Origin of the sequence: Leucobacter chromiiresistens, from assembly GCF_001477055.1 — a bacterium.
GTDB classification, from domain to species: Bacteria; Actinomycetota; Actinomycetes; order Actinomycetales; family Microbacteriaceae; genus Leucobacter; species Leucobacter chromiiresistens_A.
The window spans coordinates 1-57,671 of sequence record NZ_LDRK01000004.1 but is presented as its reverse complement, the minus strand read 5'-3'; the positions used below and the strand labels follow the sequence as shown (position 1 = coordinate 57,671).

At 72.5% G+C, this 57,671-nt stretch carries 46 protein-coding genes and 1 tRNA gene (1 of these 47 running past the window's edge); 17 read left to right on the top strand and 30 right to left on the bottom strand.

Annotated elements, in window-relative coordinates:
• The 3 genes from NS354_RS00510 to NS354_RS00500 form a co-directional block, all read right to left on the bottom strand.
• Positions 1–707 carry the 5' portion of a CDP-glycerol glycerophosphotransferase family protein gene (locus tag NS354_RS00510; RefSeq protein ID WP_058592672.1) on the bottom strand. Its footprint begins 1,687 nt before the window's first position, so 707 of the gene's 2,394 nt are visible here — the first part of the coding sequence; its start codon is at positions 705–707; the stop codon falls past the left edge of the window.
• A 117-nt stretch (positions 708–824) separates the two neighbouring features.
• Entirely contained in the window at positions 825–2,615 is a 1,791-nt protein-coding gene (locus NS354_RS00505; RefSeq protein ID WP_058592671.1) for a S1C family serine protease, read from the bottom strand.
• 206 nt (positions 2,616–2,821) lie between these two features.
• Positions 2,822–6,145 carry a hypothetical protein gene (locus NS354_RS00500; protein ID WP_241490276.1) on the bottom strand — a complete coding sequence of 1,108 codons (3,324 nt, stop codon included), beginning with the start codon at positions 6,143–6,145 and terminating at the stop codon, positions 2,822–2,824.
• Positions 6,146–6,377: 232 nt separating this feature from the next.
• Between NS354_RS00500 and NS354_RS00495 the strand changes: the two genes are divergently transcribed.
• A tRNA-Met gene (locus NS354_RS00495) sits at positions 6,378–6,451 on the top strand.
• Positions 6,452–6,667: 216 nt separating this feature from the next.
• Here NS354_RS00495 and NS354_RS00490 read toward each other — a convergent pair.
• Positions 6,668–9,694: a UPF0182 family membrane protein gene (locus NS354_RS00490; RefSeq protein ID WP_058592669.1), complete on the bottom strand. Its 3,027-nt coding sequence runs from the start codon at positions 9,692–9,694 to the stop codon at positions 6,668–6,670.
• A gap of 104 nt (positions 9,695–9,798) precedes the next feature.
• Positions 9,799–10,938, bottom strand: coding sequence for a YlbL family protein (locus NS354_RS00485; protein ID WP_058592668.1), 1,140 nt, complete (start codon positions 10,936–10,938; stop codon positions 9,799–9,801).
• Positions 10,939–11,068: 130 nt separating this feature from the next.
• Between NS354_RS00485 and NS354_RS00480 the strand changes: the two genes are divergently transcribed.
• Both NS354_RS00480 and NS354_RS00475 read left to right on the top strand, forming a co-directional pair.
• Positions 11,069–12,514: a zinc-dependent metalloprotease gene (locus tag NS354_RS00480; protein ID WP_058592667.1), complete on the top strand. Its 1,446-nt coding sequence runs from the start codon at positions 11,069–11,071 to the stop codon at positions 12,512–12,514.
• Positions 12,515–12,636: 122 nt separating this feature from the next.
• The gene (locus NS354_RS00475) at positions 12,637–13,560 is read left to right on the top strand and encodes a hypothetical protein (protein WP_058592666.1); all 924 of its coding nucleotides are present in this window, start codon (positions 12,637–12,639) and stop codon (positions 13,558–13,560) included.
• Here NS354_RS00475 and NS354_RS00470 read toward each other — a convergent pair whose 3' ends face one another.
• Together NS354_RS00470 and nudC are read right to left on the bottom strand one after the other, a co-directional pair.
• Positions 13,561–15,318: an ATP-dependent helicase gene (locus NS354_RS00470; RefSeq protein ID WP_241490275.1), complete on the bottom strand. Its 1,758-nt coding sequence runs from the start codon at positions 15,316–15,318 to the stop codon at positions 13,561–13,563.
• The gene (nudC, locus tag NS354_RS00465; RefSeq protein WP_058592664.1) at positions 15,252–16,226 is read right to left on the bottom strand and encodes an NAD(+) diphosphatase; all 975 of its coding nucleotides are present in this window, start codon (positions 16,224–16,226) and stop codon (positions 15,252–15,254) included. The genes NS354_RS00470 and nudC overlap by 67 nt, the downstream gene beginning before the upstream one ends.
• Before the next feature lie 127 nt (positions 16,227–16,353).
• On the opposite strand from nudC, the gene NS354_RS00460 reads away from it, so the two are divergent.
• Entirely contained in the window at positions 16,354–17,652 is a 1,299-nt protein-coding gene (locus NS354_RS00460) for a phosphotransferase (RefSeq protein WP_058592663.1), read from the top strand.
• On the opposite strand, the gene NS354_RS00455 is transcribed toward NS354_RS00460, so the two are convergent.
• Both NS354_RS00455 and NS354_RS00450 read right to left on the bottom strand, forming a co-directional pair.
• Positions 17,603–21,145, bottom strand: a complete 3,543-nt coding sequence (locus tag NS354_RS00455) for an ATP-dependent DNA helicase (protein ID WP_058592662.1) — start codon at positions 21,143–21,145, stop codon at positions 17,603–17,605. The two genes, NS354_RS00460 and NS354_RS00455, sit on opposite strands and share 50 nt — an antisense overlap.
• Positions 21,142–24,435, bottom strand: coding sequence for a PD-(D/E)XK nuclease family protein (locus NS354_RS00450; protein ID WP_058592661.1), 3,294 nt, complete (start codon positions 24,433–24,435; stop codon positions 21,142–21,144). The genes NS354_RS00455 and NS354_RS00450 overlap by 4 nt, the downstream gene beginning before the upstream one ends.
• A 170-nt stretch (positions 24,436–24,605) precedes the next feature.
• Here NS354_RS00450 and NS354_RS00445 point away from each other — a divergent pair, with 170 nt between their 5' ends.
• Positions 24,606–24,830: a DUF3107 domain-containing protein gene (locus NS354_RS00445; protein ID WP_058592660.1), complete on the top strand. Its 225-nt coding sequence runs from the start codon at positions 24,606–24,608 to the stop codon at positions 24,828–24,830.
• 58 nt (positions 24,831–24,888) lie between these two features.
• On the opposite strand, the gene NS354_RS00440 is transcribed toward NS354_RS00445, so the two are convergent.
• The 3 genes from NS354_RS00440 to NS354_RS00430 form a co-directional block, all read right to left on the bottom strand.
• Complete coding sequence (locus NS354_RS00440) at positions 24,889–26,277, bottom strand: bifunctional phosphopantothenoylcysteine decarboxylase/phosphopantothenate synthase (RefSeq protein ID WP_058592659.1); 1,389 nt, start codon at positions 26,275–26,277, stop codon at positions 24,889–24,891.
• A 99-nt stretch (positions 26,278–26,376) separates the two neighbouring features.
• Complete coding sequence (locus NS354_RS00435; RefSeq protein ID WP_058592658.1) at positions 26,377–27,534, bottom strand: methyltransferase domain-containing protein; 1,158 nt, start codon at positions 27,532–27,534, stop codon at positions 26,377–26,379.
• A gap of 8 nt (positions 27,535–27,542) precedes the next feature.
• A complete protein-coding gene (locus NS354_RS00430) occupies positions 27,543–28,262 on the bottom strand; it encodes a ferritin-like fold-containing protein (RefSeq protein ID WP_058592657.1) in 720 nt (239 codons plus the stop codon).
• 141 nt (positions 28,263–28,403) lie between these two features.
• Between NS354_RS00430 and NS354_RS00425 the strand changes: the two genes are divergently transcribed.
• A complete protein-coding gene (locus tag NS354_RS00425; protein WP_058592656.1) occupies positions 28,404–30,044 on the top strand; it encodes a DEAD/DEAH box helicase in 1,641 nt (546 codons plus the stop codon).
• A 27-nt stretch (positions 30,045–30,071) separates the two neighbouring features.
• Here the strand turns inward: NS354_RS00425 and NS354_RS00420 are convergent, their stop codons facing one another.
• Positions 30,072–30,926, bottom strand: a complete 855-nt coding sequence (locus tag NS354_RS00420) for a PHP domain-containing protein (protein ID WP_058592655.1) — start codon at positions 30,924–30,926, stop codon at positions 30,072–30,074.
• A gap of 93 nt (positions 30,927–31,019) precedes the next feature.
• Between NS354_RS00420 and NS354_RS00415 the strand changes: the two genes are divergently transcribed.
• Together NS354_RS00415 and NS354_RS00410 are read left to right on the top strand one after the other, a co-directional pair.
• On the top strand, positions 31,020–32,408 hold the full coding sequence (locus tag NS354_RS00415; RefSeq protein ID WP_058592654.1) for an aminopeptidase P family protein: 1,389 nt from the start codon (positions 31,020–31,022) through the stop codon (positions 32,406–32,408).
• A gap of 72 nt (positions 32,409–32,480) precedes the next feature.
• A complete protein-coding gene (locus tag NS354_RS00410) occupies positions 32,481–33,050 on the top strand; it encodes a hypothetical protein (RefSeq protein ID WP_058592653.1) in 570 nt (189 codons plus the stop codon).
• Here NS354_RS00410 and NS354_RS00405 read toward each other — a convergent pair.
• Together NS354_RS00405 and NS354_RS00400 are read right to left on the bottom strand one after the other, a co-directional pair.
• On the bottom strand, positions 33,038–33,439 hold the full coding sequence (locus tag NS354_RS00405; RefSeq protein ID WP_058592652.1) for a YchJ family protein: 402 nt from the start codon (positions 33,437–33,439) through the stop codon (positions 33,038–33,040). The genes NS354_RS00410 and NS354_RS00405 overlap by 13 nt on opposite strands.
• A complete protein-coding gene (locus NS354_RS00400) occupies positions 33,436–35,112 on the bottom strand; it encodes a DUF885 domain-containing protein (RefSeq protein WP_430735988.1) in 1,677 nt (558 codons plus the stop codon). Before NS354_RS00400 ends, NS354_RS00405 begins: the two co-directional genes overlap by 4 nt.
• Positions 35,113–35,242: 130 nt before the next feature.
• On the opposite strand from NS354_RS00400, the gene NS354_RS00395 reads away from it, so the two are divergent.
• Positions 35,243–35,470 (top strand): hypothetical protein, encoded by a 228-nt coding sequence (locus tag NS354_RS00395; protein ID WP_058592650.1) that lies wholly within the window; start codon positions 35,243–35,245, stop codon positions 35,468–35,470.
• Positions 35,471–35,479: 9 nt separating this feature from the next.
• On the opposite strand, the gene NS354_RS00390 is transcribed toward NS354_RS00395, so the two are convergent.
• The gene (locus tag NS354_RS00390; protein ID WP_082677814.1) at positions 35,480–37,087 is read right to left on the bottom strand and encodes an aminotransferase class I/II-fold pyridoxal phosphate-dependent enzyme; all 1,608 of its coding nucleotides are present in this window, start codon (positions 37,085–37,087) and stop codon (positions 35,480–35,482) included.
• A 115-nt stretch (positions 37,088–37,202) separates the two neighbouring features.
• On the opposite strand from NS354_RS00390, the gene NS354_RS00385 reads away from it, so the two are divergent.
• Entirely contained in the window at positions 37,203–38,123 is a 921-nt protein-coding gene (locus NS354_RS00385; RefSeq protein WP_241490274.1) for a LysR family transcriptional regulator, read from the top strand.
• Between the two features lie 48 nt (positions 38,124–38,171).
• Here the strand turns inward: NS354_RS00385 and NS354_RS00380 are convergent, their stop codons facing one another.
• The 7 genes from NS354_RS00380 to NS354_RS00350 all read right to left on the bottom strand — a co-directional run bounded on the left by NS354_RS00380 (position 38,172) and on the right by NS354_RS00350 (position 45,958).
• The gene (locus tag NS354_RS00380) at positions 38,172–39,650 is read right to left on the bottom strand and encodes an MDR family MFS transporter (protein WP_058592648.1); all 1,479 of its coding nucleotides are present in this window, start codon (positions 39,648–39,650) and stop codon (positions 38,172–38,174) included.
• Between the two features lie 123 nt (positions 39,651–39,773).
• Positions 39,774–40,541 carry an amino acid ABC transporter ATP-binding protein gene (locus tag NS354_RS00375; protein WP_058592647.1) on the bottom strand — a complete coding sequence of 256 codons (768 nt, stop codon included), beginning with the start codon at positions 40,539–40,541 and terminating at the stop codon, positions 39,774–39,776.
• A complete protein-coding gene (locus NS354_RS00370) occupies positions 40,538–41,425 on the bottom strand; it encodes an amino acid ABC transporter permease (RefSeq protein WP_058592646.1) in 888 nt (295 codons plus the stop codon). Before NS354_RS00370 ends, NS354_RS00375 begins: the two co-directional genes overlap by 4 nt.
• A gap of 7 nt (positions 41,426–41,432) precedes the next feature.
• Positions 41,433–42,269 carry an ABC transporter substrate-binding protein gene (locus NS354_RS00365; protein WP_058592645.1) on the bottom strand — a complete coding sequence of 279 codons (837 nt, stop codon included), beginning with the start codon at positions 42,267–42,269 and terminating at the stop codon, positions 41,433–41,435.
• Between the two features lie 128 nt (positions 42,270–42,397).
• Positions 42,398–43,708: an amidohydrolase family protein gene (locus tag NS354_RS00360; RefSeq protein ID WP_058592644.1), complete on the bottom strand. Its 1,311-nt coding sequence runs from the start codon at positions 43,706–43,708 to the stop codon at positions 42,398–42,400.
• Between the two features lie 10 nt (positions 43,709–43,718).
• The gene (locus NS354_RS00355) at positions 43,719–45,401 is read right to left on the bottom strand and encodes an adenosylhomocysteinase (RefSeq protein WP_241490273.1); all 1,683 of its coding nucleotides are present in this window, start codon (positions 45,399–45,401) and stop codon (positions 43,719–43,721) included.
• The gene (locus tag NS354_RS00350; RefSeq protein WP_153002059.1) at positions 45,398–45,958 is read right to left on the bottom strand and encodes a hypothetical protein; all 561 of its coding nucleotides are present in this window, start codon (positions 45,956–45,958) and stop codon (positions 45,398–45,400) included. Before NS354_RS00350 ends, NS354_RS00355 begins: the two co-directional genes overlap by 4 nt.
• A gap of 58 nt (positions 45,959–46,016) precedes the next feature.
• Between NS354_RS00350 and NS354_RS00345 the strand changes: the two genes are divergently transcribed.
• Positions 46,017–46,340 carry a GNAT family N-acetyltransferase gene (locus NS354_RS00345; protein WP_058592642.1) on the top strand — a complete coding sequence of 108 codons (324 nt, stop codon included), beginning with the start codon at positions 46,017–46,019 and terminating at the stop codon, positions 46,338–46,340.
• A gap of 180 nt (positions 46,341–46,520) precedes the next feature.
• Here the strand turns inward: NS354_RS00345 and NS354_RS00340 are convergent, their stop codons facing one another.
• A complete protein-coding gene (locus NS354_RS00340; protein ID WP_058592641.1) occupies positions 46,521–47,186 on the bottom strand; it encodes a hypothetical protein in 666 nt (221 codons plus the stop codon).
• A 242-nt stretch (positions 47,187–47,428) separates the two neighbouring features.
• Here NS354_RS00340 and NS354_RS00335 point away from each other — a divergent pair, with 242 nt between their 5' ends.
• Both NS354_RS00335 and NS354_RS00330 read left to right on the top strand, forming a co-directional pair.
• A complete protein-coding gene (locus NS354_RS00335) occupies positions 47,429–47,743 on the top strand; it encodes a DMT family transporter (RefSeq protein ID WP_206542586.1) in 315 nt (104 codons plus the stop codon).
• 4 nt (positions 47,744–47,747) lie between these two features.
• Positions 47,748–48,137, top strand: a complete 390-nt coding sequence (locus tag NS354_RS00330; RefSeq protein WP_082677818.1) for a DMT family transporter — start codon at positions 47,748–47,750, stop codon at positions 48,135–48,137.
• Here the strand turns inward: NS354_RS00330 and NS354_RS00325 are convergent.
• The 3 genes from NS354_RS00325 to NS354_RS00315 are packed head-to-tail and all read right to left on the bottom strand — an operon-like array spanning position 48,112 to position 51,189.
• Positions 48,112–48,819 (bottom strand): metal-dependent transcriptional regulator, encoded by a 708-nt coding sequence (locus tag NS354_RS00325; protein ID WP_058592639.1) that lies wholly within the window; start codon positions 48,817–48,819, stop codon positions 48,112–48,114. The genes NS354_RS00330 and NS354_RS00325 overlap by 26 nt on opposite strands.
• Positions 48,820–48,856: 37 nt before the next feature.
• Positions 48,857–50,362 carry a PLP-dependent aminotransferase family protein gene (locus NS354_RS00320; RefSeq protein WP_058592638.1) on the bottom strand — a complete coding sequence of 502 codons (1,506 nt, stop codon included), beginning with the start codon at positions 50,360–50,362 and terminating at the stop codon, positions 48,857–48,859.
• Positions 50,359–51,189 carry a DNA-methyltransferase gene (locus NS354_RS00315; RefSeq protein WP_058592637.1) on the bottom strand — a complete coding sequence of 277 codons (831 nt, stop codon included), beginning with the start codon at positions 51,187–51,189 and terminating at the stop codon, positions 50,359–50,361. The genes NS354_RS00320 and NS354_RS00315 overlap by 4 nt, the downstream gene beginning before the upstream one ends.
• A gap of 110 nt (positions 51,190–51,299) precedes the next feature.
• Between NS354_RS00315 and NS354_RS00310 the strand changes: the two genes are divergently transcribed.
• On the top strand, positions 51,300–51,656 hold the full coding sequence (locus NS354_RS00310) for a VOC family protein (RefSeq protein WP_058592680.1): 357 nt from the start codon (positions 51,300–51,302) through the stop codon (positions 51,654–51,656).
• Here the strand turns inward: NS354_RS00310 and NS354_RS00305 are convergent.
• The gene (locus NS354_RS00305; protein ID WP_058592679.1) at positions 51,653–52,363 is read right to left on the bottom strand and encodes a helix-turn-helix transcriptional regulator; all 711 of its coding nucleotides are present in this window, start codon (positions 52,361–52,363) and stop codon (positions 51,653–51,655) included. The genes NS354_RS00310 and NS354_RS00305 overlap by 4 nt on opposite strands.
• 73 nt (positions 52,364–52,436) lie before the next feature.
• Here NS354_RS00305 and NS354_RS00300 point away from each other — a divergent pair, with 73 nt between their 5' ends.
• On the top strand, positions 52,437–53,183 hold the full coding sequence (locus NS354_RS00300) for an alpha/beta fold hydrolase (protein ID WP_058592636.1): 747 nt from the start codon (positions 52,437–52,439) through the stop codon (positions 53,181–53,183).
• On the opposite strand, the gene NS354_RS00295 is transcribed toward NS354_RS00300, so the two are convergent.
• Both NS354_RS00295 and NS354_RS00290 read right to left on the bottom strand, forming a co-directional pair.
• The gene (locus NS354_RS00295) at positions 53,163–54,299 is read right to left on the bottom strand and encodes a 3-hydroxyisobutyryl-CoA hydrolase (protein WP_058592635.1); all 1,137 of its coding nucleotides are present in this window, start codon (positions 54,297–54,299) and stop codon (positions 53,163–53,165) included. The genes NS354_RS00300 and NS354_RS00295 overlap by 21 nt on opposite strands.
• Positions 54,300–54,330: 31 nt before the next feature.
• The gene (locus NS354_RS00290; protein WP_082677813.1) at positions 54,331–55,653 is read right to left on the bottom strand and encodes an MFS transporter; all 1,323 of its coding nucleotides are present in this window, start codon (positions 55,651–55,653) and stop codon (positions 54,331–54,333) included.
• A 317-nt stretch (positions 55,654–55,970) separates the two neighbouring features.
• Here NS354_RS00290 and NS354_RS00285 point away from each other — a divergent pair, with 317 nt between their 5' ends.
• Together NS354_RS00285 and NS354_RS00280 are read left to right on the top strand one after the other, a co-directional pair.
• Complete coding sequence (locus NS354_RS00285) at positions 55,971–56,834, top strand: LPXTG cell wall anchor domain-containing protein (RefSeq protein WP_058592634.1); 864 nt, start codon at positions 55,971–55,973, stop codon at positions 56,832–56,834.
• A gap of 83 nt (positions 56,835–56,917) precedes the next feature.
• Positions 56,918–57,671, top strand: a 754-nt coding sequence (locus NS354_RS00280; protein ID WP_193750667.1) for an LCP family protein, incomplete at its 3' end; no start/stop codon positions are given.

The window sequence follows — 57,671 nt, the reverse complement described above, 5'->3', positions numbered from 1 at the left end:
GAGCGCCCGGCCGGCACGCTCGCTCCGTCCCGCTCCAGGTGGGCGCGCACCTCGTCGCGCGCAGCGTCCAGCCCTTCCGCGGCGCCCGCGGATCGGACCAGCGCGTCGTCGCGCGGGTCGCCGAGCACCCGCACTCTCCCGGGGTGCACGCGGAACGCGGAGCGCAGCCGGTCGGCGGCCGTCGGGGAGCCCGCGACGTACAGGTCGATCTGCTGCGCCCCGGCTCGGTACATGCGGGTGAGCAGCGATCTGACCAGGGGCGGGCCGGCGACTGCGGTGGTGACCGGCGAATCGAAGTGGAGCCGCTTGAGCGGCGCGCCGTGCCAGAGCTGCACGATGAAGCCGCCGGTGACCCCGAACCGGTTCACGTCGCCGAGCCCGTGGGTGACGACGATGTGCCCGGCGCGCAGCGTCGCCCAGAATCCGGCTCGCCCCCGTCTCACGACAGGGACGAACCCCTCGCTTCTCGCGCGCTCGGCCTCGGCCTCGTCGGCCACCATCCAGGTGATGCGGGCGTCCGGCTGCTCGGCGAGGAGGGCGCGTGCGACGGCGAGCGCACCCTCGCCCACGCCTGCGGCGCTTCCGAACACCCACCGGTCGCCCACGCGCGGCACGAACCAGGAGAGCACGAGCGACAGCACGTACTTCGGGAGGGCGAGGAGCTTCGAGAGGTTGCCGCTCGCGAAGTCGAATCCGGCGGTACTCATCAGTACCACTGTAGGGCATCGGGTGCTGCGGATGGGCGGGTGCGCGTCTGCGCCGCGGGGCTCCCACCAGGAGCTCCCGCGGCGCGAGCGCGGCCGTAGCGACTCAGCGGCTCGCGGTCACCACTCGAGCGTGCCGAGGGTCGCCTCGGTCTGCCCCGCTTCTCCGTTGCGCATGTAATCGATCCGCACCGTGCTGCCGCCCTCGTGGTAGCGGATCAAGGCGGACACGGAGGTGCCGTCGACCGCGGAGACGCCGTCCACGGCGGTAATCACGTCGCCCGCCTTCAGGCCGGCTTTCGCGGCCGCCCCGTCGGGCACGACTTCCACGAGCAGGCCGCCCGCGTAGTTCGCATCCGCGTCGGTGTCCTGCGACGAGTCCGCCACCGAGGCGCCGAGGAGGCCGTGCGACGGCTGCTCGCCCGCGATGATCGCATCGGCGACGCGGGAGGCGAGGTTCGCGGGAATCGCGAAGCCGAGCCCGACGCTCCCCGCGGTCTCCCCCGTCGTGGAGGTCGACGCGATCGCGACGTTGATGCCGATGAGTTCGCCGTTGCCGTTGAGGAGAGCGCCGCCCGAGTTGCCGGGGTTGATGGACGCGTCGGTCTGGATCACGGGAAGCGTGACGCTCCCGGACGACGTCTGCTGCTGCGACTGCTGGCCCTGGTCGTCGGGCAGGCCGAAGCGGAAGTCCCACGGGAGCCCGCCGCCGGAGTCGCCCTCGCCGCTCTCGTCGTCGGGGGTCGGCTGGTTCTCGAGGAGCGGGCTGCCGACCGAGATGCCGCGGTTGAGCGCGCTCACGACGCCGCTCGTCACGGTGTTGGCCAGGTTCAGCGGCGCGCCGATCGCGACGGTGAGGTCGCCGACGTCGATCTTGTCGGAGTCGGCGATTTCGATTGCGGGCAGGTCGGTGGCGTCGACCTTCACGACCGCCAGGTCGGCGTACGGGTCCACGCCGACGAGGCTGCCGTCGAAGATGCGCCCGTCGCTGAGCTTCACCCTGATGGAGGCGTCGTCCATCGCGGCGCCGTCGAGCGTGACGACGTGCGCGTTCGTGACGATGTACCCGTCGTCGGAGTAGATCACTCCCGAGCCAGAGCCGCTGGAGCTGCCGCCGGCGACTTCGAGGGTGACCACGCTGGGGGTCGCGACTGCGGCCACCCCGGAGATGGCTGTGGCGTTCTCCGCGTTGTTCAGCGTGATCGCGCTGCTCCCGCCGGCCGCGGTCGAGCTGGTCTGCGGCGCATTCGCCGACACGACTGCGGCGACGCCTCCGCCAGCGACGCCGCCGAGGAGTGCGCCGACCGCGAGCCCGGCGAGGAGCATGCCGGTGCGCTGCCTGCCGTCGCCCGACTTCCCCGTGCGGTGGCCGTCGTGCGGTCCGTGAGATGCACCTCCTCCGAACCCGCCGGAAGCGTGCGATCCGGGATGCGTGTCGGGGGCCGGGGCGGTCGCCGTCGCCGTCGGGTGGTGCGCTTCCGGAAGCTGCACGGTGGGATGCTCGGGGCGCGCCCCCGCCTGATCGGGGTGTGCGGGGTGCAGCCGCGGGTCGGCGGATCCGGCGGCGGCGAACGGATGCTCGGAGGCGTGCGGATGTTCGGAGGCGTACGGATGTTCGGAGGCGTACGCCGCGGGCTGAGACTGCTGGGCGGGGTGCGACTGCGGCACGGGCTGCGTCGCCTGCTGCGGCTGCGTCGCCTGGACCGGCTGCGTCGGCTGCTGCGGCAGCGCCGCCTGAACCGGATGCGTCGGCTGCTCGGCGAGGGGCTGCGACGCGGCGTGCGCGACCTCTGCCGGCGCCGTCGGAAGCTTCGTCGTCTGGTCGGGAGTCGGCGTCGACTCGTCCGCGCTCGCCGCTGCAGCGGGGGTGATGGGTCGACCGTCCGGGCCGTACTCGGGTGTGGTGCTCATGGGGGGCTCCCTTCGTGTAGCTCCAGCTTGGCGATCCTTCCTATGAATTTCACTTGGAGCACCTGCACAGCTTCTGCAGACGCCGTGCCGAGAGCCGTCGTCCGGCCGAGTCGCGCGGCCGCGCGCCCTGCTCTCCTACGCGGCGGCGTGCCGGGTCCCCGAGACCAGAAGCATCGGGGGCCCGGCGCGGCGCCAGCACCGCGCGATCACTCCCGTGACGCGAGGTCCCGGCATTCGCGGACTACGTGAGAAGTGGCGCGGCGCCGACGGATTCCCCAGGTCGCAGCGGCGGCGCCGGCGAGCAGCAGGGCGCCCCCTCCGACGAGCCACGCACGAGTGCCATCGCCTCCGGTGCGTGCGAGGGCGGAAGTCCCCGCGCGCAGGATCTCGAAGTTCTCGCCCGGTGCACCGCAGTCACCGCGAGCGACCACGTGCTCAGCGCTGCCCTCGATCATGACGAGCGTCTCCACGAAACCTCCCAGCCCGACGTGTCGGGGCAGCGTCTGCACCGATCTCGATCGGTACTCCCCCGTTCCGTCGACGACGATTCCGGCCGCGTCGCCGAGCTCGGGGATCTCCGACTCGGGCGTGCAGGCGAGCTCCCCGTCCGCGTTGCGCGCGTATGCGGCGAAGCGCAGTCGGAATTCGATGTCGTCTCGCTCGGTGAGCGTGCCGGAGACGAAGGCGGTGTCGAACATCGGCTGCCCCACCTCGACGGATCCTGCGGACTCCGTGCGCACTGCAGGAGTCTGCACGGTCGTCGTCTCGCCGGGCAGCCCGCATTCCCCGCGATGGAGTACGCGCTCGACCTCGCCGTCCCACTGCGAGAGCGTCTCCACCCACCAGACGGTGCCGCCGTACTCGGGAAGCGCCGTGACCACCGGCGATCGCACCGTACCGGGCCCGCTCACGGGCACGGCATCCAGCGTGAAGAGCAGGTTCTGCTCCGTGCACTGGGCCGCCGCGGTGCCCGTCGCCGAGGGGTTGCCGCGATAGCCGCGGAAGACGATCCGATGCTCGGCGCCCTCCCGCTCGGCGAGGTCGCCCGTGATCGTGGCCGCGTCGCCGATGCGGTCGCCGACGGCGACGAAGCCCGCCGCCTGCGTGGTGACCGCCGGCGTCGTGATCGTCGTGGTCTCGGCGGCGACGCCGCACGCTCCGGTGTGCAGCGCGACGCGCGAGTCGCCCTGGATGAGCCAGAGCGTCTCCACCCACCAGAGCGCGCCCGCCCACTCCGGCTCGGCGACGACCGTCGGTGAAACGACTCGGCCGGGGCCGGTGACCGCCACCGGATCGGTCTCGAACACGCGATTCTCCTGCGAGCACACCGGCTGGGGCGCATCGTCCGTTGGGGCGGGTGCGCCGTCGGCGTCGCCTGCACCAGCCGCATCAGCCGGGGTCGTCGCGCGATACCCGGAGAAGGTCATCTCCCATCGCGCCCCCGCGTTCGCCGCGAGCACGCCCGAGACCTCCGCTTCGTCCGAGATCTCGCCGCCGATCGGCGCCGTCTCGGTCGCGATCGTCTCGACCGAGGGCCTCCCCACGGTGGTGGTCTCGTGGGCGAGCCCGCACTCGCCGCGATGCAGCACCCGCGGCCCCTCCGGCGTCTCGAGGAGCAGCGTCTCGACCCACCAGATCGTCGTCCCGTGCTCGGGCCGCGCGATGAACCCGGGCGAGCGGATCTCACCCGGTCCCGCGACCGGCTGCGCGGAGGAGCGGAAGACGATGTTCTCCGCGGTGCAGGTCGGCGGGGCCGCTGCGGCGCCGACTCCAGCTTCGGGCGCCGCCTCCGGAGCCCGGTACGCCTCGAAGCGCAGCGTGTAGACGGCATCGTCGGCGAGCTTGCCCGAGACCGTCGCCACGTCGGAGAGCTCATCGCCGAGTGCCGCTTCGGGCGGAGCCTGCGTCACCACGGCGGGCTGATCGATCCTCGTCGTCTCGTTCGAGAGTCCGCACGTGCCCGTGTGCACCGTGACGCCCTCGGATTCGATGCGTTCGACCCAGTGGATCGTGCCGCCGGATTTCACCCGCGCGTCGGGCGAGACGTATTCGCCAGGTCCCGGCACGGGAATGCCGCCCGCACGGAGCACCGGCTGAGCCACGCATCGCTCCTCCTCGGTCATCGCGTCGAGTTCCGCCTCCGTCCAGGTCTGCGGGTCGCGACGCTCCTCCATCACCGCCTCGCGGGCGCGCAGCGCTCGGGGCTGCCCGGTCGCGTCGAGCTTCGGAGAGCCGTCCGCTGCACGTTCGAGCACCGGATACGGGGTGCCGTCGGCGGCGCGACCTGATGTCGGCGCGCCCTGATCGTCGATGACCGGGATCCGGTCGCCGTTCTCATCCAGAAGCGGGGCGCCGGCGGCGTCGGTCCACCAATCCTCCCAGACGAGGGCTCCCGTCTCCGGGTCTTCGGCCTGCACCTCGTACGGGTCGCCGAGCACGGGATTCCACGCCGCGTCGTACTTCGGGGAGCCTGGAATCGGTTCGAGATACGCGGTGAAGTCGGCGGTCGCGTCGGGCCACATCTCGAGGGCCGTTCCGGGAGTTTCGGCGACGATCAGGCGGTCCGACATCGTGCCGCCCACGGTTGCGTCGGGCTGCGCCTGCGAGGAGGCGGTGGGCGGCGCGGGCGGCGGCGGGACGTCGTGGTGCGCCGCCGAGAAGCGCCCCGACAGGTCTGCGACCCGCGAGCCGCCGACCGCGACGGCGACGCGCTGGCCGCGCTCCCCCGTGGGCGCGACGGTGTTGTGCACCGTGAGCGCGGGCTCCCACCCCCGGGTTCCGCTCGCCGTCCACGTGCCGGTGACGGTGATCCGGAGCGAACCGGGCGTCGCCTGCACGTACCGCGCGGACGCTTCAGCGCTCGGCACCGCGATCGTGGCCGCGCCGTTGCGCACGAACACTCCCCCCTCGACGCTCAGCGACGTGGTGCCCTTCGGGTAGGCCACCCGATAGCGGCCAGAGGATCCGGTCGCGTCGGGCGTCACCTGGAGCGCTCCCGTGACGGCCCGAGGCGCGACGGGCGGCAGCGCGTGCGCCTTCGCGTCGGCGTAGAGCCGGTCCGACTCCGCGATGAGCGCGCGGCCGCGGGCGGAGCTCATGAGGACGCCGATCTTGCTGTCGAGCGCTGTGTTGCCGGAGCGGAAGTTCTCCCGCATCCGCCAGATCGTCACCTGCACCGCAGCTGCCGTCCAGGCGTCGCCGTTCTGCCCGTGACGATCGATGAGGTAGTTCATCTGCCGCATTCCGTGCGCGTCCTCCCAAGCGGCGAATCTGCCGCTGATTCCGGGCAGATACGACATTCGACCGATCGACGCGAGGTACCCCGACGGTTCGTGCTGCCCCACTTCGATGCAGTAGGCGCGTTCGCCGGTGGGGAGCACGAAGTTCGAGATGGTGAGCCCGCCCGAGAACGTCACCGCCTCCCCGCGCGATAGGGCGTGAGCCGCCGTCGGCGCCAGCACCACCGATCCGCTCAGGGCGAGCGCGCCGACGACGAGCCCGGTCAGCGCGGTAGCGATGCGCTGCCGCAATGCTCCCAGCCGAAGGGCGCCCGGCTGGGAGCGCCCTCCTCGTGGTCGATTCCCCATGGACATGCCGTGCTCCTCTCACCACCGCGCTCGCATCGCGCCGGCCCGGCGCGGTTCGGTCGGTGTGCAGCGATCGTGCCGCGCCGGGGCCTCCTCGCGGAGCCGCTCTCCACAGGCTCGGGCCGCGTCCTCTCTTGCATGCGGAGCAGCGGCGTGCTAGAGTGAATTCTCGTGCCGCGGGGTGGAGCAGTTCGGTAGCTCGCCGGGCTCATAACCCGGAGGTCGTGGGTTCAAATCCCGCCCCCGCAACGAAGAAAGGCCCGTGATTCGGATCGCATTCCGAATCACGGGCCTTTTGCTGTTTCCTCCGTGATCGGGATGTCGCATTTTCGCATCGGTGTCGAACGCTTGTGAGCGACGATCTGCGCAGTTCGACTCCCCACCCGCCGGAACGGCACCCCCGGCACAGCACAGCGGGCCGGGACGACTGAGTCATCCCGGCCCGCTGCCCTGCTGCGCGAAGCGCTACTGCGTTTCGAGCGCGGCCTCGATCGCCTGCTTGAGGCGCTCGTCGGCCTCGCCGTAGGCCGCCCAGTCGCCCTCCTGCATCGCGGTGTCGCGCGCCTTCAGGGCGTCCTGCATCTCGGTCAGCGTCTCCCGCAGCGTTCCGGTCGCGCCGCCACCGGAGCCCGCATCGCCCGAATCGCCCGTCTCGGCATCCCCGGTCTCGGGATCCTCCGTTGTCGGCGTCGTACCGGTATCGCCGGCATCCGCACCCGAGTTGCCGCCGAAGAGCGCGTCCAGGGCTTCGTCGAGCGTGTCCTCGAACGCGATCTGATCGCCGAATGCGACGAGCACCTTCTGCAGAATGGGGAAGCTCGTGCCGGACTTCGCCTGCACGTAGACCGGCTGCACGTAGAGCAGACCGCCGCCGACCGGCAGCGTCAGCAGGTTGCCGCTGATCACCTGGCTCTCGCCCTGACGGAGGATGTTGAGCAGGTTCGAGACGTTGGAGTCCGTCGTGAAGCTGTTCTGCACCTGGCCGGGCCCGGGAATCGGGTCGCCCTTCGGCAGGGTCAGCAGTTTGAGCTTGCCGTAGTCCTCGGAGATGGTGCCGTCCTCGGATCCGGCGTTCGAGTTCGCCGCGAGGTACCCGGTCAAGATGTCTCGCGATCCCTCCCCGGACTGGTCCGGGATGTACGTCGAGTAGATCGAGTAGTTCGGGTCGGCGTCGGCTCCGGCCGCGAGGGTGAGGTAGTACGGCGGCTGGGCGAGCTTCGCCGCTCCCGCGGTCGCCGTCGACACCGGGTCGTCCGGCGTGCGCCACTTGTCCTCGGCGGAGTAGAAGGCGTCGGCGTCGGTGACGTGGTACTCGCCGAGCATCGCGCGCTGCACCTTGAAGAGGTCGCTGGGGTAGCGCACGTGACTCAGCAGGTCGCCGCTCATCTCCGAGACATCCTTCAGGGTGTCCGGGAAGATCTTGCTCCACGACTTGAGCAGCGGATCCTCGGTGTCCCAGGCGTACAGCGAGACCGTGCCGTCGTACGCATCGACGGTCGCCTTCACCGAGTTGCGGATGTAGTTGATCGGCTTGCCCAGCGGATCGCGCTCGGACGCATCGGCGTCGACCGTGAGGGCGTTCATGTCCGAGGCCTCGGAGTACGGGTAGTCGTCGGAGGTCGTGTATCCGTCGACGATCCACACGACGCGCCCGTCAACGACCGACGCGTAGGGCGCCTTGTCGATCGTGAGGTAAGGGGCGACCTTCTGCACGCGATCGACGGGGTTGCGATCGTAGAGGATCTGCGATCCGTCGACGACGGCGCCCGAGAGGAGCACCTCCATGTCCTGGAACTTCAGCGCGTAGATGAGCTTCGTGAAGATGTTGTCGAGCACGGGGCCGCCGTCGCCCGAGAAGGTCGTCATGTTCTGACGCCCGCCGTCCTCGCCGGCCTCCTCGCCCTCGACCGCCTGCTCGGTCGTCTCCTCGTCGCCTGCGGGCGCCTCGGCGTCCGGTTCGGCGGGCTGCGCATCCTCCGCGTTCTCTGCGGAGGCCTCCGCGGTGCTCTCGGCGTCGGCGGGGAAGTCGAGCTCGATCGCCTTCGAGCGATCGCCGCCGACGATGGAGTACTCGGGCGAGTCCATGCCGAAGTAGATCCTGGGCTCGAACGTGCCGAGCTTGCCGCTCGTCGGGATGCCGTTCTCCAGGAAGACGGGCTCGCCGCCGGGCGAGCGCTGGTTGCCGAAGGCGGCGACGAGGCCGTAGCCGTGCGTGTACACGAGCGTGCGGTTGTACCAGCCGGTCTGCTCCTCGATGTTGATGTCGCGCACCGCTGAGACGGTGTCCTCGACCTGGCCGTCGATCTCGTAGCGGTCGACGTTCAGCGAGCCCGGGAACTGGTAGTACTGGCGGATCTGCTCGAGCTGCGCGAACGTCGGCGAGACGATCTCGGGGTCGATGATGCGGATGTTCGCGGTGGTCGTCGCATCGTTGCGCAGCGCACCGGGCTCCGCGTCGGTGACGGCGTCGTACCGCTCCTTCTCCACGTCCTCGATGCCGTACGCCGCTCGCGTCGCGGCGATGTTGCGCTCGATGTACTCGGACTCCAGGCTCTTCTCGTCGGGGCCGACCTGGAACTGCTGGATGGCCCACGGGTACCCGACGCCGAGCACGAGGCTCGACGCGATGAGGAGGGCCGTGCCGATCACGGGCAGCCGCCACTTCCCCGTGAACGCGGTCACGATGAAGAGCACGGCGACGATGACCGCGATGCCGGCGAGGATCTGCTTGCCCGGGATCACCGCATTGACATCGGAGAACATGGCACCGGTGCGAATGCCGGCGGTGCCCGTCAGGGTGCGGTACTGATCGAGCCACAGGCTCGCCGCCTGGAGCACGAGGTACAGCGTGGCGAGCACGGCCGCCTGGATGCGGGTCGCCTTCGAGACGCGCACGTCGCGGCCGGAGAAGGCGATACCGCCGTAGAGGTAGCTGGTCGCGACGCCGGCGATGAGCGCCAGGAGCGTCGCCGCCGAGGCGAAGGCCACGATGCCCTGGAGCATGGGCAGGTCGAAGAGGAAGAAGGAGATGTCGAGGCCGAACTGCGCGTCGGTCTCCCCGGTGCGCTCGCCGTTGATCCACAGCAGCACACTCTGCCACTGCGCAGCGGTGCTGAAACCGCCGAAGAGGCCGACCACCGCGGGAAGACCCCACTTCACCAGACGGCGGAGCGGTTCGAAGAGCTCCTGGTAGCGATCGAGCTGGGCGGTCAACCGCGCGTACACCGGCCGCTTGCGGTACGCGATGTCGATCGCGAAGAACACCGGAACGGCGATGCCCACGAAGCCGATGAGGAACATCGCACCGGCGGCGAGCCACTGGGTGGTGAGCACCGGCAGGTAGCCGGTCTGGCGGTACCACAGCACCTCGGTCAGCACCGCAGCGACCGCGAGGAAGCCGAGGATCAGGATCACCACCAGCACGATGGTGATCGCAAGCGGCGAGAGCCGGCGCTGACGGGTGGCCTGAGCCGGGGCATTCGGGTCGGTCACGTCTTCGTTCACTTTCCTGTCCAGAGGGCACCCGAGGGTGCTGGGCGGGGTGGGTCACTTCACCCTACCGGGCCGCGCTGGTAAAACCCGGGGGCCGTATCCGGCTACTCCGATGCGGTGCGGGCGGCGACCTCCGCGCCGCAGCGCTCGAGGCCCGCCGGCGTCCCCCCTGCGGCTGCCGTCTCGACCGCGTCGATCGCCTCCGCGAGGGTCGCGACGGGCGCAACCCGCATCTCGCCGGGCACCCGCTCGGGAACGTCGGCGCAGTTGCCGATGGGCATGAGGAAGAGGTCGCTCTCCGCGCGCGACGCGGCCCACATCTTCTGCTCGAGGCCGCCGATCGGCCCGACCTCGCCGCCGTCGCTCATCGTGCCCGTTCCGCTGACCGTCATCCCGCCGAGCAGCTCCCCCGGGGTGAGCCGGTCGTACATGGCGAGGGAGAAGACCAGGCCCGCGCTCGGGCCGCCGATGTCCTCGAGCGAGATGTCGACCTCGCTGGGAAGCTCGAAGTCGGTGGCGACGGTCGCTCCGATGAGCGGCTCCTCGCCTCCCTCCGGGATCGACGGGGAGAGCTCGACGTCGAGACGCTCGCCATCGCGTTCGATCCCGAGGCGCAGGCGACCGCCGTCCCCGGCCGCCACGGTGCGCTCCCGGAGCATGGCGAAACTCTCGATCTCGTCGCCGTCGAGCTCGATCAGCCGATCCCCCGCCTGCAGCACCCCGTCGGCGGCGCTGCCCTGCGCGACCTCGGCGACGGTGAGCACCACTCCGACGTCGGCCCCGGTGGCGCGGAAGGCCGCGGCGGCAGCGGTCGTCTGGGAACCGGCCATGAGCGCGGTGTTCTGCGCCTCCCGGTCATCGGAGGTCTCTCCCTCGCGGAAGAAGTCGGTGAGCGGGGCGATCCGCTGCGAGGGGTCGAGGAGCCCCGGCACGAGCGAGAGCCAGCTGCGCCGATCGTCGGGGCTGCCGAGCACCTGCACCGTGAGCAGGTTCAGCGTGCCACTCGTGGGGTACGTCTCGGCATCGGGAAAGGACACGACGGGTTCGACGGCGTCGTCGACCGTGACATCGCCGAGCGTGTCGACCACGGGCCCGGGCCGCTCCAGGACGTAGGGCGACGGGATCGCGCCCGCGAGCAGCACGGGCACCGCGACGGCCCCCGCGATCCACAGCCGACGGCTCCTGCGATCCGGCGTCGCACGCGGCTCCCCGAGCGACCCCCTCTCGCCGATGTGCTCGCTCAAATCTCTCCTCGTGCGCTCGCGCCTGTTCGCAGTCGGCGCAATGGGAATCGCCGGGCGCCGGTCAATCTAGCAGGCGCATCTGAGCAGCGTGCCGTAGCGTGGTTCGGGAGGCGATCACGAAGGAGCGGCAATGAGCGCGAACGACCACGACGGCCCCGAGCGCCCCGATTCCGGCGGCGATTTCGAAGAGCTGCAGCGCATCCTGCGCGACATGCTGTCGGGCAACGGGGCGATGCCGGCGAACGGGTTCGATCCCGAGCAGTTCGCGAAGGCGGCCGGCATCAACATCGATCCCCAGGCGCTGCAGGCCCTGTTTGGCACGCTGCAGGGCGCGATGCAGAATCCGTCGGCGGAGATCGACTGGTCGGTCGCGCGGAAGACGGCCATCGAGGTCGCGAGCGGCGAGGCGGGATCCGGCGATTCGGCTGCGGCCCTCAGGGCGTTCCCGGTCGCCGCGCTGTGGCTCGACGAGGCGACCGAGCTCGGTCCGACGCCCGACGCGCCCAAGACGCTGTCGCGCATCGAGTGGGTGCAGCAGTCGATCGACACCTGGGTGGGCCTCGCCGAGCCCGTCGCGGAGTCGATCACGCGCGCCCTGATGCACGCGCTCGAGAGCCAGATGCCCGAGGAGCTGGGTTCCGCGCTGCAGGGGGCGACGCCGATGCTGCGCAGCGTCGGAGGGGCGCTCTTCGCGGTGCAGCTGGGAACGATCGTGGGGCGGTTGTCGGGCGAGGTCGTGTCGGCCGGCGACATCGGGATCCCGCTGCTCTCGGGCCCCGGTCGTGAGGGCGGCGCGTTGCTGCCCGCAGGCGTGGCGGCCTTCGCCGAGGGGCTGGATCAGGACGCCGAGACCGTCACCCTGTATCTCGCCATCAGGGAGCTGGCGCACGCCCGGCTCTTCCGGCACTCGAAATGGCTCAGGTTGCATCTGCTCACCGCGATCGGCGATTACGCCCGCGGCATCAGCATCGATACGGGCCGCATCGAGGAGTTGGCCCGGGACATCGATCCGCAGCACCCGGAGCAGATCCAGGAGGCCATCTCGAACGGCGCGCTGATCCCGCCGAAGACGGAGGCGCAGGAGGCCGCCCATGCACGTCTCGAGACCATGCTCGCCCTGATCGAGGGATGGGTCGACGTGGTGACGGCGGACGCCGCGAAGCGCATCCCGGGCGCCGATGCCGTCGCCGAGATGGTGCGCCGCCGTCGCGCGACCGGCGGCCCCGCGGAGCACGCATTCGCCGCGCTCGCCGGCCTCGAATTGCGGCCGCGTCGCCTGCGGGAGGCCGCTGCGGTGTGGCGGCTCGTCGGCGAGCGCGGTAATACCGCGACGCGCGACGGTCTCTGGGCGCATCCCGATCTGCTCCCCTCCGCTGAGGAGCTGGACCACCCCGCACGACTGCTCGAGCGCCTCGGCCTGGCCGGGGCGTCGCCCGATGCCGAGGCCGACGAGTTCGACGCGGCGCTCGCGCAGCTGCTCGACGGCGAGCTGCCGCCGCACGATGCGGATCGAGGCGGCGAGGGGCGCGGCGACGCCGACCCGGGCGACGCGGATCGCGGCGACGAGCGCGGCTGAGCGCGCCCCCGTCCCGCCGCGCATCTCCGCTCACAGCCGGCGTCGGTGTCAGTTCGCGGCCGAAGTGACGCGCCCCTTGTGAATAACGAGCGGCCGCCGCGCAACGCGCGCACACTGCTGCTATGACACGAGCACCGTCGAACCCTCCGCCCGCAGCAGCGCGCCGCTCAGCCGAGCCCGATCCCGCAGCCGAGCCTGCACCCGACCCCGCACTGACGCGTCTGGACCCCGCCCTCCCGATCTGCTGGGAGGATCCCGACACCCTCAGAGTCGGGTTCGAGCGTCCGATCGCCCGGCTGTCAGCCCCCTCCGCGGGCATGCAGCGCTTCGTCGGCGCGCTCCGCCGCGGAATCGACGCGAACCGTCTGCCCGAGGAGGCGCGCCGGGTCGGCGCGACGACCGCAGAAGCGCGCGATGCGATCGCGCAGCTTCGGCCCGCGCTCCGCGCCGGCGGCCCCGCGCCCCGCGCGAGCGCCCTCGGCGCAGTCGCGACCGTCATCTGCGGCAGCGGACGGGCGACCCCAGCGCTCGCCCAGGCGCTCGCCGCGACCGGGCTCTGCCGCCTCCCGAACCGGGACGCCTTCGAGGATCCCGGCGATCCCGAACTGGTGGTGTACGTCGAGCGCTACTGGGAGCCCCTGGAGCGCGCCCAGAGATGGCTCATGGCGGGCGTGCCGCACCTGCTCGTCCGATTCACGGACGGGGCCGTGCACGTCGGACCGATCGTGCCCCGGGACGGCGGCCCGTGCCACACCTGCGTCTCCCTCGCGCGCGTCGACCGGGACGCCGCGACCGCCGCTCTCGCCGCGCAACTCGCCGGTGCCCCGGTGGCGAGCGAGACGCCCGAGCTCGCGGTGCTCGCGGCGGCCCACGCGGCCGGGCTCATCCGCGCCTGGCTCGCGGGAGACGCGGCCGCGCACCGCACCCGGATCGAGCTCGATGCGCCGAGCACGCCCGGGTGGTCTCCGCCGCGAGTCGCCCGCGTCTCGCGCGTCGATACGCACCCGGAGTGCGCCTGCGGCAGCGTCGACGCGGAGGCCGGATGATCAGCGCCCTGCGGCGATCATCCCCGCCTCGGCGACGAACCGCGACGGCTCCCGCGGGGAGCGCCCGCCGCCCGAGACGCCCGAGAGCCGCAGCGTGTCCTTCGCACGCGTGAACGCCACGTAGCAGAGGCGGCGCTCCTCGTCGATCGCCGCCTCGTCGACGGCGTGCATGATCGGCAGCAGGCCCTCGCTCAGTCCGACGACGTGCACCATCGACCATTCGAGGCCCTTCGCCGCATGGATCGCGCTCAGCGTCACGGCTTCGAGGGTGGGCTCGTGCTGCATCCGCTGCCGCGCCAGGAGCTCCTCGCTGAACTCCCGAATGCCGGTTCCTGGCGGCATCTCGTCGACGAGACCGAGGAGCGCTCCGAGCGCCTCCCACTTCTCACGCTGCGCGGCTCCCTCGGGAGCTTTCGCCGACCAGCCCCCGGCGCGCAGCACATCGCTCACGATCTGGAACAGCGGGCGCGTGTCGGCCACCTTCGCCTCGCCGCGGATGAGCATGACCGCCTGTCGCACGTCGGCGCGATCGAAGAACCGCTGTGCGCCGTGCACCCGGGTGCTCAGTCCGCGCTGCCGGAGCGCCTCCTCGAAGCGCGCGGACTGGGCGTTCGTGCGGTAGAGGATCGCGATCTCCGACGCGCGCGTCCCCGCCCGCACCGCGGCCGCGACCGAATCGGCGACGGCCGCCGCCTCGTCGTGGTCGGAGGCGAACCACTCGAACGTCGGAGCCGCCGCCGCGGTCGCGTCCTCCCGCGCCGCCCGCAGCGTCAGCGCTCCGGGGCGATCCCGCATGAGGCGGTTCGAGACGCGCACCACCGGCTCGGTCGACCGGTAGTTGCGCTCGAGCCGAATCTCTCGCGCGCGGGGATACTCGGCCCCGAAGCGGAGCAGGTACGCGCTCGACGCCCCCGCGAACGAGTAGATGGTCTGGCTCGCATCCCCCACCACGCAGAGGTCGTCGCGATCCCCCAGCCACATCCGCAGCAGCGAGTGCTGCAGCGGCGAGACGTCCTGATACTCGTCGACGGTGAAGAAGCGGTAGCGCTCCCGCACCTGCAGGGCGGCACGGGGCTCGGCCTCGAGCATGCCGGTCATCAGCACGAGCACGTCCTCGAAGTCGATCTGACGCCGTTCCTCGAGCAGCGCGGTGTAGGCGCGGTGCAGGTCCACGAGTCGCTCCGGAGTGAGCCCCTGCGGCACGGGCCGGGTGCCGATCTGGTCGGCGTAGGCGTCGATGCTGAGCATGCGCGTCTTGCGCCACTCGATCTCCGCCGCGGCGTCGCGCAGCGCCTCGCCCCCGAGCCGGAACCCGAGCGATTCGACGGCCTGCGACAGCGCCGCTACTTTGCCGGGGAGCATCTTGGGCGCCGGTCCGCCGACGAGCTCCGGCCAGAAGTGGTTCAGCTGGGCGAGGGCCGCGCCGTGGAAGGTCTGCGCCCGCACCCCTTCGGCTCCGAGCCCGCGCAGGCGCCCCTGCAGCTCCCCCGCCGCCTTGCGTGTGAAGGTCACGGCGAGTACGCGCGCCGGGTCGTACACGCCCGTGCGCACGCCGTAGGCGATGCGGTGCGTGATGGCCCGCGTCTTGCCCGTACCGGCACCCGCGAGCACCGCGACCGGCCCGCGCAGGCTCTCCGCGATCTCCCGCTGCTCGGGGTCGAGCGCGGCGAGGATCGCCTCCGCCTCCTCGCTCACCGGGCCGCCCGCACGCCGGACGACGAGGCGTCGCCCTCCGCGACCCAGCGGTCGATCATCCATCGCGCGATCGACAGCGGCATGGGGAGCGTGAGGCTCTCGTGGGGCTCGCGGAGCTCCTCGCGGGTGAACCAGCGCAGCTCGGAGATCTCGGTCGGATCGGCGACGAGCGCATCGGGGTCGGCACCCGTCGCCAGTCGGGCTCGGAAGCCGAGCATCAACGACCTCGGGAACGGCCAGGGCTGGGACGTGACGTAGGCGATCTCCTCCAGCCGCACGCCGGATTCCTCGAACACCTCCCGCTCGACGGCCTGCTCGAGCGATTCGCCCGCCTCGACGAATCCGGCGAGCAGCGAGAAGCGGCCCGATTCCCAGAGCGCGTTCGAGCCGAGCAGCACGCGGTCGTCGTGCTCGATGAGCACGATCACGGCGGGGTCGGTGCGCGGGAAGTGCTCCCCCCCGTGCGCGTCGACGCGCGCCCACCCGCCCTGGATCGGCTCCGTGGGCCCGCCGTCGCGCGGCGAGAAGCCCGCGGCCTCCTGCCATCGCAGCAGCGCCGAGGCCACCCCGACCGCTTCGCGCTCCGCCTCGGAGAGGCCCGCGCCGACCTGGAAGGGATGCGTCCACCGCTCGCCGGCCGCAGAGGCTCGCTCCGGCTCCCCCTCGCCCTCGGCTCCGTCCGCGGCGAGCGGGCCGTCAGCCGTCGCGGGCTCGCTTCGTGCGAACGCCGGGGCTCCGTCGATGCGCCCGAGATACACGTCGGTCGCCTCCGGGTCGCCGGAGGCCGGGCGCCATGCGAGTCGCACGTCGTCGCTGTTCGCGACGACCGGGATCTCGACGCCGCGCAGCCGGAGCAGCCGCGCCGACGGGTCGCGCCACGCATCGCGGAGGCGCTCCTCGCTCATGCGGGTCGACGCGTCGCGATCGAGCGCTCCGCTCGCGAGCGGCGGCCTGGTCGGGTTCGAGGTCATGCATTCCCCTGTTCAATGGCGACCGAAGCGCACGCCCGGACGCGGCGCTGCTTGGAGTTGCCGGCGGGCTGCACCGCGGTGCGCGTGGCGAATCGACCGAGTCGACGCGCATGCATACCCTGAGTACATGGCCAGCATTCCTTTCACCTTAGCCGCGCTCTCGACCTCCGCGGTGCCCGGGCTGGTCGTGTTCGGCGTCCGCGAACACGAGAGCGACGACGCGTTCGTCTCCGCGGTGATCGCCGCGGAGGGAGACGATCTGCTCGTCCGCGTTCCGCGCACCCAGCAGGCCGAGGTGCAGCAGTCGGCGGAGCTGCTCGGACTCGCCGCACTCACCGAGGGGCCGAGGAGCCGGCTCCCCTTCGCAGCGCCGACTGCGCTCGGCATGACCCGCGCGGGAGACACCCGGGCCGTGGTCACGACGTTCCTCGACGGAGCCCGGTTCGAGGCCTCCGATCTGACCGACGATGCGATCCTGCTCCAGCCGCTCGCGGAGGCGATCGCGGCCATCCACGATCTTCCGCTCACCGTCGCGCAGCACGGAGGGCTCCCGGTGCGATCCGCGCAGGATCTGCGGGTGCTGGCGACCCGCCTCGTCGATCGCGCCGATGCGACGCGACTCCTCCCCGAGACCGTTCGTCGCCGGTGGACGCACGTGCTCGAGACGGCGGACCTCTGGGACTTCTCCCCCACCATGGTGCACGGTTCGCTCGACGCCGAGCAGATCCGCCTCGAGGAGGGTGCGATCACCGCCGTCCTGGGCTGGTCCGAGTTCGGCATCGGCGATCCGGCCGCTGATCTCGCGTGGCTCCTCGCCGCCGGCACGGAGGTGCTCGACGGCGTGATCGCGCGGTACGCCCGGGCGCGCAACAGCGAATCGCTCTCGCACCTGCGCGCGCGGGCGGCGCTGTACCACGAGCTCGAGGTCGCTCGGTGGCTGCTGCACGGCACCGAGACGCACGACCAGTCCGTCATCGATGATGCGGTCGCGATGCTCGATCGCATGGTGGGCACCGGCGGCGCGCTCGGCGCGGCGTTCACCGAGGCGGTGGCGGCCGCGCCGCTGAGCTCGGACGAGGTCGTGGCACTGCTCGAGCAGACGCCCCGGATCGACGATGCGCAGTCCGACACCGCCGCGTTCGAGGCCCTCGACGAGGATCGCATGTTCGGGGTCGACACCGACTTCATCGAGCCCCTTCCGGAGAGCGCCGACAGGCCGGTCGGCGACGACAGTGCGGACGACTCGAGCGGGCGCGAGTCGGAAGCACGCGGAGATGCCGAGGCGACCGACATCATCGACCCGTTGACCGATGACGCCGGAGCAGCCCCCGACCTCGCTCGCGATCGCGGGGGCCGACCCGACCGCGAGGAGCAGCTCACCGAGCCGATCTCGGAGGAGGACCTGCCTCCGCACCCGTCGCGGTGAGTCTCGCTGCGGCGGATCGCCACACCTCCTCGAGTTCGTCGAGGCTGCGCGGCTCGCGCCCCGCGAGCTCCACTCCCTCGGCGACGTAGAACAGCGAGACGTCGATGCGGTCGGCCGGCACGCCCGCCCACTGAGCGTAGGCGTGCCGGTAGAGGTCGAGCTGGAAGAAGCGCGACTCGCGTTCTGCGTCGGTGCGCGGGGCGCGGCCGGACTTCCAGTCGACGATCTCGAATCTGCCGTCGCCGCCGCGGTACACGGCATCGAGTTTGCAGACGAGGGTGCGCCCGGCGAACGGCAGCGTCACCTCTTGCTCCACCGCGATCGGCTGCCGATCGGCCCATCGCGAGCGCTCGAAGCGATCGATGAGCGGCGCGAGCCCGGCGGCGTCCGACGCGGCGCCGTCGTCCGGTGTCGCATCGACCGAATCCGGGGAGCCCGCCCACTGGGGATCGTCGAGTCCGGCGAGCGGCAGCTCCGTGCCGCGGGCCGTCGTCGCCCGTCGCTCCACCCACTCGTGGAACCGGTTCCCCACGCGGGTGCGGCGGTACGGGCGCTGCGGCACCGGCCGCAGGCGTGCGCGCTCGGCGGCGACCGGATCCTCGACGAACTCGTGGAACGTCGATGCGGTCAGCCGGTCGGGCAGGTCGCCGGGTGCGCCGACGGCCGCACCCGTCTCTCCCGAGCGGGCGCTGCGCTCGGCGAGCAGCAGGCGCACGGCCTCGTCGAGCGGCGCGGCCTCGCTCGCGTCGGCCCCGTCGAGCGGCGCGGCCTCGTCGCGAGCTTCGGCCTCATCGCTCGCCTCGATCGCCCGTCGCACGATCTCGGCTGCCCGGAGCACGGCCGCGGAGCGCGCGCCGAGCGGATCGAGGGGCCAGGTGAGCGTGAGCTCGTCGCGCTCCGACGGGTCGGCGTCGTGGGCACTCGTCTCGGGCAGCCCGGAGATGACGCCCGCCTCCTGCAGTTCGGTCAGGAAGACGGACGGCACGCGCGCCCGGGTCTGGCCGCCCCAGAACGACCCGGTCAGCAGCAGTCGTCCGGCTGACCGCGTGACGGCGACGTAGGCGAGCCGTCGCTCCTCCTCCTGGTGCCTCGCCTGCAGCGCTGCGCGGTACTCGACGATGCGGTCCCGGAGCTCCTGCTGGGTCTCGGCGATGCGCCAGTTCAGCGCGGGTCGCGATGCCGCGTCGCCGCGGAGCTCGTCGGGCAGCTGCCCCGTGCGCAGCCAGCCGGCGCCGGCGCGCGCCTGGCCGGGGAACTCGCCGGCTACGAGTCTCGGCACGACGACCAGATCCCACTCGAGCCCTTTCGATCCGTGCGCGGTGATCAGCTGCACCGTGCCGGGGGCGGGTTCGGCGACATGCTCGGCTGCTTCGTCGGCCTCCATGGCGCGCTCGATCCACTCGAGCAGCGACGGCAGCGTGCCCTCGACGTCCACCGAGAGGTACGACTCCACCAGGTCGGTGAAGGCGTCGAGGTTCGCGTGCGCGGCCGAGCTCCCCGCGAGCTCCCGCGCCTCGTTCGCGTCGAGCTCGATGTCGATGCGCAGGGCCTGCACCGTCGCGCCGATGAGCTCGGGGATGCTCCCGCCCACTCCCTGTCTCAGACCGGCGAGCATGCGTCCGGCTTCGCGGAGCCGGTGCCGGCCCGTCTCCGAGATCGCGGCGAGCGCCCGGTGCTCGAGATCGCGCATGCCCGCGATCTGGTCGAGCACGTCGATCAGCGTGACCCGTCGGTCGGGGTCGGGCAGTACGCGGTCGGGCGCCCGATCCTCCTCCGAGAGCGGGCGCTGCGCGATATCGCGCTCGCCGAACCAGCGAGCGGCCTCGCGCAGCCCTGCGATGTCTGCGACGCCGATGCGGAAGCGCGGGCCGGCGAGCAGACGGATGAGATCGCCGCCGGCGTCGGCGTACCAGAGGCACCGGAGCGCGCTCACGACGTCGGTCACCTCGGGGGTGGTGAGGAGGCCGCCGAGTCCTACGATGCGGGCGGGCACTCCGGCGTCGGCGAGGGCCGCCGCGAACGCGGCCATCTGGGCACGAGTGCGGAAGATCACGGCGGCGGTCGGCAGCTCGCCGCGCTCGACGCGGAACCGCTCCCGCGCCTCGCGCATCCACGCCGCCACGGCGACGCGCTCTTCGTGCACGGTCTCGGGGTAGCGCCACTCCACGGTTCCGGCGGGCGCCCCGGGGCGGGGCGACAGCTGCGGCACATCGATGGCGGCGTCGGCGGCGAGCGGGGCCGCGATGACGTTCGCTGCGGCGAGCACGCCGCTCGGGTTGCGCCAGCTCGTCGACAGCGTCAGCGTCGCGGGCGGGGTGGCGGGAACGCTCGAGGCGCGCCCCGCCCCGGCACCGGCGTTCGAGTTCCCGCCCGGGTCGCCCCGGCGCCCGGCGAAGTCCGCGTGGAATGACTGCAGTCCCTCGGCCGATGCGCCGCGCCAGCCGTAGATCGACTGGTGCGGATCCCCCACCGCCATCACGGAGCTTCCGGCGAAGATGCGCGAGAGGAACCGCGTCTGCCCCACGGAGGTGTCCTGCACCTCGTCGAGCAGCACCACGCGATGTCTGCGACGGAGCGCGTTGCGGGCGTTCGGCGACGCTTCGAGCGCCGCCGTCGCGAGCGCGAGCTGGTCGGGGAACTCGATGACGCCTCGACGCTGCTTCTCCTGCGCGTAGGCCCGGGCGAGGCGGGTGATCAGCGGCGTCTCGGCGAGACTCGCCACGGCGTCGCGCACGGGCGCGTACTGCTTGCCGCTCGGGGTCCCTCCGAGTTCCTTCTCGTTGTAGGGCAGGTGCTGCACACGCGAGAACTCCGACACGATGCGGTCGACTCGATCGAGCGAGGTCAGGTGGTCGGAGACCGCGTGGTCGAGCCCGAGCATGTGCCGGATCAGCTCGGGAACGCGCAGTGCGCTGTCGACGAGGCCGGGGTCATCGCTCGCGAGGAGCACCTCGCGAGCGATGCGCCACGCGGTCGCGGTGTCGATGACCGCGGCCCCGGGGGCGACGCCGGCGGCGATGCCGAACTCCTGGAGCACGCCGGCGGCGAATGCGTTGTACGTGCTCACATCGGGGACGTCGAGGCCGTCGGAGAGCATCTCGCGCAGCTCCTCCGAGCGCAGCAGCTCGGCCTCGTCGAGCGCTCCGCGCTCGGCGGCGTCGCCGAGCCGGTCGGCGAAATCGGAGAGGCGGCCCGAGATCCGCTCGCGCAGCTCACCGGCGGCCTTCCGGGTGAAGGTGAGCCCGAGCACCTCGTCGGGCGCCGCGAAACCGTTGGCGACGAGCCAGACGACCCGGTTCGCCATGGTCTCGGTCTTGCCGCTCCCCGCGCCCGCGACGACGAGCGTCGTGCTTCCGAGGGGGTGCTCGATCACGGCGCGCTGCTCCGCGGTGGGCGTCAGCGGCGCGGCGGGCGGTACGGCGAGGATCTCCGCGATGCGCGCCGCCGAGAAGATCGGTCGGCGGGGTCGCGGCTCGGTCTGCGCGCCGCTCATGCGACGCTCACCGGAGGGATCACGTGCAGCCGGCAGTCTCCGGGCTGGTGCGGATCGGAGCAGTGGTGCTCGATGCGGGCGGTGAAGGTCCCGTCCGCCATCACCGCCGCTGCCTTCGTCACGCGCGCGAGGAACGCCTCGCGCGCCTCGTCGGAGAGCGGCTGCTGCACGCGCTCGACGAACCCCGCGCCCTTCACCGCGTCGGGGTGCACGTACAGCAGGCGTGCACCGCCGCTGATCCGCCCCGGCTCGCCGCGTTCGTCAGCGGGCTCCGGGTCGCCCTGAGATTCGGGCTGCGGGTGGACCCGCGGGCCGCCCGGTTCCGGTGACGCGACGTCGAACGCTCCGAGCATGACCCCGATCTGGTAGGCCTGCAGCTGCGCGTGCTCCTCGGCCGCCGCCTTGCTCGGCGGTGTGCGCCCCGTCTTGAGGTCGAGCACGGTCACCTCCTGTTCCCCGGCTCGGTTCGTGCGCTGCTCGAGTCGATCGGCGACGCCGCGCAGCTCGGCTCGGTCGACGGTCGCGCGGAACACCGCCTCGCGGCCGAGCAGCGTGCGATCGGAGCCGTCGAATTCTCGCAGGTAGTCGGCGAGCCCCGCGGCCATCGCTCGGGCGAGCCTGCGGGTCCGCTCGGCCTCCCAGTCGGCGGCGAACGGCAGCTTGCCCCATTCCTCCTGCACGATCGACAGGAGGTGCTCGGGATCGGGGTGCGTCGCCGTCTCGAATGCGTGGTGGAGCAGCGTGCCGAGGCTGGCCTGCACGCTCCCGGCGCCGCCGCCGAGGCTGGATACGACCCAGTCGAGGGGGCAGTTCTCCGCCCGCTCGAGCTGCGAGGGGCTCACGCTCACGCGCGCCTCGGGGTCGCCCGCGAGGTCGATGAGCGGAGCAGCGCTGCTCGGCGGCCGCACGCCGTACCAGTCGTCGGGGTGCGCTCCGGGCACGTGCGCTCGGGCCAGGGCGACGAGCGCCGCGACGGCGCCCCCATCGCCGGGGTCGCGCACCGCTCGCCGCCGCATGGCGGCGACCTGGCCGCGCAGCGTGAGCCTCGCACTCGGGAGCGAGGCGACGGCGTGATCGCGGCCGAGCCCGAAGAAGGCGCTGGGGTGCTGCTGCTCGTCGGCGACGGCGACGACCAGCAGCTCCTCACGGGCTCGGGAGCAGCTCTGCGCGAAGAGCCGCAGCTCGTCATGCAGCGTGTCGCGTCGGGAGGGCGCCTCCGCCGAGCCGCCGCGCAGCCACCGCTCGAGCGCCGTGGTGCCGACGAGCGAGCCGCGCGAGCGCAGGTTCGGCCAAGCGCCGTCTTGCACGCCGACGATCGCCACCACATCGAACTCGCGGCCGAGCGCGCCCTGCGGCGTCGTCACCGTGACCGTCGATCGCGCCGCGCGACGCGCCAGGGAGTCCTCGGGCACCGCGCTCTCGAGCAGGTCGGCAAGCAGCGCCTCGATCGTCTGCGCGCTGTCCTGCTCCTCATGACGCTGCAGGGCGAAGAACAGCCCCATCACGGCGTCGAGCGAGCGACTCGCCTCGTCGGCGCGCGCTCCTCGCCCCGAGAGCGCCTCCTCCTGCCAGTGCGCGGCGAGACGCGTGCCGTCCCAGAGCGCCCAGAGGGTCTCCCGCGGCGTGCCTCCCGCCGCACGCACGCGCTCCGCCGCCTGCAGCACCATTCCGATGCGGCGCAGCACCCGGCCGCCGGCGCTGTCGATCAGCGGGCTCGAGCCGGGGAGGGCCACCGCCTCGACCACGAGGTCGTCGATGCTCACCGGCTCGCGCTCCGCAGCCGCCGAGGCGCGCCGCTCCTGCAGCACGAGCGCGCCTCGGAGCCGGCGCACCGCCACGGGGTCGAGCCCGCCCACCGCCCCTCCGGCGATCTGCAGGATCTCCTGCGCCGAGAGCGGCGAGATGCCGAGAGCGTGCTGCAGCATGCGGATCAGCTCCCGCACGACGCGGTGCTCCCGCAGCACGATGCCGCCCGCCGCGACACCGGTGGGCACCTGGTGCACGGCGAGTGCGCGAGCGATGCGCACTGCCTCGCCGCGGCTGCGGCAGATCACCGCCATCCGATTCCACGCGACGGGCTCGTTACCGCCGAGGCCGAGGTTGCGGGCGCGGAAGCGGTGGGCGATGATGCCCAACTGCTCGGCCGACGAGGCCGCACGGGCGAACTGCACGGCGTCGCCGCGCGGCGCGACCGGAGCGCTCGCGGCGGACGCCTCCGCGGCTCGGTGGGCACCGGTGCCGGATGCCCCGATGCGTCGCGTGAGGTCGTGCACGAGGCCGCGCACCTCGACGCCGTGCCGGTGCACCACCTCGAGGGTGACGAGGGCCTCCTCGGCGGCTTCGACGCGCCGACCCACCGAGGTCGGCTGGCGGCGCGCCAACTCGCGCACCACGCCCGCGAGCACGCGGGTGCGCTCCCCCTGGAAGGCGCCCGTCGCGATGTCGGGATCGCCGAACACCCGGATGCGACTCCCCACGGCGGCGCAGGCCGCGAGGAGCGCCAGCGCCCCCTCGCCCAGCTCCTGAGCATCGTCGACGAGGATGAGCCGGGGCACCGAGAACCCGTCGCCCGGCACGGCGTCGGAGCGGACCCCGTGCGCCCGAACGGCGTCACCGGCGGCGCGCAGGATCGCGCTCGGGCTGAGCTCGCCCGGTCGCACGGCGGCGGAGCGCGCTGCAGCGGCGCCGACGATCGAGAGCGCCGCGATCCAGTGGGCGACGAGCGGGTCGGACGGACCCTCCGCCGCGGCACGTGCCGCCGACTCCGCGCGCGCCGCCGCGACCTCCCCCGCGAGGCCCTCCGGCGAACGGCCGAAGTCGTCGACGACGCGCCAGAGGTCGCGCAGCTCGGCGCGGAACGCGGCCGTCGCCAGCACCTCGGACGTGATGCCCGCGTCGCGGGCGAGCGCCGTCGCCCCCTCCTCGGCGATCACCTCGGCGAGCAGCTCGTCCTGCACGGTGCCCGTGAGGAGCCGCGGAGCGTCTTCGCCCTGCAGGGCCCGCTCGCGGGAGAGTATCGCGAAGCCGAGCGATGCCGCCGTGCGGACCGGCGTGCCGCCGATCGCCCGGCCGGTCGCCCGCTCGATCCGTGCGCGCAGGTCGGCTGCGGCCAAGCGATTCGGTGCGAGCGCGATCACGTCCCGCTCGCTCCAGCCCGGCAGGCCGATCGCGCGCCGGAACGTCTCGACGAGCACACGGGTCTTGCCGCTCCCCGGCGCCCCGAGCACGCGGCCGTGCACATCGACGTCGAGGGCGAGGGCCCGCTCTTGCGATCGGTCGAATGAGCTCATGTCGTCAGCCTACTGACGGCCGCCGACACCGCCGCTCGCGCGGCGCGGAGCGCACCGCTCCGTGCGCTGCTGGCGAACGAAGCCGCTCCTGCCGACGAGCGGGCGAGGAGCAGCCGTAGACTCGACACGACTCGACCCGTGGCCCAGTGCCACCGACTTCAGGAGGCCCCGTGGAAATCCGCATCGGCATCAAGCATTCGCCCCGCGAGCTCGCGTTCGACACCGATTCGAGCGCCGCAGAGGTGCGCGGCATCGTCGAAGACGCCATCTCGAACAGCGCCGCGCTCGTCACGCTCTCCGATGTGAAGGGCCACCAGTACCTCGTGCACACCGAGGCGATCCTGTACGTCGAGCTCGGCGGCGAAGGCGGCCGGAAGGTCGGCTTCATCAGCTGATCGGCGCTCCGCGATCCGGCCCCGCGCTCCGCACCGGAGCGCGGGGCCGCGTCGTCCGCTACGAGTCGAGCGTGTCGCGGATCGCGTCGAGCAGCGCGTCGGCGACTGCGCGCTTCGTGCCGGTCGCGACCGTCTCCGGCCGCCCGTCGCGTGCGAGCACGTGCAGGGTGTTCTCCCCGGACTCGAAGCCCTCCGACCAGCTCACGGCGTTCACGGCGAGCAGATCCGCTCCCTTGCGTGCGAGCTTGCGCAGTCCGCGCTCCCGCAGCTCCGCCTCGTTCTCGACCGTCTCCGCCGCGAACCCGACGATCACCTGCCCCGGACGGCGCTCCTCCACGAGACCGGCGAGGATGTCGGGATTCTCGACGAGCTCCAGCACGGGCGCGCGGCCGGCCCCGTCCTCCTTGCGGATCTTGCGCTCGGCGACCTCGGCGACGCGGTAGTCGGCGACGGCTGCCGCCATGATGACGACCTCTGCGCCCGCGGCGGCGGCCCGCGAGGCCCGCTCCAGTTCGGCGGTGGTGCTGACCGGAACCACGCGCACGGCGGCGCGATCCTGCACCTCCGCGAGCACCGCGGCATCCACATTCGCGGCGAAGAGCACCACCTTCGCGCCGCGGTCGGCTGCAGCCGCGGCGATGGCGACCCCCTGCCTTCCGCTCGATCGGTTGCCCAGGTAGCGCACCGGGTCGATGGGCTCGCGCGTGCCGCCCGCAGTCACCATGATCCGCAGCCCGGCGAGGTCGTGGTCGCGGCCCGATCCCTCCGCGTCCGGGCGCACCGAGTCGAGCGCATCCGCCGCGGCGGTCTCCAGCGGCACCTCGGCCAGCGGCACCTCGGCCAGCGGCATCTCGGCGACGGGTTCCTCGGCCCCGGGCGCAGCCGCGGCCCCGGCCCCGTCCGCGTCGGGCTCCTCCGCGCCCCGTGCGAGCAGGGCGCGGGCGCGCTCCGCGATCGCATCGGGCTCGCTCATGCGCCCCGGCCCGCTGTCGGCGCCAGTGAGACGTCCCGTCTCGGGACCGACGAAGTGCACGCCCCGAGAGCGCAGAATCGCGACGTTGTCCTGCGTCGCGGGGTGCTGCCACATCTCCGTGTGCATCGCCGGGGCGACGAGCACCGGAGCACGGGTCGCGAGCAGGGTCGTGCCGAGCAGGTCGTCGGCGAGGCCGGCGGTCATGCGGGCGAGCGTGTGCGCCGTGGCGGGCGCGACGATCACGAGATCGGCGCGCTGCCCGAGGCCGACGTGCCGCACCTCGGGCACGTCCTCGTGCACCGACGTGGTGACGGGATTGCGGCTGATCGCCTCCCAGGTCGGCCTGCCGACGAAGCGCAGCGCCTCCTCGGTCGGGACGACGTGCACGTCGTGGCCGTCCTCCACGAGGGTGCGGGCGAGCTGCACCGCTTTGTAGGCGGCGATGCCGCCGGTCACTCCGAGCACGATGTTCATGGGAACATCCTCCCATCACCCGCCGCCGGTCCGCACGCGGCAGCGCGCCCCCGTCCGTCGGCAGCGCGCACCCGTCCGCGGCAGCGCGCCCCCGTCCGCTCAGTCGCGCCGCTCGAGCAGCACCATCACCTCGAGGTGGCGCGTATGGGGGAACATGTCGAACACGCGGGCGCCGCGCACCCGCCACGACGGCATCGCGGCGAGGTCGGTCGCGAGGCTCTCGGGGTTGCAGCTGGAGTAGATGACCCGCCGGGCCGGGGCGCGTTCGATCCACGCCGACAGCTCGGCGCCGATGCCGCGCCGAGGCGGGTTGACGATGACGGTGTGCGGGGCGTCGGTCGCGGGGGCCGCGAGCGCGAACGCCGTGGCGTCGGCGGCGACGAACTCGGCCGCGATCCCCGCCTCGCTCGCGCTGCGCCGCGCGGATTCGACGGCCGCGGCGCTGATCTCGACCCCGAGCACGCGCGGCTGCTCCGCGCGAACCTCGGCCGCGCAGTGCAGCGCGAAGCCGCCGACGCCGCAGTACAGATCCCAGATCGAGTCGGGTCGCTCGGCCGCGACCCACTCCGCGGCCTGGGCGTAGAGCGCCCGGGCGACGGCGGTGTTGGTCTGGAAGAAGCTCTGGGGTCGCAGGTGCAACGATATGTCGCCGAGCCCCATCTCGAGCGAGGAGCCGAGCAGCAGCTCCTCGCGCTCGCCCTCGAGCACCGCCTTGTGCTCGGGCAGCAGGTTCACCGAGACGACGACCGCCCGGGGCACGCGCTCGAGCAGTGCCGGCAGCGCCTTCCGCAGTGCGTGGAGGCCCTGCTCCGACCGCGTTACGAAGCGCAGCATGAGGTCGCCCGCGGGCGCCAGTGTGACGTGCACGAACTTGAGCTCGCCCCGCCGACGCGGCACGTCGTACGGGGCCAGCGCCGTCGACTCGATGAAGGCCGCGAGCTGCGGGATCGCGTCGCGGATGCCCGGCTCCTGGATCACGCAGTCGCGCAGGTCGACGCCCGTGCCGCTGCGGTCGAGGATGCCGAGCGTGACGGCGCCCGCCCGACCGCCCACCACGAGCTTCGCCTTGTTCCGGAAGTCGGCGGTGCCGCCCTGCACGGTCGGCAGCCACAGCGCCTCGGGCACCTGCGGGAGCAGGTCGCGGCACCGCCGCTCCTTCTCGCCGAGCTGCGCGGGGTACGGCGTCTCGAGCAGGACGCACGACCGGCAGCGCCCCGCTTCGAAGTACGCGCAGTGCGGCAGAGTCGATGTCGGCATGGGCGGCCTCAGGCGGTCAGCCCCAGCCCGTCCATGCGGCGGATGTGGTCGGCGATCAGCTCGGTGAACACGGGCTCGACCTCGCTCGCGTCGAACGCGCGATGCTCGCTCAGCGACAGCACGGCGCGGGAGACCAGCAGAGTGTCGCCGACGAGGCGCCGCCCCCACACGGCGAGCCAGCTGGAGAGCATCTCGTCCGATTCCAGCGCGTCCTGCAGCAGCGTCTTCAGCTCGGGGCGGCCCGTGTCGTTGCGCAGGATCGCGACCGCTTCGCCTCGGTAGCCGTCCTTCAGCCCGCCGGCGAGACTCGCGAAGAAGTCGTCGAAGAGTCCGCCGACGAGGTACAGGGAGAGCACGTGCTGGTGCCAGTCGCCCGTGTCGATGCGCTCGACGTACGAGTCAATGACGGGCGAGAACGGCTCCATCACGACGTGCGGCTCGTGCCCGCGGGAGCGGATCTCCCCCGTCAGCTGCTGGTGCTTCGCCAGCGTCTGGCCGGCGACGCGGGCCAGCACATCCTTCGCCTCCAGCGACGGCGCCCCCGACACGGCGCGGGTCGCGGCCTCGTACAGCTCGAGCTGCAGGTAGGCGGTGAGCCCGAGGAACGGCATGATGCCGGGCGCGAACTCGGCGAGCTCGACCCGCTCCGCCTCGGCGGAGTCTCCCCGCGAGCGCATCTTGCGCGCGGGCGCGCTCTTCCGGCGCAGGCCCTTGATCCACTCGAACACCCTGACAGCTTACCGCCGGAGGGAGGCGGCCTTGGAATAGACTGGCGCCGAACGTCACACCCCGCCGGGGCCATCGGAGCACCGGCCGCTGCGCCTGTCGACCTGTGCGCGCAGCACCGCACTCACCGAAAAGGACGCACTATGACGACATTCCTCGAACTCGGCGTCGACCAGGACATGGTCGACTCGCTGCAGGATCGCGGCATCGCGGATGCCTTCCCGATCCAGGAGCAGACCATTCCGCTCGCCCTCTCGGGGCAGGACATCATCGGCCAGGCGAAGACCGGCACCGGCAAGACCTTCGGCTTCGGACTCCCGCTGCTGCAGCGCGTGGGAGCCGATCCGTCGCCCGGCGTGCAGGCGCTCGTGGTCGTGCCGACCCGCGAGCTCGCCGTGCAGGTCTACGAGGATCTCGAGCTGGCCGCGAAGAACCGCGCGGCCACCGTCGTGCCGATCTACGGCGGCAAGGCGTACGAGGGCCAGATCGAGCAGCTCAAGGCCGGGGCGCAGGTCGTCGTCGGCACGCCGGGGCGCCTCCTCGACCTCGCGAACCAGCGCCTTCTCGACCTCGGCAAGGTGCGCGAGATGGTGCTCGACGAAGCCGACAAGATGCTCGATCTCGGGTTCCTCGCCGACATCGAGAAGCTGTTCTCGCTGACGCCGCCCGCGCGCCACACGATGCTCTTCTCCGCCACGATGCCCGGCACGATCGTCACGCTGGCCCGCCGCTTCATGAGGAACCCGATCCACATCCGCGCCACCGATCCCGACGAGGGGGTCGCGCAGGCGAACATCGAGCACATCGTGTACCGCGCGCACTCGCTCGACAAGGACGAGGTGATCGGGCGCATCCTGCAGGCCGAGGGCCGCGGCAAGACCGTCATCTTCATGCGCACGAAGCGCGCGGCTGCGAAGCTGCAGGAGGAGCTCGTGGACCGCGGCTTCTCCGCGGTGTCGGTGCACGGCGACCTCAATCAGGAGCAGCGCGAACGGGCGATGGCGTCGTTCAAGGCGGGCAAGAAAGACATCCTGATCGCCACCGACGTCGCCGCACGCGGCATCGACGTCGACGACGTCACCCACGTCATCAACCACACCGTGCCCGACGACGAGAAGACGTACCTGCATCGCGCCGGGCGCACGGGCCGCGCGGGGCGCACCGGCATCGCGGTGACGTTCGTCGACTGGGACGACATGCACAAGTGGGCGCTCATCAACAAGGCGCTCGAGTTCGACATCGCCGAGCCGGTCGAGACCTACTCCTCCTCCCCGCACCTCTTCACCGATCTCAAGATCCCGGAGGGCACCAAGGGCCGACTCAAGGCGACCCCGGTGAAGGAGCGCGCACCGCGCGAGCGCTCGGACGCCCGCGGAGGGCGTTCGGGTGCGTCCGACCGCAGCAGCGGTTCGGGATCGAACGGCGCGAGCGCGAGCGGCGAGAGCGGGGACGGCAGCGGCGCAGGACGGCGCACGCGCACGCGCCGCCGCACCCGCAGCGCGAACCCGCTCGGCCAGGGCCGCCACGAGTCGCACGGCCACGAGCAGCACGGGCACGACGCCGCGGGCGGCGGCGAGCCGGGGGCTCCGCTGACCCCTGCCGACGCGCTCGCGGCCTCGGGCGAGACCGCTCCTCCGAAGCGCCGCCGCCGTCGCCGTCGCGGCGGCTCCGGCGGATCGGGCGCCGCGGACGCCGGAAGCACTGCCGCACCCGCGGCGGGCGCCGGCACCGGCGCGGTCGACCGCGGCGAGTCCCCGGCCGCCGCGTCCGCAGCGGCCGAGTAGGCCGCGGGGTCGCGCTTCCGGGCGGGGTCAGCGCGGCTGCGCGAGCCCCGCTCGGAGACGCTCCACCGTGGCCGGATCGGTCACCTGCTGGCCCAGCAGATTCGGCTTGCCCGCCCCGTGGTAGTCGCTCGAACCGGTGGCCATGAGACCGAGCCTCGATGCGGCGGCGATGATCGGCGGCAGCCAGTCCTCCCGGTGCTCGGGATGCCGCAGTTCGACCCCGAGCAGGCCGGCGCTCGCGAGCTCCGCCAGTTCGCCCGGCGTCACCGGTGTGCGCTGGCGGAAGGCGGCGGGGTGCGCGAGCACCGCCGCACCGCCAGCGGAGCGCACCATGCGGATCGCATCGACCGTCTCGATCGCCTCGGTTCCCAGGTAGTAGGGCGATCGCGGATGCAGCAGTTCGGCGAATACGGTGCTGCGATCCGGGAAGTACCCCGCGGCGACCAGCGCATCGGCGATGTGCGGCCGGCCCACCGTGCGCGCATCCTCATCCCCGAGCACGGCTTCCCAGGTGATCGCGTAATCGACCGCGACGAGGCGCACCATCTCCCGAGCGCGTGTGAGCCGCGAGCGGCGCACGGAGGCGAGCGCGTCGAAGAGCTCTCCCGCGAGCGGCGCGATCCCGTACCCGAGCAGATGGCGCGACTTGCCGCGATGCTTCGTCGTGATCTCGATGCCGGGCAGGAAGTCGACGCCCGCTTCCGCGGCGGCGGCGCGCGCCTCCTCCCACCCGTCGACGGTGTCGTGGTCGGTCAGCGCGAAACCCGCGAGACCCAGCGCGGCCGCCTCGCGCGCGATGTCGGCGGGACGGGTCGTTCCGTCGGAGAACACCGAATGGGTGTGCAGGTCGAAACCGGCCGCCGTCTCCGCGGAATCGCTCATTCTGCCATCTTAGGGCGCAGGCCCGGCCGACCCGGCACCGGTGCGGCCGGTGCGCACCGCGACGGCGCCCCACGGGGATGAGAGGATGGACCCATGACCGAGAGCAGCCAGTCCACTCACGAGGTGGAGATCGACAACAGCAATCGGAGCACGACTCCGCAGACCGACGCGTTCGTGGAGTACCTCTCGACGCACTGGGCCGATCGCCCCGAGGTGCTCCCCCAGCCGGCGCCGGTCGCAGCCTACGCGGAGGCGCGTCGGCGGGCGTTCTCGGCGCACTTCCCCGGCGAACGGGTCGTGGTCGCGGCCGGCGCCATGAAGCAGCGCTCCAATGACACCTTCTACCCCTATCGCGCGCACAGCGCCTTCGCGCACCTCACGGGCTGGGGCTCCGCGAGCGAGCCGGGCGCCGTGCTCGTGCTCGAGCCGCGCGACGGCGGGCACGACGCGACCGTCTACTTCCGCGAGCGGGCGGGTCGCGACAGCGACGAGTTCTTCGCGAACCCCGAGATCGGGGAGTTCTGGATCGGCCCCCGTCCGTCGCTCGAGCAGGTCTCGGCCGCGCTCGGCGTGGCCACCGCCCCGCTGGCCGCGTTCATCGAGGGCGGTGAGGACCGCACGCTCGACGACCCAGACGTGGCTCGCGTCGCATCGGAGCTGCGCCTCGTGAAGGATGCCTTCGAGCTCGCCGAGATGCAGGCCGCGGTCGACGCGACCGCGCAGGGGTTCGACGACGTGCTCGCCGCGCTCCCGCAGGCGAGTGCGCACCCGCGCGGGGAACGCGTCGTCGAGGGCGTGTTCAACCAGCGGGCGCGCCTGGAGGGCAACACGGTCGGCTACGAGACGATCGCCGCCTCCGGCCCGCACGCGTGCACGCTGCACTGGATCCAGAACGACGGCGCCGTGCGCGAGGGCGACCTGCTGCTGCTCGACGCCGGGGTCGAGCTCGACAGCCTGTACACCGCCGACATCACCCGCACCGTGCCGGTCTCGGGCACCTTCACCGAGGTGCAGCGCCGCGTCTACGACGCCGTGCTCGAAGCCGCGGACGCCGCTCGTGCGATCGTGCGGCCGGGCATCCGCTTCCGCGACGTGCACGCCGCCGCCATGGAGGTCATCGAGCGCCGCACCCGCGAGTGGGGTCTCCTCCCCGAGGACGACGGCACGGCCTACTACCGCAGGTACATGGTGCACGGCACCAGCCACCACCTCGGCATGGACGTGCACGACTGCGCGCAGGCGCGTCGTGACATGTACATGGACGGCATCGTGGAGCCGGGAATGGTGTTCACCATCGAGCCGGGACTGTACTTCCAGCCCGATGATCTCACGGTCCCGGCCGAGTACCGGGGCATCGGCGTGCGCATCGAGGACGACATCGTGGTGACGGAGGACGGCTGCGTCAACCTCTCGGCCGGCATCCCCCGCGAGGCGGCCGACGTCGAGGCCTGGGTGCAGCGGCTGCGCGAGTCCCGCGCCTAGACGATGAGCGGGGGTGGGAGCGGATCGCCGGAGCTGCGAACCCTGCAGCTCCGGGGGCGAGACTCGGGGCCCATGGTTCCCGGTTCTGCGCGCCCGGCCGACGCCCGGCGACCGCTCATCCGCGCAGCGTGCGCGACGGCGACGGCCGCGCTGCTGCTGGGCACGACCGCGCTCGCCCCGCTCTCGATGACGGCCGCCTTCGCCGATGTCGGTCCGCGTGACGCGGCGGCCGCGTCGACCGCCGCACCGCGGCAGACGCTGACCGCGACGGACGGCACCTCGGCGCCGAGCGCGGCGGGCATCGCGGTGCCGGCCGCCCGGAGTGCAGCGGAGCCGCCGGAGCCGCCCCGGAAGGCGCCGCGCGCCGCGCTGTACACGCTGGAGCAGTTCCTCTTCAGCGGCGTCGTCGAGTGGGGCGGCTACCGCTTCACGTTCTACAGCCAGCAGGTGCTCCCCGGCGCGGGGCTCGAGATTCCGGGTCGGCACGTGAACGACGACGGATACGTCAGCGACGCGGACGGCTACATCGTGCTGGCCGGCGACGCGCCGAAGGGCACCGTGTTCGAGACGCCGTTCGGATACCAGGGGAAGATCTACGACCGCGGCACGTTCGGCACGCACCTCGACGTCTACATCGAGTGACGTCGCTCCGGCGGCGTCTCGCCGTCGACGTACACCCAGCTCCCGCCCGACCGGCGGAAACGGCTGCGCTCCCGGAGCTCGATCCGGCCCTCCGGTCCGCGGGCGATCGCGGTGAACGTCACGACTCCGACGGTGTCGAACGGCCCGCCCGCCTCCGTTCCCTCGATGAACAGCCGCTTCCACTCGACGTCCGCGTCGAGCTCGAGTGTGCGCGGCCGCGTCGCGGGATCCCACGTCCCGAGCAGATACGGGGCGTCGCCGAGCGCGAACGCGCTGTAGCGCGAACGCATGAGGCGCTCCGCGGAGGGCGCGGCCGCACCGGCGTGCAGCGGCCCGCAGCACGACGCGTAGCCGATCCCCCGACCGCACGGGCAGGGCCGGTCGGTCACGTCCCGAGCCCGCCGCTCAGCGCGCGCTCGAGCGTGTCGAGACGCACGCCGCCGAGCGCGAGTGCCTCGCGGTGGAAGGAGCGGATGTCGAACGACTCGCCCGCGCGGGCCGCCGCCTGATCGCGGAGCCCCTCCCAGATGCGCTGCCCGACCTTGTAGGAGGGCGCCTGCCCCGCCCAGCCGAGGTACCGCAGCACCTCGAAGCGCACGAAGCCGTCGTTCATGTTCACGTTCTCCGCGAGGAATTCGAAGGCGTACTCGCCGTCCCACACCCCGCCGCCCGGGCGGCGCTTGCCGAGGTGCACGCCGATGTCGAGCACGACGCGGGCGGCGCGCATGCGCTGCCCGTCGAGCATGCCGAGACGATCGGCCGGGTCGTCGAGGTACCCCAGCTGCTCCATGAGCCGCTCCGCGTACAGCGCCCAGCCCTCCGCGTGCCCCGACGTGCCCGCGAGCTGGCGCCGCCACTCGTTCAGAGATCCGCGGTTGACCACGGCCTGCCCGATCTGCAGATGGTGGCCGGGAACCCCCTCGTGGTACACCGTGGTCAGCTCGCGCCAGGTGTCGAACTCCGTGACCCCCTCGGGCACCGACCACCACATGCGGCCCGGCCGCGAGAAGTCGTCGCTCGGGCCCGTGTAGTAGATGCCGCCCTCCTGGGTCGGGGCGATGCGGCATTCGAGCGACCGGATCTCCTGCGGGATCTCGAACTGCGCGCCGGCGAGCTCCGCCACTGCGCGATCGCTGGTCTCCTGCATCCACCGCTGCAGTGCGTCGGTGCCGTGCAGTTTGCGGGAGGGGTCGCGATCGAGCTTCGCGATGGCCTCCGCGACGATGCCGGGCCGCGGCGATCCTCCGACGATCTCGGCGGCGGTGCGCTCCTGCTCGTCGACCATGCGCGCGAGCTCATCGAGACCCCACTCGTAGGTCTCGTCGAGATCGATCTTCGCCCCCAGGAAGGCCTCGGAGGCGAGCGCGTACCGGTCGCGTCCGAACGCGTCGGCGCGGGGCGCGCTCGGGGCGACGTCGCGCTCCAGGAAGTCGGCGAGCTCGGCGTACGCGCTCGAGGCGGCGGCCGCCGCCGCGGCGAGCTCGATGGCCGACTCCGCGGCGATCCCCGACGATGCCGCGAGCCGGCCGAAGAACCCCGGCTCCTCGGGAGTGCCAGCGGTGCGGCGGGCCTGCTGCGCGACCTCCGCGACCTGGCGGAGCGCCGGGACGAGGCCCTGGCGCACACCGTCGGCGAGGCTCTCCCGGTATCCGGCGAGGGCCGCGGGCACCGCGCGCAGCCGGTTCGCGACCTGCGACCAGTCCGCTTCCGTATCGGTCGGCATGAGGTCGAAGATGTCGCGGATGTTCTGCGCCGGCGATGCGATGACGTTGAGGTCGCGCAGATGCTCGCCCGCGTCGTGCTGCGCGAGCGAGAGACGCAGCTCGGCCTCCAGGTCGGCTCGGGTGACCGCGTCGACGGCGTCGGCCGGCGCGACGGCGACGAGTTCGGCGAGCATCCGCCGCTGGTCCGCCGCGAGCGCAGCGTGCCCTGCGGGCGAGAGATCGGGCAGGCCGTCGCCCGTCCGTCCGATGTAGGTGCCGACCGTCGGGTCGTGCTCCACGAGGGTGTCCACCCAGGCCTCCGCGATGCGGTCGATCGCGGTCTGCTCGCGCTGTTCCATCATGCTCCTAAGCTACGGCCTCAACCTCGGGCCTCCCCGTGCGACGCGGCGTGCGGACCCGAACCCGCCGCCCGCTAGACTGGAGGCATCCGCCGCGCAATCGCGCACCCGCACGCTTGAGGAGTGTTCCGTGAAGATCCGCACCCGCATCGCCACCGCCGTGACCGTCGCGCTCGCCTCGGTCTTCTTCGCCGCTCCCGCCTTCGCGAGCGGCGGCGGCGACAACGCCGATTCGATGCTGTCGAGCGCCGGTGATCCGCTGAACTACGCGGGGATCGCCGCAGTCGGCATCGTGCTGCTGCTCATCGTGCTCGTCAGCTCCAAGCTCGTGGGCGACCTCTTCGAGAAGAAGTCCTGAGCCGCAGGCTCACGCCGTGACGACGCGGAAGCCCGAGACCTCCGCGTCGACGGCACCGCGCACATAGCCCGTGGGCGACGCCGCGACCGCTCGCAGGAACGCGACCGTCTCGGCGGTGATCTCCTCGCCGGGCAGCAGGTTCGGGATGCCCGGCGGGTACGCCGCGAGAGTGTCCGCCGAGGTGCGGCCCACCGCGTCCTCCGCCGCGACGACCTCGCTCGAGCCGAAGTAGGCGTCGCGCGGGAGCGCTCGGAGCTCGCCCGGCTCCGGGAGCTCCGGGAACGCGTCGGATGACGCCACGGGATCGGGATCGGCGAACGCCGCGCGGGCGACCTCGTCGAGCGCGCTCATGACGCGCTCCACGTCGGGAACCGTGAGCGCTCCGATGACCGCGACGATGGCCGTCGCCGTCGACATCTCGACGTAGATGCCGTGCTCGGCGCTCAGGCGCGACCGCACCCAGTGCCCGCTGCGCCCGAGTGCGGAGACGTCGATCGGCACCCGCAGCCGGTCCACGTCCACGATGTCGGGGAACGCCTCGAAGCCGTCGCTGACGACGGCGAACCGCGCGTCGGCGCGCAGTCGATCCCGCAGCGCGTCCGACGCCTGCAGCGCCTCGCCGATGCGGCGCTCCCCCAGCACGAGCGCGCGCCGCGTCTCGTCGAGCGATCCCATGAGGAGGCTGCTCATCGACGTCGACGCCGTCATCGAGTACGCGCGCTCCACGAGCGATTCGAGACGCCCGGCGAACGGGCCGTCGCCGAGGTGCAGCATCGCCGACTGGGTGAGGGAACCCGCGAGCTTGTGCGTGCTCGAGACCACGAGGTCGGCCCCGAGTCGCGCCGGCGAATCGGGCAGCCCGGGATGGAACCCGAAGTGGGCGCCCCAGGCGCCGTCGACGATGAGCGCGGCGTCGTGTGCGTGCGCGACCTCGGCCAGCCCGGCGACATCGGCTGTCGATCCGAAGTAGCTCGGCGACACGACGTAGACGCTCGCCACAGGACGGCCCGAGGCCGCCTCGCGCGAGAGCGCCGCGTCGAGCGCCTCGGGCGTCAGCCCGTGCGCGATGCCGTGGCGGGAGTCGATCGCGGGCTGCACGAAGGCGGGCACGAGTCCGGCGAGCAGCACGCCGTCGGTGAAGCTCGAGTGCATGCTGCGCTGCACGAGCACGCGCTCGCCGAGCCCGCGCACCGAGATCGCGGCGGTGCGGTTCGCCTGCGACGCCCCGTTCGTCAGGAACCAGGTGCGGCGGGCACCCCACGCATCGGCGGCGAGCTGCTGCGCCTGCGCGAGAGGCGAGTGCTCGCCGAGATCGATGCCGTCGAGCATGAGCGGGATGTCGACCGAGGCGGCGCGCGCCCCGATCAGCTCGAAGAGGTGTTCGCCCCCGTGCGCGGCGCCGGTGCCGTGCCCCGGCACCATGAGCGACATGGGTCGCGCCTCGGCGAAGCGCTGCAGCGCCTCCGCGTAGGGCGCGCTGCGCTGGGCATCGGCGATCCGCTCGCCGCCGTGCGACGACGCGACCTCAGCCGCGGCGCCACCCGCGACGATCGCGCTCGGCGATTCGCCCCCGAGGGGCGACTGACGGGGGTCGATACGTGATTCCTGATCCAGCATTCCTCCAGAGTGGCGGGGCGCCGGTCTCGGAGGAACCCTGAGTCCGCTCCCGGGAGTCATATACTGTATGGAACGACCCGGGGCGAAGCCGCCCGTTCGATCCAGAGTTTCCGAGGTGCACGTGCTCGACTTCAGACAACTGCAGGCGCTCAGCGCGGTCGCCTCCGAGGGATCCGTGGCCCGTGCGGCGAAACGGCTGGGCTGGAGCCAGCCCACCGTCGACTACCACCTCCGCAACCTCGACCGTCTCGTCGGCACCGACCTCACCACGCGCAGCACGCGCGGCAGCAAGCTCACCACAGCCGGCGCGCTCATGCTCGAGCGCGGCGACGAGATGCTGAGCCTGGCCGACCGCGCCCTGACCGACGTGCGCGACCTCGCGCAGCTCGGAAAGATCCGTCTCCGCTTCGGCACCTTCCCCACCGCCGCGTCCCGCCTCCTGCCCGGCATCGCGGCCCGCGTCGCGGAGCTCGGCATCGAACTCGACGCGACGCTCGAGGAGCTCGCCCCCCTCATCACCCGGATCAACCAGCACACGCTCGACGCGGCGCTCGTGTACGCCGCCGGAGGGTACCGGCTCCCCTTCCGATCGGAGGTGCACACCACGCACCTCTTCACCGACCCGATGCTGCTGGCCCTGCCCGCCTCGCACCCTGCTGCGGCGCAGTCGTCGTTCGACCGCCGCAGCCTGCTCGCGCTCTCGAGCGACAGCTGGGTGATGGGATCCACGCCGGGAGACACGCTCGACGATCTCGTGCGCGAGGTCTTCGCGTCGGAGGGTCTGCAGGTCAACGTCGCGATCCGCACGGACGACTACTCGGTGGTGCTCGGGCTCATCGCCGCGGGCATGGCGGTCGCCCTGGTGCCGAGTCTCGTCAGCTTCAACCCCCCGGAGGGAGTCGCCCTGCGGCCCATCGACGATCCGATGTTCGCGCGCGAACTGCTCCTCGCCGCTCCCGCCGGGCCGGGAGGGCCCTCGGCCGCGGTGCGCCAGCTCGCCGAAGCCGTGCGACGGTCGATCAGCGCGCTGAGCTAGCCGTGCAGGTGCCGCCCGGGTCGGAGCCCGGGCGGCACCCCGTTGCGATCAGTGCCCGGCGTGCACCGGAGCGTCGCCCTCCACCGGCTTCGAGACGAAGAACGACAGCGCCACGGGCACGAGCACGATGCACGCCGCAGTGAAGAACGCCAGATTCGCGCCGGGCGCACCCGCGTCAGCCACCGAGAGCCCCTCGGCCTCGCCCGCGTGGAGCGCGCTCGAGTAGATCGAGATCAGCACCGCGGTGCCCGCCGCTCCACCCACCTGCTGGAGCGTGTTCAGCACCGCCGAGCCGTGCGAGTAGAGCGAGCGCTGCAGCGACCCGAGCGAAGCGGAGAAGAGCGGCGTGAACGAGCCCGCGAGCCCGAGCGACATCGCGATCTGCACGAGCATGAGGAACCACATCGGGGTGTGCGTGCCGACGGTCGAGTACACGAACATCGAGGCCGCGATGAGCATCGTGCCCGGGATCAGCAGCACGCGCGGGCCGCGGGCGTCGTACACGCGGCCCATCACCGGGCCCAGCACGCCCATGAGCACCGAGCCCGGCAGCAGCACGAGACCGGCCGCGGTGGGATCGAGGCCCGCGACGTTCTGCAGGTACAGGGGCAGCAGCGAGAACGTGCCGAACATCGCGAGGGAGATGATCGCCATGATGATGACGGCGAGCACGTAGTTGCGCGAGGTGAATACACGGAGGTCGAGCAGCGCGTCGTCCCGCCGCTGCAGCACCAGCTGCCGCCAGACGAACCCGGCGAGGACGAGCACCCCGACGCCGACGATCAGCGCGGGCGGCACGCTGCCGCCTCCGGCGGAGCCCCCGTGCCCGCCGATCTGGCTGAGCCCGAACACGATGCCGCCGAACGCGAATGCCGAGAGCACGATCGAGAGCACGTCGATGGGCGCGTGCGTCGTCTCGCCGAGGTTGGTCATCCACTTCGCGCCGAGCAGCAGCGCGATGACGGCGATCGGCAGGATGATGCCGAAGAGCCAGCGCCAGCCGAGCGTATCGAGCACGACACCCGACAGGGTCGGTCCGAGCGCGGGCGCGAGGCTGATGACGAGACCGACGCGGCCCATCATGCGGCCGCGCGAGCGAGCCGGCACGACGTTCATCACCGTGGTCATGAGCAGCGGCATCATGATGCCGGTACCTGCGGCCTGCACGACGCGCCCCGCGAGGAGCGCCGGGAAGCCGGGTGCGACGAGGCAGATGACGGTGCCCAGCACGAACGTGCCGATCGCGGCGAGGAAGACCTGCCGTGTGGTGAAGCGCTGCAGCAGGAAGCCGGTCGTGGGAATCACCACGGCCATCGTGAGCATGAACGCGCTGGTCAGCCACTGGCCGAGCTCGGGCGGGATGCCGAGGGTGCGGTTGAGCTCGGGGATGGCGATCGCCATCGTCGTCTCGTTGAGGATGGCCACGAATGCGGCGACCAGCAGCAGCCAGATCACGCGCATGCCTGCGGGGTCGATCGGGTCGTCGGCGGGCTTGGGCAGCCGAATGGATGCGGTGTCGGATGTCACGAGCGGAGACTCCTCGAGAAGACGGAAGACTGCCCCGGGCCAGGAGCTCGCGCAGCTCCTCGTAGGCAGACGTACCAGTCTAACCGAGCGTGCGCTGCTTCCATTCCCCCGTTCGGGAATCGTTCACGCGGTGAACGGGTCGCTCACCCGCGCGAGGAACTCCCGCGTCTCCGGGCGCTGGGGGTGGTCGAAGATCTGCTCCGGCGTACCCGACTCGATGATCACGCCGTCTTTGAGGTAGACGATGCGGTCGGCGACGCGGCGCGCGAACGACATCTCGTGCGTCGCCATGACGATCGTGGATCCCGCCGCCTTGAGCTCGCTCACGAGATCGAGCACCTCGCCCACGAGCTGCGGATCGAGCGCGCTCGTGATCTCGTCGAGCAGCAGCAGCTCCGGGTTCGTCGCGATCGCGCGCACGATCGCGACGCGCTGCTGCTGCCCGCCGGAGAGCCGGTCGGGGTACTCCCCCGCCTTGTCGCCGAGGCCGATGCGCGCGAGCAGTTCGAGCCCGCGCCGCTCCGCCTCCGCCCGCGGTGCTCCGAAGACCTTGCGCATGGCGAGCACGACGTTCGCGAGCACCGTCATGTGCGGGAACAGGTTGTAGTGCTGGAAGACGACGCCGATCCTCGCCCGCACCGCGTCGACGTCCGCTCGCGGGTCGGTGATGTCGTCGCCGGCGAGCACGATGCGGCCGTCGTCGATCTGCTCCAGCAGGTTGACGGTCTTCAGCAGGGTCGACTTGCCCGACCCGGAGGCGCCGATCAGCACCACCGCCTCGTGCTGCCGCACGGTCAGGTCGATGCCGCGCAGCACGTGCTGGCCGCCGAAGCGCTTGTGCACGCCCTGCACGTCGAGTACCGGCTGCGACGGGGATTCCTGCGCGCTCATACCGCGCCTCCGATCTGCTCGCGCCGCTGAGCGCGCGCCGTCAGCCAGTCCGTCAGCCTGATGAAGGGCAGCGAGAGCAGCACGAAGAGCACGCCCGCGAGCACGTAGGGCGTGAAGTTGTAGCTCGAGGCCACCTCGATCTGGGCGGCGCGGATCGCGTCGACCGCTCCGAGCACCGAGATCAGACCGACGTCCTTCTGCATCGACACGAAGTCGTTCATGAGCGCCGGAGTCACCTTGCGCACCGCCTGCGGCATCACGACGAGCCGCAGCGTCTTCGCGTGGCTGAGCCCGAGGGACCGGGCCGCGAGGCGCTGCGAGGGGTGCACGGCGTCGATGCCGGCGCGGAGCACCTCCGACACGTACGCCGAGTAGCAGAGGATCAGCGCGATCGTGCCCCAGAACTGCGCCGGCAGGCGGCCGGTGAGCTCGAGCCCCGGAATGCCGAACCCGACCAGGTAGAGCACGAGCAGCACCGGGATGCCGCGGAAGAGGTCGGTGTAGCCGGCTGCGATGAGTCGCAGCGGCGTGAAGACCGGGCCCTTCAGCGTGCGCGCGATCGCGAGGAGCGTGCCGAGAACGGCGACGCCGATCGCCGCGACGAAGAGCACCTGGATGTTGAGCCAGAGGCCCGTGATGACGCGCGGGAACGCGTCGACCGCGACGGCGGGGTCGAAGAAGGTCTCGCGCACCGCGTCCCAGCCGGGGCTGTTCACCAGCACGAGGACGAGCACGGCGGCGAACACCAGCGTGCTGGCGATGCTGATGAGCACCGACTGGCGCTTGCGAGCGCGCCGATAGCTGCGCCGTTCGATCTCGATGGCGCTCGGCGCGAACTCCGGATCCGGGCTCCGTGTGCCGGTGGAGTGCGGGGCGGGGGTCACGTCGGGGCTACTCCAGTACCGGCGCACCCTGATCGGCGATCCACTCTGCGGCGAGATCGTCGAGGGTGCCGTTCTCGCGGAGCGCTTCGACCGCGTCGGAGACGTCGTCGGTCAACGACGAGTCCTTCGGCAGTACGAAGGCGAACTCGTCACCGCCCTCCGCGGAGTCGAGCTGACCGACGATCACGCCGTCGTCGAGCTGGGCGTCGCGCACGTAGAACGCGCCGGGAAGGTCGGTGACGAGTGCGTCGATCGTGCCGTTCTGCAGGGCGGCGACGGCGTCGTCGACGCTGTTGAAGACCTGCAGATCGGTGGTGGGGGCGATGACCTCCTCCGCGACGGTCAGCGAGGTCGTGCCCGAGGCGACGCCGAGCGCCGCATCCTTCAGATCGGCGATGCTCGTGGCCTTCGCAGCGTCGGTGCCGCCGGCGGCGACCACGGCCTGCGTGGTCTCGTAGTACGGGGCGGAGAAGTCGACGGCGCGCTCGCGCTCCTCACTCACCGAGAACTGCTGGATGTTGAGATCGAAGTCCTTCGGGCCCGGAGCGATGGCTGCGTCGAAGCTCGTGCGCACCCATTCGACGTCGTCCTTCGCGAACCCGAGCTCCTCGGCCACGGCGTACGCGACCGCGGCTTCGAAGCCCTCGCCGCTCTCGGGGGCGTCGTCGATCACCCAGGGGGCGTAGGCAGGCTCGCCGGTCGCGATGGTGAGCTTGCCCTCGTTCACCGGGCCGACCCCGGCGTCGTCGGCGGCTCCGCCGCCGCCCCCGCTGCATGCGGAGAGCGCGAGAAGTGCTGCGGCTCCGACGGCGACGGCCGGGGCACAGCGGAACTGACGAGGCATGAGAACTCCTAAGCTTCGGGGCGAGGGCGCTGGGTCATGCACCGTCGAACGACGTTCATTATATGAGACGAGGCCCGCGCCGGTGCGTCGGTCGTCACGCGGCGTCACGGAGGATCGTGCCGGCGGCCTCAGCGCCGGAACTTCTCGACGCCGCCGACGATCGTGCGGCGCGCACGGCCGGCCCCGGCTTCGACGAGCTCGGCCAGCGACGCGTCCGGATCGTGCACCGGCAGGTCGAAGAACGCGAGATCGGCGAGCGCCCCGACGCCGAGCTGGCCGATGCGACGCTTGCCGACGTTGAGCCCGAGCGCCGTCGCCCCGCCCAGCGTGGCGGCGCCGAGGAGCCGCTGGTGCAGGTCGTCGGCTCGGTAGCCCTGCTCGCGCGCCACGCGGTAGAGCTTGGCCACGTCCGCCAGCAGGTCGAGCGACGGCGACGAGGAGAGCGAGTCGGTGCCGACTGCGATCGCATTGCCTTCGCGCAGGTAGGCCGCCACCGGTGGCATGTCGAGACCGATCACCTCGTTCGAGCGCGGGCAGAGCGCCACGCTCGTGCCGCGGGCGCGCAGCAGGGCGCGATCCTCGGCGCTCACGTACACCCCGTGCGCGATGTGGCAGTCGGGGCCGAGCACGCCGAGGTGGTCGACGAACTGGGTGGAGGAGACCCCGATGCCGTGCGAGCGCAGCGCGCGGAAGCTGTCGGCTCCCAGCTCGGGCCACGCTCCGTGCCCGCCCGGGCCTGCGCCGACGTACCCGTCGATCCCGTCGAACTCGCGCTCCATGTGGGCTTCCGCGAGGTGGATGTGCAGCCGCAACCCCTCCTCGCGCACGATGTCGGGCAGTTCGAGGAGCGGCTGCACCTCGAGCGAGTAGGGGGCGTGCGGGGAGACGCCGGCGCCCGGGGGCGTCGGGATGCGGCGGATCTGCTCGCGCACGGCGTCCTTCGCCTCGGGCGTCCAGTCGGTGTTGCTGGCGCCGTAGACCTCCCAGTACGCGATGCCGTGCATCCCCGAAGCGTGCAGCGCGCCGAGCGCCTCTCGGTCGGTGACCACGTCGGCGGCGGCCGTCACTCCCGCCGCGAGCGAGAGCTGCGCGCCCTCCGCCGCCGCGGCCTCCCAGTCGTGCGACTCGCGGGCGTACACGGCGTCGAACGCGTCGCCCCAGTGGTCGAAGCCGGTGTAGTTGCGGGCGGCGACCTCGCGCATCCCGGTGTACTGCAGGTGCGTGTGCGCGTTGACGAGGCCGGGCGCGAGCACGCCGTCCCAGTGCTCCTCGCGGAACGACATGCCGCGCTGGGCGAGCACGTCGAGCACCCAGCGCCGATCCCCGACGTGCAGAATGTACTCTCCCTGCACGGCGACCGCGCCGTCGACGATGCGCGGGCTGGTGACGGGGAAGACGAGTGCGGCGCTGTAGACGACGACGGGAGCTGCGGGGTTCACTCGCACGAGTCTAAGGCGTCGGCGCGCCGTCGCCCGTCGCCCGCCCGTCCCTCGTCGAGCGGTACCGATGCACCGTCCACGGCTGCGCGGCGCCCCCGGCGCGAGGCGCGCCGGGGGACGGATCGACGTCGCCGCCGCGCGCGGCGAGCGCTGCGGCGGCGACGCGCCGCTCGTCCGCGTCCGAGAGCCGGTGCACGCCCTCCGGCGGCTCCGCCTCGATGAGCTGCGCGAGCGCGGCCACCTGCGTGGCGAACGAGAGGTCCATCACCTCGATCGGGTTGCCCTCGGCGGCCGTGTAATTGACCCCGCCGCCCTCGGCGAGCACGAGCACACCGCGACCGTCGTGCAGGGCCGGGGCGCGCCATTCGGCGACCCCGCGAGCGACCTCGTGCTCCTCCCACCCGGCTTCGCGCAGCTGGTCGAGGGCGATCTCGTCGTCGATTCCCCCGGCCACCGCCAGGACGGCGCCGTCCTGCAGCGACGACACGGCCTGCGCGTCGAGCGTGTGCCACACCCCGGTCGCGCTGACCACGACGTCGGCCCGGGAGAGCGCGGACCGCGACGACTCCGCCTCGTGGCCGTCGTGGAGGGCTGCCAGGGCGCGCACCGGATCGCGCTCCACCACCACCACCTCGGCGCCGAGCGCCGAAGCGAAACGCGCGACGCCCTGCCCGACCGGTCCGTATCCGACCACCGCCCACCGGGTTCCCGCAACGCCGGTGTACGGCACCGCGTCGCGCGCGGCGTCGAGCACGTCGGCGATCGCGAGCACGCACGACTGCCCCGTGCCGATCAGATTGTCGAAATCCGTCTTGGTACGGGCGTCGTTCACGGCGATCACGGGGAGTCGAAGCGCGTCGAGCGCGGCCATCTCGCGCACCGGCCGCACCCCGCTCGTCGTCTCCTCGGCCGCGCCCCGCAACCGCGCCAGCGCCGACGGCCGCTCGCTGTGCGCCAGGCGGATGAGGTGCGCACCGTCGTCGATGAGGTACTCGGGGCCCCAGTCGAGGATCGCGGCCGCGTGCGCGGCGTCCACGTCAGCGGCCGACCGCGCGGAATCGCCGGCCCGCGGGGCGAACACCGCGATCCGCCCGTCGCGGGCGAGCTCCTCCGCGATCTCGGGATCCGTCTCGGAGACGGCGCTGAACACGGCCACCGAGCAGCCCGCGTCGGCGAGGAGCCGGGCGAACGCGGCCGTCTTGGGCTCGAGCACGAGGCTCACACCGACGCGGACCCCCCGATGGGAGCCCTCGGCGCCGAGCAGACCGGCGAGCGTCGCCGTCGCGGGCATGCCGGCGGCGGCCCAGGCGATGCGCGACGCGGCGCTCGCACCTCGGCGCGGTCGCACGCCGCCGTCGAGTCCCACCACGACGCCGGGGAGCCCGGCCGCGGACGCGGACTCGGAGCGTGCTCCGTCGACGGATCCGGGTGCGGACCCGGGTGCGGACCCGGGTTCAGCGGGTGCGCGGTCGACGAACGCGAAGTCGACGGCCTCCCCGGCGGGACGCAGCCGCGCGCCCATGCGGCGGAGCGCCCCGATGAGGTGCGCTCGCGCGGTCGGCCGATCGAGATCGACCGAGACCGTCGCGCCCGCGATCAAGCGATTGCCCGCGCGCGCGGCCGCACGGATCGCGCGCTCCGCCGCGAGGGCCTGAGCCGGACCGACCTCGCGCGCTTCCGCTGACTGGTTCACTGGGGATCCTCCTCGGGCTCCGCGGCCTCTTCGCCACTCGCCCGCCACGCGGCGCACGCCTCGGCGGCGTCGTCGGGGAGGCCGAGCGCGGCTCGCGCCTCGGCGGCGGTCGCGCCGACGTCGTCGGCTCCGTCCCACCGGTAGGCCACGAGGTCTTCGGCGGGGAGCGCGGCCACCCGCGACGCCTGCTCGCGATCGGCCGCGAGCGTCTCGGCGACGGCGGCGACCGGCTCCTCCGCCTCCGCCGGCCACGCGCGCTCCTCCGAGGCGAGCGACGACGCGGCCGCTCCGCTGCGCTCGGCGACGACGCTCATGGCCTCGGCGAACGCCGCCGTACTGTTCGCGTCCTCCCGGGTCGCGGCGAGCCTGAGCCGGTCGAGCTCGACGTCCGCCGCGTCCCAGGCCTCGTTCACGGGGCAGACCGCCGCGAGGTAGACCTCGGCCGCGCGCGTCATCGACAGCGGTTCGGGCTCGGGCTCCGGTTCAGCGCACCCGGCGGCGGCGAGCGCGAGCACGCCCGCGCCCACCAGCAGCAGGGTTCGGCGGGCTCGACGCATCCTCCGAGAATACCGCGGCCCCTCCCCTCCCGTCGCTGCAGCCGGTTAGGCTGGCCGCATGGCGAGATACGAGAACGAGGCAGGGGCCGCTGCGGACGGATTCACCATCTCTCACGAGCCCGAACGCAGCCGCTACGTCATCACCGCGAGCGGCGCCGATGGGGGCCGCGTGGTCGGCGAGGCGCACTACTCGCTGCGCGGCGACGGCGTCATCGACTTCGACCACACCGTCGTCGCGCCCGAGCTGCGCGGCACGGGCCTCTCGGGCCTGCTCGCCCGGCGCGCCGTAACGGGCGAGGCCGTGGGCGAGCGCCGCGTCGAGGCGTCGTGCTGGTTCATCGACGGCTATCTGCAGCGGCACCCCGAACTGCTGCGCGGCTAGATCGCCGGAGGCCGCGCCCGGCATCGAGCGTCGGCGATCCGGCTTCGGTGAGGCGAGACGCGCCAGAACGGTCTCACCGAGCCCGAATCTCCCACCGAAGCGGCAGCAGGATCACGCACCGGGCCCGAACCCCGCACCGAGCGGCAGCGACATCCCGCGCCGCGGCTCCACCCGCCGTGCTCAGTGCTCGGCGTCGCCGGCCTTGCTCTTCTCCTTGCGCTTGAACTTGCGCACCTTCGTCGGGGCCTGAGTCTGCTGCATCAGCGCGGTGAGATCCTTCTCGATGAGCTGCTGGATGCGCCCCTCGCGCTCCTCGCGATACTCGTCGTTGTTGCCGCCGCTGTAATACGGATGCTCGGCCCGGTCCGCCAGCGAGGTGCCGATCTCAGCCCAGGCCATCTCGCGCGCCCGCTCGGCGGCGGCGTTCAGGTAGTCGTCATCCGCGGCGCGGTCGCGCAGCTCCTCGGCGACCTTCTCGTACACCTCCTGGCGGTGGCGCAGCGTGCGGTTGTCCTCGTTGCCGTAATCGGACTCGCTCCACGAGCTCCGCCCCGTGTCCCGGATCTCGCCGCGCATGCGCGAGATGTGCTTCGCGTCGCGCTCGCGCTCCTCGGCGAGGTCGATGGTGGTCTCCCGCACCATGTCGATGATCTGGTGAGCGTCGTAGTCCACGTGCCGCTTCAGCGCGTTCATGATGATGGCGTTCTTCACCGTCATGCGCACCGCCACGTCGGCGACGAGCAGACCCTGCTCGGTGATCTCCTCGACCGGAGCCAGTACTCGCCGGGGAAGCCGCCGGGGCGGGCGCGCCGAACCCCGCTTGCGCTTCTTCATCCAGCCGAACACCGCACTCCTTCCCCGCCCTCGCGGGCACTCCCCCATTATCTCCTATCGCTCGCGCTCGCACAGGCCCGTTCGGCGATCCGCGACCCGGCGGCGCGCGGCTCCCCGATCCGGGCACCTGTGCAGCGCCTGGGCGCCCCGCCGCGGTGATGTGCGAAACTGGAGGAGACCCCGCGGCGACGGGGTGCGGACGAGGGAGCAGTACCCGCATATCGACGACTGCCAGGAAGACCGAACTCATGTCACTGGCATGGATACTGTTGATTCTGAGCGGAATGCTGGAGGCGGTGTGGGCGACGGCCCTCGACGCGTCGAAGGGGTTCCGCAGGTTCTGGCCCACCGCCGTGTTCGTGGTGAGCTACCTCGCCAGCCTGGCGGGTCTCGCGTACGGCATGACCCAGATCCCGGTCGGCACGGCCTACGCCGTGTGGGTCGGCATCGGAGCGGTGCTGACGGCGGCGTGGGCGATGCTGACCGGCGCCGACCGGGCGAGCCTCATGCGCGTCGTGCTGCTCGCCGGCCTCATCGCCTGCGTCGTCGGCCTGAAGGCGGTGAGCTGACGTGGTGCGCGCGATCCGCAGGGCGGCTCCCGCAGACCTGCGCGCACGCGCCCCCAAGGTCGCCGGGCGCTCCCACTGGCTCGTTCTGCTCGCGAGTGCGATCCTCGAATCGATCTGGGCGCTCGCGCTGCACGAGTCGCAGGGGTTCACGGTGATCGTGCCGACGATCGTCTTCTGCATCGCGAATCCGCTGAGCATGATCGGCCTGGGGTACGCGATGCGCGGCATCCCCGTGAGCACCGCCTACGCGATCTGGACCGGCCTCGGGGCGGCGCTGACCGTCGGCGTGTCACTGGTGCTCGGCACCGAGACGCTCTCGGTGCTGAAACTGCTGTTCCTCGCCGGCATCATCGGATGCGTGATCGGGCTCAAGTTCGTGAAGGATCCGGCGTAGCCTCGAGCGACACCCAGACCGACGCCGCCGCGGCCGGCCCGAGGCTCACCGCGGCGGCGTCTGCGCGCTCCTCGCCGACGCGCACCGTCACCGTCTCGGAGTAGGGCTCGCCCGGGAGCACGTGGAGCACGGCGTCGACCACGATGCCGCGGCCCGCGAAGAACTGGAGCATGCCGTTGTCGGCGTCGGAGATGCGCTCGACCCGCGCGCGGCTCGGAGCGGGAGCGGTGAGCAGCTGCACCGCGTCGGGACGGTGCACGGCACCCGCGGCGCTCGGGATCGGGTCGCCGTGGGGGTCGCGCGTCGGGTAGCCGAGCACCCGGTCCATGCGGTCGATGAATTCGTCGGAGACGGCGTGCTCCAGTCGGTCGGCCTCGTCGTGCACCTCGTCCCACTCGTACCCGAGGTGCCGCACGAGGAAGGTCTCGAGCAGCCGGTGCCGCCGGATCATCGCGACCGCGTGCCCGCGTCCGAGATCGGTGAGCGTGACGCTGCCGTACCGCGCATGGCCGATGAGGCCGAGGTCGGAGAGCTTGCGCAGGGCGTCGGAGACGGTCGAGAGCCGCACCCCGGCGACCTCGGCGATCGCCGAGTTCGAGACCGGGGCGTCGGACCACTCCTGCAGCCCCCAGATCACCTTCAGGTAGTTCTGGACGCTCGGAGACAGATCGTCGACACTCACCCGCCCAGGATATCCGGCCCCGCGTCTCGCCGCCGCGTCAGACGCGGTCGAGGATCGCGCGCAGCTCGCGCAGCGCGGCGTCGAACGCGGCGTCGTCATCGCCGCCCACGCCGATCACGAGTCCCGCCATGCCCGCATCGCGATCCGTGCGCTGCCAGTACCGGCCCAGCGCCTGCACGCCGAGTCGCATCGGCTCGGCCTCCGCGATCACGTCCGCCTCCCGGCGTCGAGCGCGCTCCGGGTCTCCCGAGAACTCGATGACGGCGTGCAGCCCGCCGTCCATCGGGCGCACCCGGGCGTGCTCGGCCCCGGCGAGGCGCTCCGATACGAGATCGCGGCGCACGGCGTAGCGCCGCAGCATGCGCACCGTGTGCCGCCGCAGCTCGCCGCTCGCGAGGTAGGCGGCGAGCGCGGACTGCACGACGCTCGAGACGGGGCCGCCGAGGTCGCGGCGCACGGGCTCGATGAGCGCCCGCAGCCCGGCCGGCGCGAGCAGGTACCCGGCCGAGAGCGCCGGGGTGATCGTGCGCGAGAACGTGCCGAGCAGCACGACCACGCCGCGCTCCGCGTCGTCGAGCGCGGCGAGCGTGGGAAGCGGTGTGCCCGTGTAGCGCAGCTCGGAGTCGAAGTCGTCCTCGATGATCACGACGCCGTTGCGGTGCGCCCATGCGAGAAGCTCCCGCCGTCGCGCGAGCGGCAGCGATCCGCCCAGCGGGTACTGGTGGCTCGGCGTCACGATGACGGCGTCGAGCATGCCGTCGGGGAGTCGGGCGGTGTCGAGGCCGAGCGCGTCGGCGGGCAGGGCGACGATGCTCGCGCCGGCGCGCGATGCCGCCCCGCGCAGCGACGGCAGGCCGGGGTCTTCGACGCCGACCGCGAGGGTGCGGCCCCGGGTGGCGCCGAGTGCGGTGAGCAGCAGCCAGAGCCCGTCGCGCGTGCCCGCCGTGACGAGCACGTCGGCGGCGGCACGCGGCGTGCCGCGCATCCGGCGGAGGTGCTCCGCGATCTCGCGACGCAGCGACGGGTCCCCGAGCGGTGGCGCGACCGTCTCGGCGACTTCGAGGCTGGCAGCGGCCTCGCGCCACGCGGACCGCCACGCCGGGCTGACGACGCCCTCCGTGATCGGTGCGCCGGGAGCGAGGGCCGCCGGGCGCACCGCGCCGACGAGCGCCTCGGCCTCCGTCGCATCTCCGTCCCCGTCCGGTCGCGCGCCGACGGGGATCGCGGGGCGCGCGGCACTGACGCCGACCCCGGCGCCGGGGCTCGTGCGGGCGAGGTCGGGGTGCACTAGCGTGCCGCGCCCCTGCGACGCGGCGAGGTACCCCTCGGCGATGAGCTGCTCGTACGCCGCGACGACGACGCCGCGCGCGACGCCGAGCCGGCGGCTCAGATCGCGCGTCGCGGGAACCGCTTCTCCCGGGCGGATCAGCGACGCGTCGATCGCCTCGCGCAGGGCCGCGGCGATCTGCACGGGCAGCGGCGAGCTCGAGGAGCGGTCGATGTGCACGGGGAGCCCGCTCACCGCGCGGGTGCGCGCGCTCATGCGAAGACCGCCCCGGTGCCGTGGAGGCGTTCGCGCATCACGGAGACGGCTTCGGGGTTGTCGTCGATGAGCAGGAACTCCCGGCCGAGCTGATGCGCGACGGCGCCGGCGGTGCCGCTTCCGGCGAAGGGGTCGAGCACCCAGTCGCCGGGCCGCGACGACGCCTGCACGATGCGGCGGAGGATGCCGGCCGGCTTCTGCGTGGGGTACCCGGTGCGCTCCTTGCCGGTGGGCGAGACGATGGTGTGCCACCACGTGTCCGTGGGGAGCTTGCCGAGCGCGGCCTTCTCGGGCGTCACGAGGCCGGGCGCCATGTACGGCTCGCGATCCACCGCGTCGGCGTCGAAGTGGTACCAGTCGGGGTGCTTCGCGTAGACGAGGATGTTGTCGTGCTTCGCGGGCCAGCGCCGCTTCGCCCGCGCACCGTAGTCGTACGCCCAGATGATCTCGTTGATGAAGCACTCGGGGCCGAAGAGCGCGTCGAGCAGCACTTTCGCGTAGTGCACCTCGCGGTAGTCGAGGTGCAGGTAGAGGAGGCCGTCGGGCGAGAGTAGCCGCCAGGTCTCCTCGAGACGCGGCTCCAGGAAGTCCCAGTAATCGCCGAACCGGTCGTCGTAGCCGAGCGTCATCTCCCGGGTCACGCGGTACCCCTGCCCGCGGAAGCCGAGTCGGCCGCCGGTTGCCCCCGTGATCGGGCCGTCGACGCGCGCGCCGCGCACCCGTTCGGCGCGCCGCAGCCGGCCGGTGTTGAACGGCGGGTCGAGGTAGGCCACGGCGAAGGCCGCCGACGGCAGGGCGCGCAGGATCGGCAGATTGTCGCCCAGCATCACTCGGCTCGGCCCGCTCGCGTTCCAGGGCTCAGTCACCGTCTCAGGCTACCGGCCCGTCGCCGAACCCCGTACCGTGGAGGAAGCGTACGACGATGAACGGGGCGGGCATGATCGGTCTGGGAATGATCACGATGGACACGACGGATCCGCGGGCGCTCGCGGGCTGGTGGGCGGAGCGGCTCGGCGGCGAGATCGTGCACGAGGCGGACGGCTGGTTCTGCGTGGTGCGCGCGCCGCAGCTGCCGGCGGCCCTCGGCTTCCAGAAGGTCGACGATCCGGGCCCGGGCAAGAACCGTCTGCATCTCGACTTCGAGGTCGACGCCTCGGCGGACCGCTCCGGTCTCGTCGACGAGTGGGTGGCGGCGGGCGCGACGCACCTCGGGCGCCGGGGCGAGGGCGGGCTGGCCTGGGACACGTTCTCCGATCCCGACGGCAACGAGTTCTGCATCGGCGACCCGCACTAGTCGCCGCTCACCCGCGACGGCGCGTGCACGGGGCGCGCCGTCGCGGGCGGGGTGCCCGCCTCCGCGACGGCGTGCCCGCTGCACGGCGAGGCGGTGACGCTCGCCCGCTCGATGCGCGATACGGCGAACCAGCGCATCGCGTCGCGGAGGCGGCACCACCCCACGAGATACCACTGGCCGTTTGTCGAGGCGAAGAGCACCGGTTCGACGTCGCGCGTGGTGACGGCGCCGTCGCCGGCCGTGTAGCGGATGCGGAGCGCGCGCTGCTCGGTCATCGCCTCCTCGAGCGCCGAGGCGATGGCGCGGGATCGCGCCTGCGGTGCGTCCACCCACACCCGCTGCGCGAGGTCCTCGGCCCTGGCCCGCGTGCGCGGGTCGAGCACGTCGACGATCTTGCGCACGCCTGCGGCTGCCAGATCGGCGAAGGGCGCGTCGGGTGCGGCGGAGACGGCCGCGAGCAGCGCGACGGCCTGAGCCGGGGAGAGGGAGACCGGCGGCAGCGACGAGCCGGGCGCGAACCCGTAGCCCCCGCCCGGCCCGGGCCGCGACCAGATCGGGGCGCCGCTCCGCTCGAGCGCCGCGAGGTCCCGCTTCACGGTGCGTACCGACACGTCGAACTCGCGCGCGAGCCGATCCGCGGTGATTCCCCGCGCGCCGCTGCGGCGGAGCATCTCCGAGAGCGCGTGCAGTCGCTCCACTCGCTTCACGGCCGACACCGAATCCGATTCATGACATGAATAGTGACACACCGCTGCCCGCGGCGTGTTCGAGACTGCTCGCATGACCACACATCTCAGCACCCCGCCCATCCTGCTCATCGCCGGCCACTGGCTCGGCTCCTGGGCATGGGACGCGGTACTCCAGCAGCTCAGCGCGACCGGCCTGCGGGCGAACGCCCTCACCCTCCCCGGCTTCGATCCGCACGACCCCGAGCGGAGGCGGGCGACGCTCGCCGACCAGGCCGGAGCCATCCGTGCGCATCTCGCGAGTCACGCGGGCGCGCCTCCCCGACGGGCCGTGATCGTCGCCCACAGCGGGGCGAACGCGCCCGTGACCCTGTTCGCGGATCGGCACCCCGAGCTCGTCGAGCGGATCGTCTGGGTCGACTCCGGCCCCATCGCCTCGGGCAGCGTCTTCGCCCCCGACCTGCCCGAAGGGGTCGCGGAGGTCGCGCTTCCCCCGTTCGACGAACTCGCTCAGCAGGCGAGTCTCGACGGGCTGAGCGCCGCCGACCTCGCGCGCTTCCGCGACCGGGCCGTTCCCGTTCCCGGCCCGGTGCTGCGCGGGCGCGTCGACCTCCCGAATGCCGCGCGGCACGGCATCCCGACGACGCTGGTCTGCTGCTCCATCCCCGGCGCGCAGGTGCTGGAGCTCGCTCGGTCGGGGCACCCGATGTTCGCCGAAGTGGCGATGCTCGCCGACCTCGAGGTCGTCGACCTGCCCACCGGGCACTGGCCGATGTGGAGCCGCCCGAGCGACCTCGCCGCGGTTCTCCGGGCGGCGGCCTCACGCGTCGCGCGCGAGTAAGACGGGCAGCCCGAGGTCGAGCGGCTCCTCCTCCGGCCGCGGCGCGGGGTCGAGGATCGCGGCGAGCTCCGCCGCGTCGAGATCCTCGATGCGTGCGGGCTTCCAGTGCGGCGAGCGATCCTTGTCGATGACCTGAGCGCGCACCCCCTCGGCGAAGTCGGGCCGCGCGGTGAGTCGGCCGAGGGTGCGCAGGTCGTCGGTCAGCACCGCGGCGAGATCGAGGGCGAGACGTCGCGTGCGGTCGAGCTGCGCGAGCGTCACCGCGACCGAGGTCGGGCTCATGGCGCGCACGGTCGCGGCGAGGCAGGCCGCCTCGGAGGCGTCGCTCCCCTCGAGCGCTCGGATCAGGCGGAGCGCCGTGCCTGCGGGATCCTCCGCGGCCGGCGGCTCCTGCGCGCCGAACACCGATGCGGCGATCGGCGACCACCACTCGCGTGCGCGCAGCAGATCCGAGGCGGGCGCGGCCTCGGCGAGCCGCTCGGCGGCGGATCGCGGCTCCTCCCCCGCGGCGAGCGCCGCGCGCAGCTCGGGGAGCCGCTCCGTTGGCACGAAGACGTCGGCGAAGCCGAGCGCGATGGCGTCGCCCGCGGTCATGTCGCCCGCGGAGACGGCGAGCAGCTCGCCCAGCCGCTCGGGCGCTCCCGCGAGCAGCAGGTGCCCGCCCACATCGGGCACGATGCCGATCCGGGCCTCCGGCATCGCGAGACGGCTGCGCTCGGTCACCACTCGGACAGCCGCATGCCCGGCGAGCCCGATGCCCCCACCCATCGCGATGCCGTCCATGACGCCGACGACGGGCGCCTCGGAGACGCTGATCGCGTGATCGAGCCGGTACTCCTCCGCGAGAATCGTTCCGGCGGAGCCGCGGGAGAGCTCCTTGATGTCGCCGCCCCCGCAGAAGCCGCGGTCGCCGGCGCCGTCGAGCAGCACCGCCCGCGTGCCGTCGCTCTGCGCGGACGCGATCGCCGCCGCGAGACGCGCGAACATCTCGCTGTTCAGGGCGTTGATGGCGCGCGGCCGGTTCAGCGTGATGTGCGTGATCGCCCCGTCCCGGCGGACGAGCACGAGCGGTGCATCGGCGGAATCGATCGACTGCGACTGCGGTGTGGCGCTCATCTCAGCACCGTATCACCGCCGCGCGCTGCGCTCAGGGGCTGGGGCGATGCGCGTCGTAGCGCTGGAAGCCGGTCGCGGTGCGCAGCAGCACCAGCATGATGCCGAGGATCACGACGCCGCCGAGCAGCGCCGGCGCCCACAGGGCGACGAGGGTGGCGACCGCACCGGCGAGCAGATCGCCGACGCGCGGCCCGCCCGCGACCACGACGTAGAAGATCCCCTGCATCCGCCCCCGCACGTCGTCGGGGGCGGCGGTCTGCAGGATCGTGGTGCGGAACACGGCGCTGACGTTGTCGGCGGCCCCGGTGCCCGCGAGTGCGAGGCCCGCCAGAACGATGGCGGGGATGATGGGCGCGTCGCTGCGCTCCGTCACGCCGGCGGTCGCGGCGGTGACGAGCAGCACGAGCCCGAAGAGCGCCGTGCATGCGCCGAACGCCGCGACGGCGAGGGTGACGGCGCGCCCCTGGCGCCGCACCGCACCGAGCGGCCCGGAGAGGAGGCCGCTCACCAGCGCTCCGAGGGCGAACGCGGCGGTCAGCGCACCCACGGTGACCGGCCCTCCGCCCAGCACGAGCGCCCCGGCTGCGGGGAACACGACTCGGGGCGTGCCGAAGATCATCGCGATGAGGTCCCAGATGAAGGTGGCCCGCACGTTGGGGGCGCGGCGCAGAAACCGGAGGCTCTCCAGCACCGAGCCGAAGCCGGGTGCCGTGCGGTCGCCATCGGGGGCCATGCGCGGCAGGCTGAGGATGCCGAGGAAGGCGCCCGTGAAGAGCACCGCGTCGAGCAGGTAGGTCCAGGGCACGCCGACGCTCGCGACGAGCACGCCGGCCACCGCGGGCCCGACGGTGATCGCGAGGCCCATGGTGATCCCGCTCAGCGCGGCCGCGGCGGGCAGCAGCTGGGCCGGGAGCAGGCGGGGCAGGATCGCGCCGCGCGTCGCCCCCATGATGGTCGCCGATGCGGCGTTGACGGCGGCGAGCGCGTAGTACGGCCACGTCGCCTGCACGTCGAGGAAGGCGATGACGGTCATCACGCCGATGCTGCACCACGCCGCGATCGCGGTCACCAGCGCGACGAGGCGCCGGTCGAAGGCGTCGGCGAGGGCGCCGCCCACGAAGCCGGCGAGGATCATCGGCCCGAGCGCCCAGAGGGCGACGAGCGAGACGGCGAAGGTCGATCGTGTGATCTCGAAGATGTGGAGGCCGACGGCCACGATGGTCACCTGCGCGCCGATCTGCGCGATCGAGGTTCCCGTCCACAGCTTCGCGAATGCCGGGCTCGCGCGCAGCGGAGCGGTATCGACGAGGAGTGCGCGCAGTCGGGTGCGCCGCTCTCCGGCCTCGGATCTCACCGCATCAATCTATCGCGCTCCACGTCGAGCGGTCGTACTGCACGACTTCCGCCGAAATGCAGTATCGATCAGCCCGTTTTTGAGTACTGATAGCTTGCACATGCAGTACGAAAAGTAAATCCTTGCCTGAGTGCTTGCTCAATTTTTACGCACCGTCTAGCGTTGTTCTCGGCTGACGCTCCAGAAGTGCTTCTGCAGCGGATCACGGCGCATGAGCGGCGAAGTTCTGCCATGAGTGCACGGAGCGGTGTCGAGATCACGAACCTCGCACGGCCGCAGTCGCGAACTCCCCTTTCCACATCCAGCACGGAGGCAACATGAAGTTCTCGAAGAAGCTCGCCGGAGCGGCCGCGATCGGTGCGATCGCAGCCCTCACGTTCGGCGGCAGCGCTGCGACGGCAGTCGAGCCCGGCGACCCCATCACCCTCAGCCCGGAGATCACGCTCGGCGCCGAGTCGTTCACCGTCACCGGCGCGACCTGCATCGACGAGGCCGGCACGCCCGGCACCTACCTCGTCGCGATCGCTCCGGCCGACGGCGAAGAGCCCGAGATCGTCTCCGACGTCGCGGGCGAGGACGGCTCGTGGACCGCGACGCTCCCGACCCCCGCTGAGAGCGGCGTGTACGAGGTCGTCGCCGCATGCGACCTCTACGCCGGCATCACCGAGTACGCCTCGGCCGACCTGCTCGTCAGCGCAGCAGCGGGCGTGCAGCTCGACGTCGCCCAGGCCGATCACTTCGAGTCGTTCGGCTTCTCGGGCGCCGGGTACGCGCCCGACGAGAACGTGCGCGTCGAGTTCCGCCAGAACGGCGAGGTCATCGAGTCGCTCGGCACCGTCCAGGCGAATGCGGTCGGCGAGATCGTGGGCGACATCACCCTCGGCAACACCCTCGCCTACGGCGAGTACGACGTCTACTTCATCGGCGAGACCAGCGGCACCGAGTACTCGGCTCCGCTGACCGTGACCGACGGCACCGTTGCTCCGGCTCCCGCCGATCCGGGTAACGTCGGCGGCGGCGTGACCCCGACCGAGCCCGTGGCCTACGCTCCGGGCGCGAAGCTCGCGAACACCGGCGGCGAGAACTTCGCTCCGTTCGCGATCGCGGGCGGCGTCGCAGCTCTCGCACTCGGCGCCGGTGCGCTCGCACTCGGTCGCCGCAAGGCGCACGCTGCGGAGTAATCCAGCTGCATAAGTCTGCATCGAGCGACGCCCCTGGCCGGGACGGGAGACCCCGTTCCCGACCAGGGGCGTTTCGCCGTGCCATGCGCGCCGTCGCCGTCGCCGCCCTCGTGCTCGTGCTCGCACTCGGCGGGCTGACCGCCGTGCTCGCGAGCCGCATCGATGCCGTGGCGATGCCGGAACTCGGCAGCTCGCAGCAGGCCGGCGCCGACGGCACCGTCTACCTGTTCGTCGGAGCCGACTCCGGCATCGAACGGGCACCCTCCGACGTGCAGCGCAGCACTCCGGAGGGGCAGGCCCGCGCAGATGCCCTGGTGCTCGTGCGGCTCGCCCCGAACGGCGATGCATCGGCGATGTCGATCCCGAGAGACCTGGTCGCGACGGGCGACGCCATCGGCCCGATCGCGCTGTCCCTGCTCGAGGGTCCCGAGGCGCTCATGCAGAGCGTCTGCTCGGCGACCGGAGTCGCCGTCGACCGCTACGTGTCGATCGACGCACCCGGGTTCGTCGAGGCGATCGACGCACTCGGCGGCATCGAGGTCGACGTCGAGCTCCCCGTGCGCGATCCGGCCGCCGAGCTCGATATCGACCGGGCCGGCCCGCAGCGCGTCGACGGCGCGACCGCACTCGGACTCGTGCGCTCGCGCCACCCGGAGCAGCTCGTCGACGGGGCCTGGGTGCGCGTCTCGGACGACGCGGGCGCCCAGCAGCGCGCGCTCTGGTCGGCGCGCGCCATCCGCACGCCGTCGAGCACGCGCGCCGACCAGAGCGCGCGCTGCTGGGCGCCCGCGTCGTCCGAGACGCGCACCCAGGCCCCGTCGACGAGCTGCTCCGGGT

What these genes read in the sequence shown, in the direction of transcription:
- NS354_RS00505 (WP_058592671.1), bottom strand. Translation starts at nt 2,615, where the DNA reads ATGAGCACCACACCCGAGTACGGCCCGGACGGTCGACCCATCACCCCC.
- NS354_RS00480 (WP_058592667.1), top strand. Translation starts at nt 11,069, where the DNA reads ATGAGCGCGAACGACCACGACGGCCCCGAGCGCCCCGATTCCGGCGGC.
- NS354_RS00475 (WP_058592666.1), top strand. Translation starts at nt 12,637, where the DNA reads ATGACACGAGCACCGTCGAACCCTCCGCCCGCAGCAGCGCGCCGCTCA.
- NS354_RS00470 (WP_241490275.1), bottom strand. Translation starts at nt 15,318, where the DNA reads ATGGATGATCGACCGCTGGGTCGCGGAGGGCGACGCCTCGTCGTCCGG.
- nudC (WP_058592664.1), bottom strand. Translation starts at nt 16,226, where the DNA reads ATGACCTCGAACCCGACCAGGCCGCCGCTCGCGAGCGGAGCGCTCGAT.
- NS354_RS00460 (WP_058592663.1), top strand. Translation starts at nt 16,354, where the DNA reads ATGGCCAGCATTCCTTTCACCTTAGCCGCGCTCTCGACCTCCGCGGTG.
- NS354_RS00455 (WP_058592662.1), bottom strand. Translation starts at nt 21,145, where the DNA reads ATGAGCGGCGCGCAGACCGAGCCGCGACCCCGCCGACCGATCTTCTCG.
- NS354_RS00450 (WP_058592661.1), bottom strand. Translation starts at nt 24,435, where the DNA reads ATGAGCTCATTCGACCGATCGCAAGAGCGGGCCCTCGCCCTCGACGTC.
- NS354_RS00440 (WP_058592659.1), bottom strand. Translation starts at nt 26,277, where the DNA reads ATGAACATCGTGCTCGGAGTGACCGGCGGCATCGCCGCCTACAAAGCG.
- NS354_RS00435 (WP_058592658.1), bottom strand. Translation starts at nt 27,534, where the DNA reads ATGCCGACATCGACTCTGCCGCACTGCGCGTACTTCGAAGCGGGGCGC.
- NS354_RS00425 (WP_058592656.1), top strand. Translation starts at nt 28,404, where the DNA reads ATGACGACATTCCTCGAACTCGGCGTCGACCAGGACATGGTCGACTCG.
- NS354_RS00420 (WP_058592655.1), bottom strand. Translation starts at nt 30,926, where the DNA reads ATGAGCGATTCCGCGGAGACGGCGGCCGGTTTCGACCTGCACACCCAT.
- NS354_RS00415 (WP_058592654.1), top strand. Translation starts at nt 31,020, where the DNA reads ATGACCGAGAGCAGCCAGTCCACTCACGAGGTGGAGATCGACAACAGC.
- NS354_RS00410 (WP_058592653.1), top strand. Translation starts at nt 32,481, where the DNA reads ATGGTTCCCGGTTCTGCGCGCCCGGCCGACGCCCGGCGACCGCTCATC.
- NS354_RS00400 (WP_430735988.1), bottom strand. Translation starts at nt 35,112, where the DNA reads ATGGAACAGCGCGAGCAGACCGCGATCGACCGCATCGCGGAGGCCTGG.
- NS354_RS00390 (WP_082677814.1), bottom strand. Translation starts at nt 37,087, where the DNA reads ATGCTGGATCAGGAATCACGTATCGACCCCCGTCAGTCGCCCCTCGGG.
- NS354_RS00375 (WP_058592647.1), bottom strand. Translation starts at nt 40,541, where the DNA reads ATGAGCGCGCAGGAATCCCCGTCGCAGCCGGTACTCGACGTGCAGGGC.
- NS354_RS00365 (WP_058592645.1), bottom strand. Translation starts at nt 42,269, where the DNA reads ATGCCTCGTCAGTTCCGCTGTGCCCCGGCCGTCGCCGTCGGAGCCGCA.
- NS354_RS00350 (WP_153002059.1), bottom strand. Translation starts at nt 45,958, where the DNA reads ATGCGTCGAGCCCGCCGAACCCTGCTGCTGGTGGGCGCGGGCGTGCTC.
- NS354_RS00345 (WP_058592642.1), top strand. Translation starts at nt 46,017, where the DNA reads ATGGCGAGATACGAGAACGAGGCAGGGGCCGCTGCGGACGGATTCACC.
- NS354_RS00320 (WP_058592638.1), bottom strand. Translation starts at nt 50,362, where the DNA reads ATGAGCGCGCGCACCCGCGCGGTGAGCGGGCTCCCCGTGCACATCGAC.
- NS354_RS00315 (WP_058592637.1), bottom strand. Translation starts at nt 51,189, where the DNA reads ATGCTGGGCGACAATCTGCCGATCCTGCGCGCCCTGCCGTCGGCGGCC.
- NS354_RS00310 (WP_058592680.1), top strand. Translation starts at nt 51,300, where the DNA reads ATGATCGGTCTGGGAATGATCACGATGGACACGACGGATCCGCGGGCG.
- NS354_RS00300 (WP_058592636.1), top strand. Translation starts at nt 52,437, where the DNA reads ATGACCACACATCTCAGCACCCCGCCCATCCTGCTCATCGCCGGCCAC.
- NS354_RS00295 (WP_058592635.1), bottom strand. Translation starts at nt 54,299, where the DNA reads ATGAGCGCCACACCGCAGTCGCAGTCGATCGATTCCGCCGATGCACCG.
- NS354_RS00285 (WP_058592634.1), top strand. Translation starts at nt 55,971, where the DNA reads ATGAAGTTCTCGAAGAAGCTCGCCGGAGCGGCCGCGATCGGTGCGATC.